The 55,109-nt window shown below is 62.9% G+C and carries 56 protein-coding genes and 2 pseudogenes (1 of these 58 running past the window's edge); 24 read left to right on the top strand and 34 right to left on the bottom strand.

The window, feature by feature from the left end; genetic code table 11:
* The 3 genes from ITX55_RS13015 to ITX55_RS13005 all read left to right on the top strand — a co-directional run.
* Positions 1–86: the 3' portion of a DUF2878 domain-containing protein gene (locus ITX55_RS13015; protein WP_033642363.1), read on the top strand. 409 nt of this gene lie to the left of the window's left edge; the window shows 86 of its 495 coding nt (coding positions 410–495); the start codon falls outside the window, past its left edge; it ends in the stop codon at positions 84–86.
* Positions 87–194: 108 nt separating this feature from the next.
* Positions 195–1,118 (top strand): drug/metabolite exporter YedA, encoded by a 924-nt coding sequence (yedA, locus tag ITX55_RS13010; RefSeq protein ID WP_033650530.1) that lies wholly within the window; start codon positions 195–197, stop codon positions 1,116–1,118.
* 103 nt (positions 1,119–1,221) lie between these two features.
* Positions 1,222–1,398 (top strand): hypothetical protein, encoded by a 177-nt coding sequence (locus ITX55_RS13005; RefSeq protein ID WP_223085121.1) that lies wholly within the window; start codon positions 1,222–1,224, stop codon positions 1,396–1,398.
* Here the strand turns inward: ITX55_RS13005 and ITX55_RS13000 are convergent.
* Positions 1,386–2,297 (bottom strand): LysR family transcriptional regulator, encoded by a 912-nt coding sequence (locus ITX55_RS13000; protein WP_033642361.1) that lies wholly within the window; start codon positions 2,295–2,297, stop codon positions 1,386–1,388. The genes ITX55_RS13005 and ITX55_RS13000 overlap by 13 nt on opposite strands.
* Before the next feature lie 98 nt (positions 2,298–2,395).
* Here ITX55_RS13000 and ITX55_RS12995 point away from each other — a divergent pair, with 98 nt between their 5' ends.
* The 3 genes from ITX55_RS12995 (at position 2,396) to ITX55_RS12985 (ending at position 3,967) form a co-directional block, all read left to right on the top strand.
* The gene (locus tag ITX55_RS12995; protein WP_108680333.1) at positions 2,396–2,761 is read left to right on the top strand and encodes a DUF6516 family protein; all 366 of its coding nucleotides are present in this window, start codon (positions 2,396–2,398) and stop codon (positions 2,759–2,761) included.
* The gene (locus ITX55_RS12990) at positions 2,761–3,141 is read left to right on the top strand and encodes a MarR family transcriptional regulator (protein ID WP_004939357.1); all 381 of its coding nucleotides are present in this window, start codon (positions 2,761–2,763) and stop codon (positions 3,139–3,141) included. Before ITX55_RS12995 ends, ITX55_RS12990 begins: the two co-directional genes overlap by 1 nt.
* 106 nt (positions 3,142–3,247) lie before the next feature.
* Positions 3,248–3,967 carry an SDR family oxidoreductase gene (locus ITX55_RS12985; protein ID WP_033650527.1) on the top strand — a complete coding sequence of 240 codons (720 nt, stop codon included), beginning with the start codon at positions 3,248–3,250 and terminating at the stop codon, positions 3,965–3,967.
* A 6-nt stretch (positions 3,968–3,973) separates the two neighbouring features.
* On the opposite strand, the gene ITX55_RS12980 is transcribed toward ITX55_RS12985, so the two are convergent.
* The 8 genes from ITX55_RS12980 to ITX55_RS12945 all read right to left on the bottom strand — a co-directional run bounded on the left by ITX55_RS12980 (position 3,974) and on the right by ITX55_RS12945 (position 11,955).
* Positions 3,974–4,735, bottom strand: a complete 762-nt coding sequence (locus tag ITX55_RS12980; RefSeq protein WP_080273377.1) for a phosphate/phosphite/phosphonate ABC transporter substrate-binding protein — start codon at positions 4,733–4,735, stop codon at positions 3,974–3,976.
* Between the two features lie 28 nt (positions 4,736–4,763).
* Complete coding sequence (locus ITX55_RS12975; protein ID WP_042783955.1) at positions 4,764–5,537, bottom strand: ABC transporter permease; 774 nt, start codon at positions 5,535–5,537, stop codon at positions 4,764–4,766.
* Positions 5,534–6,469 (bottom strand): ABC transporter ATP-binding protein, encoded by a 936-nt coding sequence (locus tag ITX55_RS12970; RefSeq protein WP_047572208.1) that lies wholly within the window; start codon positions 6,467–6,469, stop codon positions 5,534–5,536. Before ITX55_RS12970 ends, ITX55_RS12975 begins: the two co-directional genes overlap by 4 nt.
* On the bottom strand, positions 6,466–7,626 hold the full coding sequence (locus ITX55_RS12965; protein WP_072628081.1) for an ABC transporter permease: 1,161 nt from the start codon (positions 7,624–7,626) through the stop codon (positions 6,466–6,468). The genes ITX55_RS12970 and ITX55_RS12965 overlap by 4 nt, the downstream gene beginning before the upstream one ends.
* Positions 7,627–7,687: 61 nt before the next feature.
* Positions 7,688–8,617, bottom strand: a complete 930-nt coding sequence (locus ITX55_RS12960; RefSeq protein ID WP_223085120.1) for an ABC transporter substrate-binding protein — start codon at positions 8,615–8,617, stop codon at positions 7,688–7,690.
* A 13-nt stretch (positions 8,618–8,630) separates the two neighbouring features.
* Entirely contained in the window at positions 8,631–9,689 is a 1,059-nt protein-coding gene (locus ITX55_RS12955) for a fatty acid desaturase (protein WP_108680332.1), read from the bottom strand.
* A 938-nt stretch (positions 9,690–10,627) separates the two neighbouring features.
* A complete protein-coding gene (locus ITX55_RS12950) occupies positions 10,628–11,002 on the bottom strand; it encodes a cell envelope integrity TolA C-terminal domain-containing protein (RefSeq protein ID WP_033652687.1) in 375 nt (124 codons plus the stop codon).
* Between the two features lie 41 nt (positions 11,003–11,043).
* Entirely contained in the window at positions 11,044–11,955 is a 912-nt protein-coding gene (locus tag ITX55_RS12945) for a LysR substrate-binding domain-containing protein (protein ID WP_108680330.1), read from the bottom strand.
* 140 nt (positions 11,956–12,095) lie between these two features.
* On the opposite strand from ITX55_RS12945, the gene ITX55_RS12940 reads away from it, so the two are divergent.
* Genes ITX55_RS12940 through ITX55_RS12930 form a run of 3 tightly spaced genes read left to right on the top strand, consistent with a single transcriptional unit; the run spans position 12,096 to position 15,227 of the window.
* Positions 12,096–12,740: a hydrolase gene (locus ITX55_RS12940; RefSeq protein WP_004939390.1), complete on the top strand. Its 645-nt coding sequence runs from the start codon at positions 12,096–12,098 to the stop codon at positions 12,738–12,740.
* Positions 12,741–12,788: 48 nt separating this feature from the next.
* The gene (locus ITX55_RS12935) at positions 12,789–13,334 is read left to right on the top strand and encodes an antibiotic biosynthesis monooxygenase (protein WP_033652685.1); all 546 of its coding nucleotides are present in this window, start codon (positions 12,789–12,791) and stop codon (positions 13,332–13,334) included.
* A 21-nt stretch (positions 13,335–13,355) separates the two neighbouring features.
* Positions 13,356–15,227, top strand: coding sequence for an amidohydrolase (locus tag ITX55_RS12930; RefSeq protein WP_108680329.1), 1,872 nt, complete (start codon positions 13,356–13,358; stop codon positions 15,225–15,227).
* Between the two features lie 101 nt (positions 15,228–15,328).
* Here the strand turns inward: ITX55_RS12930 and ITX55_RS12925 are convergent, their stop codons facing one another.
* From ITX55_RS12925 to ITX55_RS12915, 3 genes are all read right to left on the bottom strand, one after another.
* Positions 15,329–16,459: a Gfo/Idh/MocA family protein gene (locus ITX55_RS12925; protein ID WP_033642347.1), complete on the bottom strand. Its 1,131-nt coding sequence runs from the start codon at positions 16,457–16,459 to the stop codon at positions 15,329–15,331.
* A 228-nt stretch (positions 16,460–16,687) separates the two neighbouring features.
* A complete protein-coding gene (locus tag ITX55_RS12920) occupies positions 16,688–17,311 on the bottom strand; it encodes a glutathione S-transferase family protein (RefSeq protein WP_033642346.1) in 624 nt (207 codons plus the stop codon).
* A 9-nt stretch (positions 17,312–17,320) separates the two neighbouring features.
* A complete protein-coding gene (locus tag ITX55_RS12915) occupies positions 17,321–17,503 on the bottom strand; it encodes a DUF1127 domain-containing protein (RefSeq protein WP_071997827.1) in 183 nt (60 codons plus the stop codon).
* 179 nt (positions 17,504–17,682) lie between these two features.
* Between ITX55_RS12915 and ITX55_RS12910 the strand changes: the two genes are divergently transcribed.
* The 3 genes from ITX55_RS12910 to ITX55_RS12900 all read left to right on the top strand — a co-directional run bounded on the left by ITX55_RS12910 (position 17,683) and on the right by ITX55_RS12900 (position 20,888).
* Entirely contained in the window at positions 17,683–19,119 is a 1,437-nt protein-coding gene (locus tag ITX55_RS12910; protein WP_089191352.1) for a PLP-dependent aminotransferase family protein, read from the top strand.
* Positions 19,120–19,200: 81 nt separating this feature from the next.
* Positions 19,201–20,226, top strand: a complete 1,026-nt coding sequence (locus ITX55_RS12905) for an AraC family transcriptional regulator (protein ID WP_033652681.1) — start codon at positions 19,201–19,203, stop codon at positions 20,224–20,226.
* Positions 20,223–20,888: an epimerase gene (locus ITX55_RS12900; RefSeq protein WP_033652680.1), complete on the top strand. Its 666-nt coding sequence runs from the start codon at positions 20,223–20,225 to the stop codon at positions 20,886–20,888. The genes ITX55_RS12905 and ITX55_RS12900 overlap by 4 nt, the downstream gene beginning before the upstream one ends.
* Positions 20,889–20,898: 10 nt before the next feature.
* Here the strand turns inward: ITX55_RS12900 and ITX55_RS12895 are convergent, their stop codons facing one another.
* Complete coding sequence (locus ITX55_RS12895) at positions 20,899–21,321, bottom strand: NUDIX hydrolase (protein WP_033652679.1); 423 nt, start codon at positions 21,319–21,321, stop codon at positions 20,899–20,901.
* 106 nt (positions 21,322–21,427) lie between these two features.
* Here ITX55_RS12895 and sseA point away from each other — a divergent pair, with 106 nt between their 5' ends.
* Complete coding sequence (gene sseA, locus ITX55_RS12890) at positions 21,428–22,273, top strand: 3-mercaptopyruvate sulfurtransferase (RefSeq protein WP_033652690.1); 846 nt, start codon at positions 21,428–21,430, stop codon at positions 22,271–22,273.
* On the opposite strand, the gene ITX55_RS12885 is transcribed toward sseA, so the two are convergent.
* Positions 22,270–23,139, bottom strand: a complete 870-nt coding sequence (locus tag ITX55_RS12885; protein ID WP_033642340.1) for a LysR substrate-binding domain-containing protein — start codon at positions 23,137–23,139, stop codon at positions 22,270–22,272. The genes sseA and ITX55_RS12885 overlap by 4 nt on opposite strands.
* Before the next feature lie 281 nt (positions 23,140–23,420).
* On the opposite strand from ITX55_RS12885, the gene ITX55_RS12880 reads away from it, so the two are divergent.
* The 4 genes from ITX55_RS12880 to ITX55_RS12865 all read left to right on the top strand — a co-directional run bounded on the left by ITX55_RS12880 (position 23,421) and on the right by ITX55_RS12865 (position 25,829).
* Entirely contained in the window at positions 23,421–24,656 is a 1,236-nt protein-coding gene (locus ITX55_RS12880; protein ID WP_042783945.1) for an FAD-dependent oxidoreductase, read from the top strand.
* 68 nt (positions 24,657–24,724) lie between these two features.
* Positions 24,725–24,985 carry a type II toxin-antitoxin system Phd/YefM family antitoxin gene (locus ITX55_RS12875; protein WP_016928576.1) on the top strand — a complete coding sequence of 87 codons (261 nt, stop codon included), beginning with the start codon at positions 24,725–24,727 and terminating at the stop codon, positions 24,983–24,985.
* On the top strand, positions 24,972–25,292 hold the full coding sequence (locus tag ITX55_RS12870; RefSeq protein ID WP_232094302.1) for a type II toxin-antitoxin system RelE/ParE family toxin: 321 nt from the start codon (positions 24,972–24,974) through the stop codon (positions 25,290–25,292). Before ITX55_RS12875 ends, ITX55_RS12870 begins: the two co-directional genes overlap by 14 nt.
* A 24-nt stretch (positions 25,293–25,316) precedes the next feature.
* Positions 25,317–25,829, top strand: coding sequence for a GNAT family N-acetyltransferase (locus ITX55_RS12865; RefSeq protein WP_089191349.1), 513 nt, complete (start codon positions 25,317–25,319; stop codon positions 25,827–25,829).
* Positions 25,830–25,851: 22 nt separating this feature from the next.
* Here the strand turns inward: ITX55_RS12865 and ITX55_RS12860 are convergent, their stop codons facing one another.
* On the bottom strand, positions 25,852–26,364 hold the full coding sequence (locus ITX55_RS12860) for a DUF2165 family protein (protein WP_085819318.1): 513 nt from the start codon (positions 26,362–26,364) through the stop codon (positions 25,852–25,854).
* Positions 26,365–26,498: 134 nt separating this feature from the next.
* Between ITX55_RS12860 and ITX55_RS12855 the strand changes: the two genes are divergently transcribed.
* Together ITX55_RS12855 and ITX55_RS24060 are read left to right on the top strand one after the other, a co-directional pair.
* The gene (locus ITX55_RS12855; protein WP_004939442.1) at positions 26,499–26,762 is read left to right on the top strand and encodes a type II toxin-antitoxin system ParD family antitoxin; all 264 of its coding nucleotides are present in this window, start codon (positions 26,499–26,501) and stop codon (positions 26,760–26,762) included.
* Positions 26,747–26,932 (top strand): type II toxin-antitoxin system RelE/ParE family toxin, encoded by a 186-nt coding sequence (locus tag ITX55_RS24060; RefSeq protein WP_232065802.1) that lies wholly within the window; start codon positions 26,747–26,749, stop codon positions 26,930–26,932. Before ITX55_RS12855 ends, ITX55_RS24060 begins: the two co-directional genes overlap by 16 nt.
* Positions 26,933–27,053: 121 nt before the next feature.
* On the opposite strand, the gene urtE is transcribed toward ITX55_RS24060, so the two are convergent.
* The 16 genes and pseudogenes from urtE to trpS form a co-directional block, all read right to left on the bottom strand.
* The gene (gene urtE / locus ITX55_RS12845; protein ID WP_108680327.1) at positions 27,054–27,752 is read right to left on the bottom strand and encodes an urea ABC transporter ATP-binding subunit UrtE; all 699 of its coding nucleotides are present in this window, start codon (positions 27,750–27,752) and stop codon (positions 27,054–27,056) included.
* Between the two features lie 12 nt (positions 27,753–27,764).
* Entirely contained in the window at positions 27,765–28,571 is an 807-nt protein-coding gene (gene urtD / locus ITX55_RS12840; RefSeq protein WP_015377102.1) for an urea ABC transporter ATP-binding protein UrtD, read from the bottom strand.
* Positions 28,568–29,644: an urea ABC transporter permease subunit UrtC gene (urtC, locus tag ITX55_RS12835; RefSeq protein ID WP_033642333.1), complete on the bottom strand. Its 1,077-nt coding sequence runs from the start codon at positions 29,642–29,644 to the stop codon at positions 28,568–28,570. Before urtC ends, urtD begins: the two co-directional genes overlap by 4 nt.
* On the bottom strand, positions 29,644–31,224 hold the full coding sequence (urtB, locus tag ITX55_RS12830; RefSeq protein ID WP_108680326.1) for an urea ABC transporter permease subunit UrtB: 1,581 nt from the start codon (positions 31,222–31,224) through the stop codon (positions 29,644–29,646). Before urtB ends, urtC begins: the two co-directional genes overlap by 1 nt.
* Positions 31,225–31,280: 56 nt before the next feature.
* The gene (gene urtA, locus ITX55_RS12825; protein ID WP_025302020.1) at positions 31,281–32,549 is read right to left on the bottom strand and encodes an urea ABC transporter substrate-binding protein; all 1,269 of its coding nucleotides are present in this window, start codon (positions 32,547–32,549) and stop codon (positions 31,281–31,283) included.
* 35 nt (positions 32,550–32,584) lie between these two features.
* A complete protein-coding gene (locus tag ITX55_RS12820; protein WP_042785662.1) occupies positions 32,585–33,295 on the bottom strand; it encodes a GntR family transcriptional regulator in 711 nt (236 codons plus the stop codon).
* A gap of 14 nt (positions 33,296–33,309) precedes the next feature.
* Positions 33,310–35,070: pseudogene (locus ITX55_RS24050) on the bottom strand (carboxyltransferase domain-containing protein); the annotation flags it as partial.
* 128 nt (positions 35,071–35,198) lie between these two features.
* Positions 35,199–36,929 (bottom strand): annotated as a pseudogene (locus tag ITX55_RS24045) (biotin carboxylase N-terminal domain-containing protein); the annotation flags it as partial.
* Between the two features lie 2 nt (positions 36,930–36,931).
* Entirely contained in the window at positions 36,932–38,761 is a 1,830-nt protein-coding gene (gene atzF, locus ITX55_RS12810) for an allophanate hydrolase (RefSeq protein ID WP_108680325.1), read from the bottom strand.
* A gap of 223 nt (positions 38,762–38,984) precedes the next feature.
* Positions 38,985–41,552 carry a putative mucin/carbohydrate-binding domain-containing protein gene (locus ITX55_RS12805; protein WP_223085119.1) on the bottom strand — a complete coding sequence of 856 codons (2,568 nt, stop codon included), beginning with the start codon at positions 41,550–41,552 and terminating at the stop codon, positions 38,985–38,987.
* 176 nt (positions 41,553–41,728) lie between these two features.
* The gene (locus ITX55_RS12800) at positions 41,729–42,193 is read right to left on the bottom strand and encodes a DUF1456 family protein (protein WP_004939471.1); all 465 of its coding nucleotides are present in this window, start codon (positions 42,191–42,193) and stop codon (positions 41,729–41,731) included.
* Between the two features lie 231 nt (positions 42,194–42,424).
* Positions 42,425–43,324: a phosphonate ABC transporter, permease protein PhnE gene (gene phnE, locus ITX55_RS12795; protein WP_033642327.1), complete on the bottom strand. Its 900-nt coding sequence runs from the start codon at positions 43,322–43,324 to the stop codon at positions 42,425–42,427.
* Positions 43,321–44,184, bottom strand: a complete 864-nt coding sequence (gene phnE, locus ITX55_RS12790) for a phosphonate ABC transporter, permease protein PhnE (RefSeq protein WP_016928590.1) — start codon at positions 44,182–44,184, stop codon at positions 43,321–43,323. The genes phnE (ITX55_RS12795) and phnE (ITX55_RS12790) overlap by 4 nt, the downstream gene beginning before the upstream one ends.
* 78 nt (positions 44,185–44,262) lie before the next feature.
* Positions 44,263–45,195 (bottom strand): phosphonate ABC transporter substrate-binding protein, encoded by a 933-nt coding sequence (phnD, locus tag ITX55_RS12785; RefSeq protein ID WP_004939482.1) that lies wholly within the window; start codon positions 45,193–45,195, stop codon positions 44,263–44,265.
* A gap of 41 nt (positions 45,196–45,236) precedes the next feature.
* A complete protein-coding gene (gene phnC / locus ITX55_RS12780) occupies positions 45,237–46,070 on the bottom strand; it encodes a phosphonate ABC transporter ATP-binding protein (RefSeq protein WP_019454697.1) in 834 nt (277 codons plus the stop codon).
* A 117-nt stretch (positions 46,071–46,187) separates the two neighbouring features.
* Positions 46,188–47,195 carry a tryptophan--tRNA ligase gene (trpS, locus tag ITX55_RS12775; protein WP_223085116.1) on the bottom strand — a complete coding sequence of 336 codons (1,008 nt, stop codon included), beginning with the start codon at positions 47,193–47,195 and terminating at the stop codon, positions 46,188–46,190.
* Between the two features lie 290 nt (positions 47,196–47,485).
* Here trpS and ITX55_RS12770 point away from each other — a divergent pair, with 290 nt between their 5' ends.
* Positions 47,486–48,361, top strand: a complete 876-nt coding sequence (locus ITX55_RS12770; RefSeq protein ID WP_108680321.1) for an NAD(P)-dependent oxidoreductase — start codon at positions 47,486–47,488, stop codon at positions 48,359–48,361.
* A gap of 32 nt (positions 48,362–48,393) precedes the next feature.
* Here the strand turns inward: ITX55_RS12770 and ITX55_RS12765 are convergent, their stop codons facing one another.
* The 3 genes from ITX55_RS12765 to ITX55_RS12755 all read right to left on the bottom strand — a co-directional run bounded on the left by ITX55_RS12765 (position 48,394) and on the right by ITX55_RS12755 (position 51,095).
* Complete coding sequence (locus tag ITX55_RS12765) at positions 48,394–48,921, bottom strand: cysteine hydrolase family protein (RefSeq protein WP_042783932.1); 528 nt, start codon at positions 48,919–48,921, stop codon at positions 48,394–48,396.
* 34 nt (positions 48,922–48,955) lie between these two features.
* Positions 48,956–50,059 (bottom strand): suppressor of fused domain protein, encoded by a 1,104-nt coding sequence (locus ITX55_RS12760; RefSeq protein ID WP_033642320.1) that lies wholly within the window; start codon positions 50,057–50,059, stop codon positions 48,956–48,958.
* A gap of 163 nt (positions 50,060–50,222) precedes the next feature.
* Positions 50,223–51,095, bottom strand: a complete 873-nt coding sequence (locus ITX55_RS12755) for an oxygenase MpaB family protein (RefSeq protein ID WP_108680320.1) — start codon at positions 51,093–51,095, stop codon at positions 50,223–50,225.
* A 242-nt stretch (positions 51,096–51,337) separates the two neighbouring features.
* Here ITX55_RS12755 and ITX55_RS12750 point away from each other — a divergent pair, with 242 nt between their 5' ends.
* From ITX55_RS12750 to ITX55_RS12735, 4 genes are all read left to right on the top strand, one after another.
* Positions 51,338–51,781, top strand: a complete 444-nt coding sequence (locus ITX55_RS12750) for an acetyltransferase (RefSeq protein ID WP_033642318.1) — start codon at positions 51,338–51,340, stop codon at positions 51,779–51,781.
* A 266-nt stretch (positions 51,782–52,047) separates the two neighbouring features.
* A complete protein-coding gene (locus tag ITX55_RS12745; protein ID WP_033642317.1) occupies positions 52,048–53,073 on the top strand; it encodes a methionine ABC transporter ATP-binding protein in 1,026 nt (341 codons plus the stop codon).
* Complete coding sequence (locus ITX55_RS12740) at positions 53,066–53,734, top strand: methionine ABC transporter permease (protein ID WP_033642316.1); 669 nt, start codon at positions 53,066–53,068, stop codon at positions 53,732–53,734. Before ITX55_RS12745 ends, ITX55_RS12740 begins: the two co-directional genes overlap by 8 nt.
* A 19-nt stretch (positions 53,735–53,753) precedes the next feature.
* Positions 53,754–54,572, top strand: a complete 819-nt coding sequence (locus ITX55_RS12735; protein ID WP_033652662.1) for a MetQ/NlpA family ABC transporter substrate-binding protein — start codon at positions 53,754–53,756, stop codon at positions 54,570–54,572.
* The last annotated feature ends 537 nt before the right edge of the window (positions 54,573–55,109 follow it).

Here is a 55,109-nt window from a genome sequence, read left to right as displayed (position 1 = left end):
AGTTCATGCTGCTGCTGCTGGCCATCGGCTGGTCGATTTATCTGCCAGCCGTCAGTTGGCTGCAGTGGAAACAGCAAGGCCATTGAACGGCTTTCGGCCGCCGGAAAAATAATGCCGCAGGCCATTGCTTATCGGTTGCCCGATCGGGTTTACTGAGCGTTCTAATAATAATCATTCCCACAGAATACAATCCTATGCTTAGCCAACAAAGCCGTAGCGTCCTGCCGTTGATCGGGGCGTTGTTCACGTTATATATCGTTTGGGGTTCCACCTATTTCGTCATTCGTCTGGGCGTCGAACAGTGGCCGCCGCTGATGATGGCCGGGATTCGCTTTCTGCTAGCCGGCATCGTGCTGTTCAGTTTCCTGGCCTGGCGCGGCCACGCGCTGCCGACGCCGAAGCAGTGGCTGGCCGCCGGCGCCATCGGCATTCTGCTGCTGGCGGTGGGCAACGGCCTGGTGACGGTGGCGGAACACCAACACGTGCCGTCCGGCATCGCGGCGGTGATGGTGGCGACGGTGCCGCTGTTTACCCTCTGCTTCAGCCTGCTGTGGGGCATGCGCAACACCAAGCTGGAATGGGCCGGCATCGCGCTCGGGTTGGTGGGCATCGTGCTGCTTAATACCGGCAACAACCTGGTGGGCAATCCGACCGGCGCGCTGCTGATTTTGCTGGCGTCGGCCAGCTGGGCCTTCGGATCGGTGTTGGGATCGCGCATCTCGCTGCCGGCCGGGCCGATGGCCGGGGCGGCGGAGATGCTGGTCGCCGGCGTGGTGTTATTGGCAGCCAGCCAGCTGAGCGGCGAGCGCCTCGTTCAGATGCCGAGCACCGGCGGCTTTCTGGCGCTGGGCTATCTGATCGTCTTCGGTTCGATGCTGGCGATCAGCGCCTATATGTTCTTGTTGAAGAACGTGCGCCCGGCGGTCGCCACCAGCTATGCCTACGTCAACCCGGTAGTGGCGGTGCTGCTCGGTATCGGTTTTGCCGGTGAATCGCTGGCGCCGCGCGAGTGGCTGGCGCTGGTGATCATCGTGGCGGCGGTGGTGCTGGTGACGCTGGGAAAATACCTGTTCGCCCGCCCGGCCAACGTACAGGCCATCGACTGCGAACGGCGATGATCACAAAGGGCGGTCTGCGGGCCGCCGTTAAAAACGATTCTTGTTTCACCCGGCGAAGGGGCTATAATTCCCGCTGTTCCAAGCAACCTGCGAAATTATTCCTATGCTGAAAAAAGCGTTCGTCATCGTCATCGCCCTGTGCGCCTTCGGTTCTCTGGGCGGCGTATTCCTCGCCGGGCTGAACATCTACACCCGTTCCACCACCCCGCACGAAGAAAGCGCGCCTACCGGGGATACCGCCGCCACGCCGGCGCAAACCGAAACCCTTCAGGCCAAGTGATCGTCCATCCAACGCTGGCAGCGCTGCTGTAAAAAGCGCTGCAGCTGCCTGACGCGTTCCGACACCTGCGAACGATGCGGGCAGACCAGATTGATCGGCACCGCGTCGCTGCGCCATTCCGGCAACAGTTGCACCAGCCGCCCGGCGTGAATGTCGGCCGCCACGTCGATCGCCGACTTGCGCACCACGCCGTGCCCCGCCAGCGCCCAGCGCCGCGCCACCTCGCCGTCATCGGTAAAATAGCTGCCGTTCAGCGGCACTTCGACCCCCTCCTCACCGCGCCACAGCCGCCATTCCACCTGCCGTTTGCCGCTGGGCTGATACACCAGAATGCTGTGCCGAACCAGATCGGCCGGCGTTTGCGGCGCGCCGTGACGCCGCAGGTAATCCGGGCTGGCGCAGATCAACCGCCGATGCTGCGGCAAGATCGGCAGCGCCACCAGCGAAGAGTCGGCCAGCGGCCCGAAGCGCAATGCCACGTCCACCGGTTCGCGGAACAGGTCGGCCTGCCGATCGTTGATCAGAAGCTGCAGCTGAATATGCGGATGCTGCAGGCGGAACTCATCCAGCCAGCAGAGCAGCAAATTGCGGCCAAAATCCGACGGCGCGGAAATCTGCAGCACCCCGGACAGCCCCTGATGCTTCTCGCGGATCGCCTGCTCTCCTTCGGCTAACGCGCCCAGCGCCAGGCGCGCGCTGTCGAGATAGCGAGCCCCCTCCTCCGTTAACCTCAGGCTGCGGGTGGAGCGCACCAGCAGCCGCGCGCCCAACTGCTGCTCCAGCCTTTTCACCGCAATGCTGGCCGCCGCCGGCGTCATATCCAGCGCGCGCGCCGCGGCGGAAAAACTGCCGCCGTCCACCGTGCGGACAAACACCTCGAGATCGACAAATGAGGTCATGTATTTCCCTTCTTAGAGAGCCGGATTCACGGCGTATCGGATTGACGATAAAACGCCCAATTGTTATGATTAGATCATAATAAATGGAGCTTTGATCAATGGATGAACACAACGGACTGGACTACATCCTTAGCCTGCATGGCACGCGGGTCAATCGTGAGGATGGCTATTGGTGGAAAATCGAGGCTTGGACGGTGACCCAAACGGCCTTTATCCCTCACGGCATCCGTTACAATTTGACCTTGCATGATAACCACAATACCCGGGTTTTTGGCATAGACAACGCGCATGCCATTAAAACACCCCGCAAAGGTAAATTTTCGGGCCGCGTCGTTTACGATCACCAACATGACTCCCCGACGGACAAAGGCTCACCCTACGAGTTTCATTCCGCCTATCAGTTGGTGGAAGATTTTTTTATCCGGATAGACGAAGTCATACGCAAGAGAGAAAACCGAGGTTGATGATGAAAGCACTGATTGGCGTGATGCCTGAAGAACTGATTCGCAAGCGCACACTGGCGATCGCAAAAGGGGAATACCAGCCACAGGAACGTGAGCCCAAAGTGTGGTTTACGTCGATGATTGCGCTGGCCCAGGTGCTCAGCAACGAGAATATTGCCCTGCTGCGTCTGATCGACACTGCCCGCCCCGAGACCATCAGCCAGTTGGCCGAACTGTCGGGGCGCCAGGTCAGCAATCTGTCCACCACGCTGAAAACGCTGAGCGGGCACGGCCTGGTGGCACTGGAAAAACAGGGGCGTTCAGTGAAACCCCGAGCGCTGTTTACCGATTTCGAAATCATCGTGGATCAGAAGCTAAACGCCCGCTTTAGCGCGGCATGATCTTTAATATTTATTAATAAGTGTTTATCAGTAAGGCCGATTGTTAGGTGATTTTCAATCAGGAAAGATAGATCCCGTTGAAACTTACCTAAAAAGAGGCCTTAACATGACGATTCCTGACTCCCCCCTGAAACGACAAAAGCTGGTGATCCTGGGCGGCACCAGCGGCATTGGCGCCGCGGTGGCCTACGCGGCGGCGGCGCGCGGCGCTGAAGTGGTGCTGGCTTCGCGCCGCCTTCCCCACGCCGGGGAGAAAAACGACGCGCTGCATCTGATGCAGGCCGATCTGACCGATGAAGCGTCGCTGCATGCGCTGTTTGCCGCCGTCGGCGCTTTCGACCATCTGGTGATCACCGCCGGGCCGCTGGTGCAGGCGAAACCGCTGGCGGAGACTGCTTTTGAGCAGGCGCAGGCCGACTTCAACGTCAAATTCTGGGGCAGCTTGCGCGCGGTGCAGGCCGCGCTGCCGACGCTGGCGCCGCAGGGCTCCATCACTCTGACCTCCGGCCAGCTGTCGCGCAAATACCTCGGCGGTCAGTTGATCAAAACCGGCATCAATGCCGCGCTGGAAGCGGTCGGTAAACAGCTGGCGAAGGAACTGGCGCCGCGGCGGGTGAACGTGGTCAGCCCCGGCATCACCGCCACCGAAGCCTACGGCGGCATGGGCGCCGCGCAGCGTCAGGCGCTGTTCGAGCGCGTGAGCGTCAGTCTGCCGGTCGGCCGGATCGGCCAGGCGGCCGACGTCGCAGCGGGTTACCTGCTGGCGATGGAGAACGGTTTCGTCACCGGCAGCGTGATCGACATCGACGGCGGCGGCCTGCTGTAACGGCGGCTAGAGCGCCGTTACGCCCTGTGCGGCTGCCTGCTGCTCCAGCACGGTGATAATCTGGTAAGCCGAGCGCGGCACCAGGCTGAAATCGCCGATCAGCAGGCGGTCGCTGACCGCCTCATCCAGCATCGCTCGGGCGCCGGCGCGCAGGATGTCCACCTGTTCCGGCGGCGTGCCGGCTGCGGTGATCAGCGGCAAACCCGGCACCGCCGCCGTGCGGCCGATGATTTTCAGCCCCTCCAGCGCCTGCGGCTGCGCGCGGCGCAGCAGTTCCATGCTGATGGAGTCGATGGCGGCGATATCCGCCTGCCCGCTGCGGATCAGTTTCAGCGACTGATAATGCGCCCCGGAGGCGATAGCTGCACCGAAGAATTTCCCGTCCTGCGCCAGCGGCGCGATCAGCGCGCGTAAGCCGTTGTAGCCGGACTGGGAATCGGTGCTGTTATACGCCACCGTCCGGCCGCGAAAATCCGCCAGCCGTTCGCCGGAGTCGCCCGCGCGCACCACCAGCCAGCTGCGGTAATTAGGCCCGTCGCACCCTTCCACCCGATAATGATAGGTTCCGATCAGCTGCACCTGCGGCAGGCTGCTGACCAACGGATAACCACAGGTTTGGCTGAGCAAGAGATCCTCGCGCCGCCAATGCTGCGCCAAATCGTCCGGCCAGCTGAGCCGTTCCGGCGCCGCCGGCAGCCCCAGCCGCAGCAGCTTGCCGCGCAAGACCTGCCAGAAAGCGTCGGCCTGCTCCCGGCCAACGCCGTACATCGGTAGAGACACCTGCATCATTTCCCCCTTACCCCGCCGGAGTGGCCGCCAGCGTATGCTGACGCCAGGCGGTGAGATAACGCACCCAACGTTCGAACAGCATATCGGTGATAATAGCCAACAACGCCACAACCGCCGCGCCCTGGATCACATAGGCGGTGTTAAACCCGGTTAGGCCGATGATGATCGGCGAACCGAGCGTTTTGGTACCGACGGTGGAAGCGATGGCCGCCGTGCCGATGTTGATGATCACCGACGTGCGGATCCCGGCGACAATCACCGGCGCCGCCAGCGGCAGTTCAACCCGCCACAGTATTTGCCAGGCGCTCATCCCCACGCCGCGGGCGATCTCGCGCGTGGCGGGCGGCACCGATTCGATGCCCGCCAGCGTGCCCTGCAGGATCGGCAGCAAGCCGTACAGCACCAGCGCGATGATCGCCGGCTGCTCGCTGAAGCCCATCACCGGCACCGCCACCGCCAACACCGCCACCGGCGGGAAGGTCTGCCCCACCGCCACCACCGTTTCCAGCAGCGAACGAAACTCCCGGCCGCCGCGTCGGGTCACGGCGACGCCCGCCGCCACGCCGAGAGCCACCGCAATCAGGCTGGAGATCGCCACCAGCGACAGGTGCGCCCCCACCAGCGCGATAAAGCTGTCCTGCTGATAAATGGGCCGGTCCAGATCGGGGAACCAGGCGGCAAACAGACCGCGCAGATGATCCATACCGAACACCAGCGCCAACAGCAGCGCCAGCGTCCAGGGCAGCGGATCGCGCAGCAGGCGCCAGAGACGCCCGCTCATGACAGCGCCTGCCCGGCGATCAGATCGTGGAAGTGCAGAACCCCCAACGCTTCGCCCCGTTCATCCACCACCGGCAGGCAGTCGCTGCCGCGCGCCACGAACACCGATAGCGCCTCGCGCAGGCTCATGGCAGCGGCGATCGGTTCGCCCCCGGCGACACCGGGCCGCACCCGCTCCGCCACCGTCCCCAGCGACAGCAGCTTGATGCCGCGATCGCTGCGCCCGAAGAAGTCACGCACGAAGTCGTTGGCCGGGGCGGTCAACAGCGTCAGCGGCGTGCCCTGTTGTACCACCCGCCCCTGATCGAGCAGCACCAGACGATCCGCCAGGCTCAACGCCTCGTCGATGTCGTGCGTCACCAGCACAATGGTACGGCCCGAGATCTGATGAATACGCGCGATTTCCGCCTGCAGCGCCGCGCGGGTGACCGGATCCAACGCGCCGAACGGTTCGTCCATCAACAACACCTCGGGATCGGCGGCGAGCGCGCGCGCCACCCCCACCCGCTGCTGCTGCCCGCCGGAAAGCTGGTGCGGGTAGCGACGGCGAAACAGATCCGGCTCCAGATGCAACAGCTCCAGCAGCTCGGTCACCCGATCGCGAATGCGCGCACGCGGCCATTTCAGCAGCTGCGGCACGGTGGCGATGTTCTCCTCCACCGTCCAATGTGGAAACAGGCCGATCGATTGGATCGCATAACCCATGCGCCGCCGCAGATCCTGCGGTTTAAACGACTGGATCTCTTCGCCGGCAAAGAGAATCTTGCCCCGATCGTGTTCGATCAGGCGGTTGATCATTTTTAACGTCGTGGACTTGCCGGAACCCGAGGTGCCGATCAACACGGTGAATTCGCCCTCGGCGATGTGCAGCGTGAGATCGTCCACCGCCGGCTTGCCCTGAAAAATTTTGCTGACTTGCTCAAAGTGAATCATCGGCGCGATACGTCCAGGATTGAAACCCAAAATTTAAACAGCGAATCGACGATGACCGCCATCATGACCACCGGGATCACCCCCAGCAGAACCAGATCCAGCGCGCTGCTGAGCAGCCCCTGAAACACGATGGCGCCAAAGCCGCCGGCGCCGATCAGCGCCGCCACCACCGCCATGCCGACGGTTTGCACCGCCAGGATGCGCACGCCGGTCAGGAACAGCGGCAACGCCAACGGCAGCTGCACGCGCAGGAAGATCTGCCCGCGCGTCAGCCCCATGCCGGTGGCGGATTCAATCACCCCGGCCGGCACGCTCTGCAGCCCCGCCACCACGCTGCGCACCAGCGGCAACAGCGCGTACAGCACCAGCGCCACGATCGCCGGCGCCATGCCGATGCCGCTGACGCCGTGTTCCGCCAGCCAGGGCACCGCCGCCGCCAGCCCCGCCAGCGGCGCGATCAGCAGGCCGAACAGCGCGATGGAAGGCACGGTCTGGATAATGTTCAGCGCGGAGAAGATCGGCCTCTGCCAGCGCTCGGAGCGAAAACACAGCACCCCGAGCGGCACGCCGATCGCCAGCGCCGGCGCCATCGTCGCCAGCAGAATGGTCAGGTGCTGCAGCAGCGCGGCGTCAAACACCTCCTGCCGATTGTGGTACTCCTTCAGCAGCGACAGCTGATCGAGCTGATGGCCGAACAGCAGCAGCGCCGGCGGCACCAGCACCAGCGCGTTGCCGAGCATTCGCCGCAGGTGCGACGCGGTGAGGCGCGTCATCGCGTCGGCGGCGATCAGCAGGCTCAGCGCCATCGTCAGCCAGGCACCGCTGCCCCAAGAGGTGCGCGCCAGGCGCGATCCCTCCTGCGCCAGGCGTTCAGCGGCCTGTCCGCCGATCCAAAAGACCAGCGTCAGCACCCCGCAGGCGGCCAGCGCCGTCAACAGCGCACGCCCCCGCGTCGGCGGCAACAGGCTGAGGATCGCCAACGCCGCCAGCGGCAACAGCAGCCACAGCGCCGGGCCGTGCAACAGGGAGAATAAGGACAGGCTTTTACCCGACAGCAGACGATTGGGGGCATAACTGAGGAACGGCAGGCCGAAGGCGGCCAGCAGCAACAGCACGAACAGCGTTAACAACACGCGATGTTTTACGGCAATAGTCAAAGAAACTCTCCGGCGCCATCGGTTTTCCCCCTCTTCCGTAGCAAGAGGGGGCACCTCGGCGTTATCCCTTAACAAATCCTTTCTCTTTCAGGTAAGCGGCCGCCACCTGTTTGGCGTCCTGGCCTTCCACGGCGATCTGCGCGTTGAGCTTTTGCAGCGTCGGCCCATCCAGCGAGGCGAACACCGGTTTCAGCAGTTCAGGCAGATTGGCGTGCGCTCTCAGCGCCGCTTCACGCACGATCGGCGCCGGCGCGTAGATGGGTTGTACGCCTTTCGGGTCCGCCAGCGTCTGCAACCCCAGCGCCGCCACCGGGCCATCGGTGCCGTAGGCCATCGCCGCGTTGACGCCGGAGGTCTGCTCCGCCGCGGCCTTGATAGTCACCGCCGTGTCGCCGCCGGCCAATGACAGCAGCTGATCCTGATTCAGCTTGAAACCGTAGGCGTTCTGGAACGCCGGCAGCGCATCCGGCCGCTCGATAAACTCCGCCGAGGCCGCCAGCTTGAACTTGCCCCCGCCGTTAATCCACTTGCCGAGATCCGCCAGCGTTTTGAGATGGTTGGCGTCCGCCACGTCCTGCCGAATGGCGATAGTCCAGGTATTGTTGGCCGGCGCCGCGTCCAACCAGACGATTTTGTTTTTGTCGTAGTCGAGCTGTTTCACCTTCTCGAAGCCGGCCTGGGCGTTCTTCCATGCCGGATCTTTCTCATCGGAGAAGAAAAACGCGCCGTTGCCGGTGTACTCCGGGTAAATGTCGATCTCGCCGGAGGTAATGGCGCCGCGCAGCACCTTGGTAGTGCCGAGCTGCAGTTTGTTGGTGGTTTTGATGCCGTTGGCTTCCAGCACCTGCACGATGATGTTGCCGAGCAGCGAACCTTCGGTATCGATCTTGGAGCCGACGCGTACCGAGTCGGCCGCCTGCGCCAGACCGCCGGTGGCCAGCAGAGCCAGCGCGACGGCAAAGGAACGTCCGCGTGATAAGGTGATTGCCATACTTTTCCTCTGGTTATATGTTTTCCGGCTCATGGGCCAGTTCGGTTGGAAAATCCTGAGAAACGCGCTTCCAGCGCGCAATAAATTTTTTCTTCGGCCGGGCACCGCGTTCCTCCCGCCGTTCGCCGGCGCTCAGTGGATGCACGCCGACGTCGATCGGCGTCAGCGCGTAATCGCGCAGCCACTCGCCGTAGCCTTGCGCGACAAATCCCTGGCTGCGGCGCTGATACGCTTCGCGTTCCGCCAGATAGACTTCACGCAGGCCATACCAGGGCAGGCCGGGCAGATCGTGATGCACTAAATGGTAGTTCAGATTGAGAAACAACAGCCGCCACGGCCAGCCCGCCTCATTAATAATAGAACGTGCCTGCGGTGCGTCCACGGCGCGATGCTCAAAAAACGATCTTACCTTGGTCAGCGCCAGCGCCGGATAGCTGATGGCCAACAGGTAAAACGCCGTACCGATACCCTGCGCCTGCAGCCAGTGCAGCAGCGCCGCCAACAACGACAGGTGCACCAGCCACATCGCCCAGGCGCGCCATGCGCCACCGGCAAGCGCCTTCACCGCCGCGGCCAGGGTCGCGGCGATATCCAGCGCCGGGCCGAGGAGCACCCGGCCGATCAGCGTATTGCGCACCGCGGCCAGCAGCGGCAACAGGCGGGGATAACGCCGCCACTGCGCGGCGCTGAAGTAGTAACTTTCGGGATCTTCGTGCGGATCGGTCAGGTGTTCATTGCGATGGTGGCGCAAATGCGAATCGCGATACAGCCCATAGGGATACCACACCGCCAGCGGCAACAGGCCGAACAGCTGATTGACGCGCGGCCGGCGCGTCGGATGGCCGTGGATCAGCTCATGCTGCAGCGACATATACCCGGTGGCCAGCAGGATCAGCAGCGGCGTGCCAAGCCACGGGCCCAGCGCCTGCCAATAATGCGCCACGCCAAACCAGCCGCCGTACACCGCCGCCATGATCCCCCAGGTGGGCAGTTCCAGCCGCCAGTGCCAACGCTGATAAAGCCGCCGGATCCGGTCGCGTTGTTCGGGGTGCAAATAGTGGGCGTGGGACATGCTGCGGCTCGCGGTTGGGGATTTTCCCCCAGTATCCGTGAGCCGCAGTGACGTTCAAAATAACGAAAATGGCAAAGCTAAGTGAAAATTCAGCGGGTTGCGTACGCGTCAAAGCGAAAAAACGGGCCGCGCAGGCGGTGATATCTGTCAGTTAAACCTGACTGGCATTTTTTATCCCATCTTTGTGTGTTTTGTGTAGCCTGAATTGCCGTAAATGTTCCGCATTTATCTGTTACTACAATGAACGGCAATTGGAGGGGCCGAAGGCGCGGCCCCTCCACCCGCGCCTTCGCTTAACACCGTCTGTCCGCTACGCGGATACCCTCGCCGCGTCTGCATTGTCGGGCGGGTCGGCTACGACAAACGTCCCTGTTAGTCTCGCCTCAACGGCCTTCCCTGGCCGGTTGCCCCTGACAACGCCGTCTTGCTCGGCAGCCGGTGATGCACGTCAAAGGTCAACACCCGAGCTGGCAGCTACCGGGCAACCCGTACTTTATGAGGTTATAGCAGAGAAGAGGAATCGGAGATGAGCACGGTATTGGACGCCCTTGAAGACGCCGAACGCAGGCATAGCGCATTAGGCGAAACCGCCATGGACGGCGGTTTCAGGTGAGACAGGCAGGGACGCCTGTCGCAACCGGCCTCAATGCGGTATGGCGGAGGGAGGACAAATCTGCCTGGAGCAGATTTGAACGCTGCTTGCAGCGGCCCCGAAGGGGCGAGGCCCAGGGATGGGCTGAGTAACGTTGGCAAAGCCAACCGTCTGATAGGGCAAAGGCGCGGGTTGCCAGGGGCCGCGCCTTCGGCCCCTGGCTCGGTCGAGGTGCGGGAGTCTCATGATGCACCTCTCATTTATCGACCGAAAACGTCACGAGTACTTCAAAAAAACGCTAACTGACAAGCATTGGCCGCGCAAGCAGCCCGTCGGTCACATCCCTTTAGGGAACGAAATCGAGCACCACGGCGTTGAACAACGCGTATTCAGTGGCGCTGGCCATCGGTGGAAACTGCGCGCGCTGCACCGCCGCGTTGGCCGCCGCGCACAGCGGCGCATCGCCTCTTACGATCTTGCTGCTCGCCAGTTTCCCGTCCGGCCGCAAACGGATGCTGATGGTGCAGCGTTGGCCGCGCGCATGCTCCGGCAAACGCAGCTCGCGGCTCACCGCGTTATGCACCCGCACCGGATAGCTGAGCGGCGCCGCAACCGGCGCCTCGGCCTGCGGCGACGGCAAGGGGGTGCCGGCCTGACGCCCGGCGCCCGCGCCGCAGCCGCTCAACAGTAACAGCGCCAACAGGCTTAGTGTCTTTTTCATTCCCTATGTCCTTATTGGGGATTAATCTTTATCGAGCGCCCTTACTGCGCCGCTGGGTAAGCCTCACCGTCATCTGCGTAACGCTGCAGCCGCTCGCGCCACCACTTGGCCGCCAGGCCGCTGGCGCTTTCCCGCCAGCCGAAGTAGGCGATGTCGCTGCAACGTTCCGATTCGACGCGTTTCGCCACCAGTTCGCCGCTGTTCAGGTAAGGTTCCGCCAAGGCGCGCGGCAGATAGCCGCAGCCCAGCCCGGCCAACTGCGCCTGCAGTTTGGCGTCGAAGCCGAAGACTGTCAGCGTGTCTTGCTCTTCCAGCAGGTTCAGGCTCTGCGGCGCGTTGACGCGCGAGGTATCGCGCACCACCACCGCCCGGTGCTGACGGATCTCATCCTTCGGCAACGGTTCCGGCAGTGCGGCCAGCGGATGCTGCGGCGCGACGGCGAACACGTAATCCAGCTGCCCCAGGCGGCTGAACGCATAGCCCACCCGCGACGGCGGCTCGCAGATGGCGCCGATGATAATGTCGGCGCAGCCGTAAACCAGCGACTCCCAGGAGCCGGCCAGCACCTCGTGGCTGAAGCGCAGCCGGGTATGGTGATGCTGCCGGTAGAACTCTTCTATCAGCGGCAACAGGCGGGCAAACGGGAAGGAGGCGTCGATCCCGAGCGTGATCCCGCTTTCCCAGCCGTTTTCGACATAGCGCGCCTGCTGTTCCAGATCCTGCGCCGCGCGCAGCAGCACCCGCCCTTTTTCCAGCATCAGCTTGCCGGTATCGGTGAACTTCGCCCGATGGCCGGAGCGATCGAGCAGGGTGATGTCGAGATCGTTCTCGAGCTTTTGCACCATATAGCTCAGTGCCGAAGGGGTTTTAAACAGTGCGGCGGCCGCGGCGGCGAAAGATCCGTGCCGGTCCAGCGCGTCCAAAATCAGCAGCGCTTCCAGGTTTAATCTCATGTTTTCTCCCGTGTATAAAAAAACTCAACAAGTCGGCAAAAATTCTGCGGTATCTTTGAAATCGCCCTCTGCCTACCATGGGTTTTATCGGCGTTACACTCATCAGATGTTCAACCGAAATATCACTGGGAAGGTAAATTATGTCCAAGTTTCAACTGCTTGATAAAGACAACTCCGCACTGATTTTTATCGATCATCAACCGCAAATGGCCTTCGGCGTGGCTAATATTGATCGTCAGCAACTGAAAAACAACGTTGTTGGTTTGGCGAAGGCAGGCAAGATTTTCAACGTTCCTACCCTTTTCACCTCGGTCGAAACCGAAAGCTTCAGCGGCTATATCTGGCCGGAGCTGCTGGCGGTACACCCTGAAATCACCCCGATTGAACGCACCTCGATGAACTCCTGGGAAGACGCGGCCTTCGTCAAAGCCGTGGAAGCCACCGGCCGCAAAAAGCTGGTGATCTCCGCGCTGTGGACCGAAGTGTGCCTGACCTTCCCGGCGCTGATGGCGCTGGAAGCCGGCTATGAAGTGTATGTGGTGACCGACACCTCCGGCGGCACCTCCGTCGATGCGCACGAGCGCTCGATCGATCGCATGGTGCAGGCCGGCGCCGTACCGGTGACCTGGCAGCAGGTGCTGCTGGAGTACCAACGCGACTGGGCGCGCAAAGACACCTACGACGCGGTGATGGCGCTGGTGCGCGAACACAGCGGCGCGTACGGCATGGGCGTCGACTACGCTTACACCATGGTGCACCACGCACCGGCCCGCACGGTGAAATAATTCCCCCTGCCCCGGCCCCGCGCCGGGGTATTTTCAGGAGTCGGTTTTATGGCCCATCCGCAGCATGTCACGCTGGTGATCACCCACCGTTTGGCGCCGGGGAACGAGCAGGCCTATGAGGCCTGGCTGAACCGCATCATGCCGGACGCCGCGGGCTTCACCGGCCATCTGGGCGTCAACGTCATCCGCCCATCCGACAGCGAACAGGCCTATACGGTGCTGGTCCGCTTCGACAATGTCGATAATCTCTACCGCTGGCTCAACTCGCCGCTGCGCAAGCAATACATCGAAGAAGTCACTCCGCTGTTGCTGGAGAATGACCATATCGAGATCCGCCCCGGCGCGGAGTTCTGGTTTACCCCGCCCAACCCCGGCGTGCGCCAACCGCCCCAGTGGAAGCAGTTCATCATCACCCTGCTGGTGATCTTCCCTTCCACCAATCTGGTGCCCTGGTTTTGGGGGCTGGCGCTGCCGCAGTTGAACGGCACGCTGCTCGGCCATTTTCTCAATGACGCCACCGTGGTCGCTCTGGTGGTGTACCTGTGGATGCCCATCGTGACTCGCGTTTTTCATCAATGGCTGATCCGCCGCTAGGCGGTTCGCCGGGAGAATGTTATGAACCACCACGCTTCATTGATCCTCACCAACGGCAAATTTCACACCGTTGACCGCCAAAACCTCACCGCGCAGGCGGTCGCCATTCACGACGGCAAGTTTCTGGCGGTCGGCAGCGAAGCCGAAGTCATGCAACACGCCGGGCCGGAAACCCAGGTGATCGATCTGCACGGCCACACCGCCATTCCGGGCCTGAACGACTCGCACCTGCACCTGATCCGCGGCGGCCTGAACTACAACCTGGAGCTGCGCTGGGAAGGCGTGCCTTCGCTGGCCGACGCGCTGCGCATGTTGAAAGAGCAGGCGCTGCGCACGCCGAGCCCGCAATGGGTGCGGGTAGTCGGCGGCTGGACCGAGTTCCAGTTTGCCGAACGCCGCATGCCGACGCTGGACGAAATCAACCAGGCGGCGCCGGACACGCCGGTATTTATTCTGCATTTATACGATCGCGCGCTGCTCAACCGCGCGGCGCTGAAGGTAGTCGGCTACACCAAAGACACGCCGAACCCGCCGGGCGGGGAGATCCAGCGCGACGCCAACGGCAACCCGACCGGCATGCTGATCGCCAAACCCAACGCCATGATCCTGTACGCCACGCTGGCGAAAGGGCCGAAGCTGCCGCTGGAACAGCAGGTCAACTCCACCCGCCAGTTTATGCGTGAGCTGAACCGCCTCGGCCTCACCAGCGCCATCGACGCCGGCGGCGGTTTCCAGAACTACCCGGAGGATTATCAGGTGATCGCCGAGCTGCACGAGAAAAAGCAGCTGACCATCCGCATCGCCTATAACCTGTTCACCCAGCGGCCGAAGCAGGAACTGGAAGACTTCGAGCTGTGGACCGACATGCTCAAGCCGGGCCAGGGCACCGACTTCTATCGCCACAACGGCGCCGGCGAGATGCTGGTGTTTTCCGCCGCCGACTTCGAAGACTTCCTGCAGCCGCGTCCGGATCTGCCGCCGGGCACCGAAGACGAACTGGAGCGGGTGGTGCGCCATCTGGTCGAGCACCGCTGGCCGTTCCGCCTGCACGCCACCTATGACGAATCCATCAGCCGCATGCTGGACGTGTTCGAGAAGGTGAACCGCGATATTCCGTTCAACGGCCTGCACTGGCTGTTCGACCACGCCGAAACCATTACCGAACGCAATATTGAGCGCGTCAAGGCGCTGGGCGGCGGCATTGCGGTCCAGCACCGCATGGCGTTCCAGGGGGAATATTTCGCCGACCGCTACGGCATCGAAGCCACCAAACATACGCCGCCGGTAGCGAAAATGTTGGCGGCCGAGCTGCCGGTCGGGCTGGGCACCGACGCCACCCGCGTCGCCAGCTACAACCCGTGGACGGCGCTGTACTGGCTGGTCTCCGGCCGCACCGTCGGCGGCATGGCGATGTACGACGACAGCGCCCGGCTGGATCGCGAAACGGCGCTGATGCTGTGGACCCAGGGCAGCGCCTGGTTCTCCACCGAACAGGGCAAGAAAGGCCAGATCAAGGTCGGCCAACTGGCGGATTTGGCGGTGCTGTCGCAGGACTACTTCAGCGTGCCGGAAGAGCAGATCAAAGGCATCGAGTCGGTAATGACGGTGGTGGACGGCAAGGTAGTCTACGCCGCCAGCAGCTTCTCGCCGCTGGCGCCGCCGCCGCTGCCGGTGCTGCCGGAGTGGTCGCCGGTCACCCAGGTGCCGGGCCATTACCGCTCCGCGCCGCCGTCGGCGGCGGCCCGCGTCGGGGTAGTGAGCCAGGCGCACCAATGCTGCGGCCCGTGCGGCGTGCACGCGCACCAGCATGACATCGCGCGCCGCTCCAGCATCCCGGTGTCGGACGAGAATGCCTTCTGGGGCGCGTTCGGCTGTTCGTGTTTCTCGTTCTAAGTTATCAAGCCAATAACTTATTATAAAATTAATTTAATAAGCTATTAAGCTAACAACATAATAAATTAATGGCGCTGTCCGCGGAGAGCGCCATTTCCTTTTCAATCGCGGTTGATCTCCAGCCAGCGCCGCTGCTCGGCGGAGGCGGCTATCGCGTCCAGCACGCACGACACCTTCCAGCCCTCTTCAAAGTCCGGCCACATGCGATCGCCCGCGGCGATGCCGTTGACCAGATCGCGGATCTCCACCGTCTTCTGATCGTTAAAACCAATGCCGTGCCCGGCGCTGATGCAAAACGCCGCATAGTCCGGGTGCTTCGGCCCCACCAGCAACGTCTTGAACCCCTGCCGCTCCGCCGGTTCATCGTGTCGATACAGCTTCAGTTCGGCCATCCGTTCCTGGGTATAACTCAGCGTGCCTTTGGTGCCGGTAACCACATAGGTCAGCCCCATCTTGCGCCCGCAGGCGATGCGCGACGTTTCGATAGTGCCCATCGCCCCGCCGGCGAAACGCAGCAGCGCACTGGCCTGATCTTCGTTTTCCACCGGATGCATACGCGACGGGTCTTGCGGATCCGGCCGCTGTTTGATCACGGTCTGCATATCGCCAGAGACCGCCACGATATCGCCCACCAGGTAGTGCGCCATATTGACGATGTGCGCCGCCAGATCCCCCAACGCGCCCAGCCCGGCGCTGGCGCGGCGGCAGTGCCAGTCGATCGGCGTGCGCGGGTCGGCCAGGTAATCCTCATTGTGGGTGCCGTAAAAATGCACCACCTCGCCGATTTCGCCGTTGGCGATGATCTCGCGCGCCAGCTGGCTGGTGGGGTTTTTCATGTAGTTGAAACCGACCAGCGTTTTCACCCCCTTGGCGCGGGCGGCCTGCACCATCTCCGCCGCGTCGGCGGCATCCAGCGCCAGCGGTTTTTCCGAATACACGTGCTTGCCGTGGCGGATCGCCGCCAGCGCCATCTCTTTGTGCAAGAAGTTGGGGGCGCAGATGTCCACCACGTCGATCGCCGGATCGGCCACCAGCTGCCGCCAGTCGCCGGTCGAACGCGCAAAGCCGAACTCGGCCGCGCGCTGCGCCGCCAGCTCGGGCGTCACCTCCGCCAGCATCTCCAGCACCAGATCCCCTTTAAGGGGAAATACCGTGGGGGCCTGCGCATAAGCGATAGCGTGACAACGCCCGATATAGCCGGTGCCGATTAACCCAACGCGTACCTGTTTCATCATCCTCTCCCGTGACCGAAATCTTGCCTGAAACCCGGCGCCCTGAGTGAAACGCGCCAGCTGATAACGGTTTTATATGGAATATAAATTTCAATAACAAGCGCACGGAAAAAGAAAGTTCGGATTCGTGATGTCGTTCATGAAACGTTGACAGGATGATGCAAAAAGGAAAATCCGAACGCGGCGTTGCCGTATCCGGATAAGTTAAAATGAATCATTTATTTCATATTACGGTAAACCGTTGGCACCGTGCTGAACGTAGCCAGGGCGTTGCAGCAGGCGCTGCTGATAGGCCGCCAGCGCCGCATACTCCGGCCGCTCGAACGGCGTCATCAGCCAGCGGTTGAGCGACAGCCCCAGCACCACGTCCGCCAGCGTGAAGGCGGCGCCGGCGGCGTAAGGGCCGTGCTGCGCCAAATGCGCATCCAGCAAGCCCATCAGCCGATTCCACTCGCGCTCGGCGGCGGCCAGGCTGGCGGCATCCTGGTAATCCGCATGCCCGCGTACGCGCGACATGAACACATAGCGCCAGGCGCCATTCAGATCGGTGGCCTGCCAGTCCATCCACATCTCCACCGCCGCGCGCGCGCCGGGTTCCTGCGGCAGCAGATCGCGGCGCCCTTCCCGCCCCGCCAGATAGCGGCAAATGGTGTTCGACTCCCACAGCACCCGTGCGCCGTCGATCAGCACCGGCACCAGGCCGTTGGGATTGAGCGCCAAAAACTCGGGTTCCTGCGTGGAGCGAAAGCCGCTGCCCCAGTCTTCCCGTTCCAGCGTCAGCCCCAGCTCATGGCTGGTCCACAGCACTTTACGCACGTTGATCGATGAGGCTTTGCCCAATAATTTCAGCATCCGCTTTCCTTATTCTCTCCAGAACGGTTTATACCCTTCTCGCCAGGCATCCGCCCGCGTCAGGCCGATATCCGCCAGTTGCCTGTCGTTCAGCAGCAGTAACTCTCTGCGCGTTCTGCGACGCAACAAATACCAACGCCAGCGTGACCAGCCTACCCGTCGCCACGGCGTCATGCCATCAAACAGAGCCATCTTATTATTCCCCCTGATGTTTTCGCCTTGTTGTGATGATGCGCGCCGGGCAAAAACAATACAGATGCACGTTAGCGCTATTTTTTTCATACAGCTGCATGCCAAAATGCGCTGAATGGTTTACTTTTGAGGCATCTGTACCGGTTTTTCAGTTACTTTTCCTGATGAGGGATATCTGTATGACACGCTACGCCACGCTGGCCGCCATTCTCAGCCAACGCATTCAGCAAGGGCTGTATCCGGTCGGCCACCGCTTGCCTTCGGTGCGCGCGCTGAGCCTGGAACACGGCGTCAGCATCAGCACGGTGCAACAAGCCTACCGCCTGCTGGAAGAACGGCGCCTGGTGGAAGCGCGACCGAAATCGGGCTACTTCGTGCATGCGCAGCGCACGCAGGCCGAGCTACCCGCCATGACGGCACCGACGCAGCGGCCGGTGGACATTTCGCAATGGGAACAGGTGCTGGAACTGGTGCGCACCCGGCCGCGCGAGGGCCTGATCCAACTGGGGCGCGGCATGCCGGACATCGCCGAGCCGACGATGAAACCGCTGATCGTCGCCCTGCGCAACGCCGCCCGTCACGGCGACTTACGCAGCCTGTATTACGACAGCATCCAAGGCGTGACCGCGCTGCGCGAACAGGTCGCTCGCCTGCTGCTGGATTCCGGCTGCCAAATCGGCGCCGATCAGTTGCTGATCACCACCGGCTGTCAGGAAGCGATCTCCGCCGGGCTGCGCGCCGTTTGCCAACCCGGCGACATCGTGGCGGTCGATTCCCCCTGTTTCCACGGCACCATGCAAACGCTGAAGGGATTGGGCATCAAAGCGCTGGAAATCCCCACCGATCCGCTGACCGGCGTGAGCCTGGCGGCGCTGGAGATGGCGCTGGAACAGTGGCCGGTCAAGGCCGTCCTGCTGACGCCCAACTGCAACAACCCGCTGGGCTACATCATGCCCGACGCCCATAAACAGCGGCTGCTGACGCTGGCGCAGCGCCACGACGCGGCGATCATCGAGGATGACGTTTACGGCGACATCGCCTATCACTACCCGCGGCCGCGCACCATCAAATCGTTCGACGAAGATGGCCGCGTGCTGCTGTGCAGCTCGTTTTCCAAAACGTTGGCGCCGGGGCTGCGCGTGGGCTGGATCGCGCCCGGCCGTTATCTGGAGCGGGTGCTGCACATGAAGTTCATCGGCTCCGGCGCCACCGCCACGCAGCCGCAGCTGGCGATCGCCGACTTCATCCGCGGCGGGCACTATCTGAAGCACCTGCGGCGCATGCGCGCCCGCTACCAGCAAAACCGCGACCGCATGACCGATCTGATCCTGAAATACTTCCCGGCCGGCACCCGCGTCAGCCGGCCGCGCGGCGGTTTTATGCTGTGGATCGAACTGGACGAGGCGTTCGACACCCTGCGGCTGAACCGCCATCTTGAACAGCAAGGCGTGCAAATCGCCGTCGGCAGCATTTTTTCCGCCGCCGGCAAGTACCGCAACTGTCTGCGCATCAACTATGCGCCGACGCTGACGACGGAGATCGAACAGGCGGTACAACGGGTCGGCGCCACCATCCAGGCGCTGATGCCGAGCGACAGTTTGGCGCAATCGGATTAAATCTTGACGCGATCGGATTATCGGCACACGGACAGGTTGTTTTAGAGTAATGCCTTCTCTTACCACTGGCAGGCAACAACCATGAGCAGCGATCAAATTCCGGTTTCCAACGCGTTGGCGGTGCGCCTCGCGGCGCAAGGCGTCGATCTCGAACGGGTCGGTCAGTTGGCCGGCTTGCCCGCCGGGCTGCTCAGCGAGCGGCGCGTAAAAGTGCGGTTGACCACCCAGCAGTTCTTCGCCGTCTGGCGCGCCCTCGCCCAACTGAGCGACGATCCCGCCTTTGGTCTGCGGCTGGGCGGCGACGTCGCGCCAGAGCATTACGATATCGCGTCGGTCGCCGCACTGCACTCCGCCACGATGGGCGAGGCCCTGCGTAAAGTCGCGCGCTACAAACGGTTGGTGTGCCCGGAAGAACTGATGCTGGAGGAAGATGGCGACAGCGTTCGGCTGCATACGCGTTGGACGATGATTGAGGACCATACGCCGGAATTGCTGATAGACACCATGTTCGCCTCTATCACCACCCTGTGCCGCCGTGGCACCGGTTTACCGCTGCAGCCCAAGGCGCTTGAAGTGACCCGCCGTCGCGATCCCCACTCACCGCTGCTGCGCCACTTCGGCTGCCCGGTGCGATTCGACGCGCCGCTGGACGTGCTGGTATTTGACCGTGCGCTGATGCAGCAGCCGCTCATCACCCACGACCAGGACATGCTGGCGCTGCTGCTGCCGGAGCTGGAAGCCGAGTTGGCCGAAGCGCGCGCCGAGCAAGACTTGCCCACACAGGTGATGACGATCCTCGGCCGCAGCATGCGCGGCCAGCGCCCCAGCGTCAACAGCGTGGCCGCGGAGCTCTATCTCAGCCCACGCACGCTGCAGCGCCGTCTGCAACGGCACGGCTACAGCTACCAGCAGTTGTTGGACAAAACCCGCCACCGCACCGCCTGCCGCTTGTTGGCGGAGACCGATCTTGAGCCAGGGGAAATCGCCTTTGTGCTGGGATTCGAAGAGCTGAATTCGTTCAGCCGCGCCTTTATTCAGTGGGAAGCGCTGACGCCCAGCCGCTGGCGCATGCAGCGCACCGCCGGCCAGTGGGAGAACAGAGCATGAAAGTGATTATCTTCGGCGCCAGCGGCATGGTGGGCCAGGGCGCGCTGCGGGAATGCCTGCGCGATCCGCGGGTCAGCGAAGTACTCAGCATCGGCCGTCGCCCGGTGGCGCAAAGCCACGCCAAACTGCGCCAGCTTTCTGTGCCCGATCTGCATGATCTGTCGGCGCTGGAGCCGCAGCTCGCCGGCTATGACGCCTGTTTCTTCTGCCTGGGGATTTCGTCCGCCGGCCTGAGCGAAGCCGAGTATCGCGCGGTGACTTACGATCTGACGCTGGCCGCCGCCCGCCCGCTGGCGAGGCTGAATCCGACGATGGTCTTCCTCTACGTTTCCGGCGTCGGCACCGACAGCAGCGAACGCGGCCGCAGCATGTGGGCCAGGGTCAAGGGCGCCACCGAAAACGCGCTGCTGGCGCTGCCGTTCCACGCGGTGATGTTCCGCCCCGGCGCCATTGTGCCGCTGCACGGCATTCGCTCCAAAGTCCGCGCATACGATCTGATTTATCGGCTGTTCAAGCCGCTGTGGCTCGGCGCATTGCGACTGTTTCCCGCGCAGGTGAGCAGCACCGAACGAATCGGGCTGGCGATGCTGGCGGTGGCGCGCCGGGAAACGGCCTTGCGCATCCTGGAGCCGCCGCAGATCAATCAACTGGCGACGCGCTGAAATACCGTCATCAACCGCGCCGCCGCCAATACTCCGCCACCCGGCGGCGCAGATGCTCGATGCCCTGCGGATGCTCAATAAACTGCGCCACCGGCATCATCCGCCAGCGCTGGCCTTCGTCGCCGAAGCGAATGGCGGCGATCTGCGCCGGGGCGATCTCGCCGGCCATAAACCAGGTCGGCGGGGAGCCGGGCAAAATGCCGGCGTAGCGCCGGCGCCAGACAACCTGGTGTTCGGCGATCGTCACGCCGAACTCTTCCCGCGTTTCCCGCTGCACGCACTGCAGCGGCGTTTCGCCGTTTTCCCGCCCGCCGCCGGGCAGATCCCACTGACCGGGCCACGGAATGCCCGGCTTGTCGTCCCGTTGGTAAACCAGCAAGAGACCGTCGCACAGCAGCGCGATCTTGGCCCCGCCAAACGCCTCGTCCGTCATGATTTCTCCGCTCCCGGCCCCATCGCCTTTGACTGAACATCATACTTCATCCCCGCGCGCCTGGTGTATAGTGAAAATCCGTTTTCACAACAGGCGAACAATGACGATGAACTCTCCGTTTCTGGTGACTCCCCAATGGCTTGCGCAACATATCAACGATGAAAATCTGGTGGTGATCGACGTTCGGATGTCGCCGGTCGGGCTGACGCCGAAAAAAGATATGCTTGCCGAGTTCGAACGCGGCCATATCCCCGGCGCGGTCTATTTTGATATCGACGACGTGGCGGACAAAAACACCGCGCTGCCGCACATGTTGCCGACGGCGGCGGAATTCGCCGCGGCGGCGGGCCAATTGGGCATCAGCGAGCGCGATACCCTGGTGATTTACGACGAGGGCAACCAGTTCTCCGCACCGCGCGGCTGGTGGACTTTCCGCAATTTCGGCGCCGAGCGCGTTTATGTGCTGGACGAAGGGCTGAACGGCTGGACCGCGCTGGGGCAAGCGTTGGAAACCGGCCCGGCGCAGCCTGCCCCGCAGACGTTCAACGCCCGGTTCAACGCCGACGCGGTGGTGGATATGCGGCAAGTGGAGCAAGCGTTAGGCACGCCGGTGCAAATTCTCGACGCGCGCGCCGCGCCGCGCTTTTATGCCGAAGCGCCAGAGCCGCGCCCCGGGCTGCATCGCGGCCATATTCCCGGCAGCATCAACATTCCGTACGGCGAGCTGCTGGAAAACGGCCGCTTCAAATCATTGGAGGCGCTGCGCCAAACCTTCAGCGACAAGGGGGTGGACATCAACGGCCCAATCATCACCAGCTGCGGCTCCGGCGTGACGGCGGCGGTGCTGGCGTTTGGCCTTCTGTCGCTCGGCGCGCCGCAGGTCAAGCTGTATGACGGCGCCTGGAGCGAATGGGGCCAGCTGAGTGGCAAGCAGCCTATCGCCCAAGATTAAGTTTCGATCCGCTCGACCACGATCTGCGCCAGCCGCTGCACGGCGGCCGAAGGCTGATCCTCGGCGCGGTGCAGCACCACGCCGAGTTGGCCGAGAGCGGGCAGCAGATCGGGGGCCAGCGGCGACAGGCCGGGCGGCAAGCCCGCCGCCGTGCGCACCGTAACGCCCAACCCGGCGCTCACCGCCGCCCACACGCCGTTCAGGCTGCGGCTGCTAAAGGCGATGCGCCAGGGTATGCCGGCGCGATCCAGCGCCTGCGTCGCCGCGCTGCGCATCAGACAGGGCGCGTCAAACATCACCAACGGCAGCGGCTCATCCCCTTCTCGCCAGGGCGCCAGCGCGAAGCCGGGCGATGCAATCCAGTGCAACTGCCGCTGCCCCAGCGCCTGATGAAACGGCGTGCTCAGACCGCCATCCCACGCCAGCGACAGATCCAGCTGGCCTTTCAGCACCCAGTCGATCAGCTCGGCATTACGCGCGATGCGCGCCTCGATCCTCACCTTTGGATTGGCGCGCGCGAAGCTGCCCAACACCTGCGGCAGAAACGTCTCGCCGAAATCCTCCTGCAGCCCCAACCGCACCGTGCCCTGCAGATCCAGCCCACGCACCGCGGCGGCGGCTTCGTCATTAAGCTCCAGCAGACGGCGCGCGTAGCCAAGCAGAGTTTCCCCCGTCTCGGTCATCACCATGCCGCGCCCGGCCTTGCGCAGGATCGGCGCGCCAACCTGCTGTTCCAGTTTTTTCAGGTGGGCGCTGACCGCCGACGTCGAACGCCCCAGCCGTTCAGCCGCCTTGGCGAAGCTGCCCAGCTCGACGCCGGTGACGAAGCTGCGCAAATCCTCGAGATCGAACGTTATCCGCCCCATGCTGACCATCCTGATTTTCTGAACCATCAATCAAAATAATACCGATTTTACTGATAAAAATGGCGTGTCACGCGCTCCGGGTCAATGTCTTTCCGGAGAATCCTTATACTCGCGATGCAATACCGTTTTACCCTGCCCGCCGGTTCCGCCCCCTCTGTCCGCTCCCTTTGACCACACTGCGCTGCGGGTTGACAGCTCAATGTGATATTGATAATCATTATCAATATTGCATATTCATTTGCGGCTCGCGGGATGCGGGTCGCTCTCCGGGGTCAACCGTCATGTCGTCATCACCAATCACACCTTACGCCACCACCTGCTGCATCGTGGGAGGCGGCCCCGCCGGGCTGATGCTCGGCTATCTGCTGGCGCGGGCGGGGATCGACGTGACGGTGCTGGAGAAGCACGCCGATTTCCTGCGCGATTTTCGCGGTGACACCATTCACCCGTCGACGCTGGAAGTCATGCATCAACTGGGCCTGCTCGACGAACTGCTGACGCTGCCGCATCAGCGCGCGGAATCTCTGCACGCCGAAGTCGCCGGACGCGACATCAAGCTGGCGGATTTCACCCGCCTGCCGACGCGCTGCAAATTTATCGCCTTTATGCCGCAGTGGGAGTTCCTCAACTTTTTGGCCCAGCAGGCCGCCGCCTTCCCCAACTTCAGGCTGCTGACCTCAACGCAGGTTCACCAGCTGCTGTACGACCGCGGCCAGGTGTGCGGCGTGCTGGCCGACACGCCAGAAGGCCCGATCCGCGTGCGCAGCCAGTTGGTGGTCGGCACCGACGGCCGCAACTCGGTGGTGCGCGAACAGGCGGCGCTCAGCAGCCGATCCTTCGGCGCGCCGCGCGACGTATTGTGGATGAAGCTCAGCAAGCAGCCGGGCGATCCGGCCTGGTCGATGGGCCACACCGGGCCGAAACAGAACTTCATCATGATCGATCGCGGCGACTACTGGCAGTGCGGTTACTCGATCGACAAAGGCAGCTTCGATGCGATCCGCCACAGCGGGCTGGAGAAATTTTTACTGCACCTCGCTGAGGTGGCGCCGTTCCAGGACGATCGCCTGCAGGAGATCGTCGAGTGGGATCAGGTCAAACTGCTGAGCATTCGCATCGATCGTCTGGATCGCTGGGCCAAACCGGGAGTGCTGTGCATCGGCGACGCCGCGCACGCCATGTCGCCGATCGGCGGCGTGGGCGTCAACCTGGCGATTCAGGACGCGGTGGCCGCCGCCAACGCCCTGATCCCGCCGCTGCGCCAGCATCGGCTGCAGCTGAAGCATCTGCTGAGCGTGCAGCGCCGGCGCGAACTCCCCACTCGCGCCATCCAGTTTTTGCAGATCAAAATGAGCCAGCGCAAGCCGGGCGAACGCCGCGCGGCGGGCGGCTCGCGCTTGATCGCCCGCGTCGGTAACAGCCGCTGGCTGCCGCGCCTGTTCGGCCGCATCATCGGCCTGGGTTTTCGCCGTGAAACACCGCGGCATCTGTCCAACGAAACCTGCCCGCCGGAATAGCATTGGTGATTTTTTCATCGCGTCGTATAATGGTTAAATCGAACGATTTAATTAACTGGAGCGATTAAATGTACGCACTCACCGCGAACGAGGCCAAAACCCAATTCGGCGATTTGCTGCTCAAGGCGCAGCGTGAACCGGTGCAAATCAATCGCAACGGCAAACCGGTCGCCGTCGTCATGTCTGTAGAAGATTACCAGGCGCTGGAAGATCTCAAATTAAGCGCACTGCAGCAAAAAATCGCGCAGGCTACCGCCGAGGAAGACGCCGGTAAGGCGGTAGACGGCGATGCCTTCTTCAACCGTCTGCTCACCGATGAAACAGACTGAGATACCCGCGTTTCGCCTCACCCCGCAGGCCCAACAAGATCTGCTGGCTATTCGTCATTTCACCATCGAGCACTGGGGCCAAGCGCAATCTCGCCGCTATCTTGAGCAGTTGAGAGAGGTCATGCATCATTTGGCAGATATGCCGGAAGCGGGTAAAGCTCACTTCCACGATCTGGGCGAAGATATACGCAGTTTTCCTTACGCCAGCCATAGGATCTACTACCGCAACCGCCCTGCCGGCATCACCGTTCTCGCCATTCTGCATCAGGCGATGGTGCCTCACCGCCATCTGGAACAACGGCTGTAATTTTTCTTACTCAAAGGGGCACTGATGTTCACCGTTCGTCAGGCATTGCTGGAAGATTTAACGCAAGTGCGCGATATCGGCATCCGCACCTACCGCGCCCACTTCGGTGAGCTGTGGCGCTACCCGCACGAGCTGGAGGCCTTTCTGGCGGAGGATTTTTCCGTCTCCGCGCTGGAACGGACGCTGCGCGATCCCGACGTATGCTGGCTGTTGGCCCATGAGGATGACGCCCTCGTCGGCTATGCGCGGGTGAACTTCGACAGCCTGCTGGCACCAACCGAGCACATCGGCGCAGAGCTGCAGAAAATCTATTTTCTGCCGGGCCATGCCGGCAACGGCTATGGCCAGCGCCTGTACGAACAGGTGCAGCAGCGGGCTATCGACCGTCGGCAAAAAATGCTGTGGCTGGAAGTGCTGCAACGCAACACCCGCGCCCAACGTTTTTATCAGCGTCAAGGATTGAGCATTTGTGGCGAGACCTGCTACACCAGCGCCCAGGGCTCGATAGGCATTTGGTATATGAGCAAGGCGCTGTAACCGCGCCCCGCTCCGCCGTCGTTTAGCGCGGCTCCCGCTGCAGCATCAGGAACAGCAAGGCAAACGCATTGGGCGCCAGGTAGATCAGCGCCCCCAGCTGCACCGCCAGCGGATCCTTCTTGGCCTGCCAGGCCATAAACCAGTCGCCGGCGACCACCATAAAGCCGACGCCCCACACCGTTATCGCGCAAAGCGCCCCCAGCATCGCCCAGGCTTTGCCCTTGGCGAAAGCGGCGTAAGAGCCTTTCAATCGCCCGATCATCAGCGCCACGCCCGCCGTCGCGAATAGGCCGGCCAGCGTTTCCAGCGCGGTGATGACCGCCAACCCCAACATGCAGGCCCAGTCGGCGCTGATCGCGCGCCACATCAGCCCAGGCGTTTGATAGGTATCCTGCATGGCGAGCAGTGGGCCCACCGCATTGCGCGCGGTGCCGGCAAAATCCGCCGTATTGTTCAACAGGCTGAACAGCCCCCACAGGGCCGGAAACAGAGAAAGGACGATGCAACCGAGGCGTGACACAGTGATTTCGTTCATGGTTATCCTTAATGAATAAACGGGTGACTCCCGCCCTCATGACGGGACCGCTATTGAGATCCTGATAGTTTGACGTGCACAATGTAAGAACTAATCTTACAATGACGCAGCATAGCCGAAAGTGAGGAGGAACAATGGGCAGAACACTAACGGTAGATCTGGGTGACGAACTGCGTAGCTTCGTCGAAGACCTGGTGGCCAGCGGCGATTACCGAACGCCCAGCGAAGTCATCCGCGAATCCGTGCGCACTTTGCGCGAACGTACCGCCGCCTCAAAACTGGAAGAGCTTAGGCGCTTGATCGCCGAAGGAGAGAACAGCGGCGAAGCCGTCGAATGGGATCGTGATGTGTTCATGGAAAGAATACGGAGCAAAGCAAAAGGATGCGCAGGAGAGTAACCGTTCGTCCAAAAGCGTTGGACGATATGGAAGAGATCTATTTTTACGGGTTGGCGCACTTTGGCTTGCAGGTGGCCGAAGATTATCTGCGCCGCCTGCATCAGGCTTTCGATAACCTTAGCCACCACCAACTCGGCAAAAACATCGATGCAATCGGCCCCGGCCTATAGGTATTGCCCGTCGCCAACCACCTGATTTATTTTCGACAGCACAGGCGGGAGGTGAATATCATCAGAGTGCTGCATCATTCCCGCGATCCGCTCAGCCAATCCTTTTTCAGCTGACCCAACGTTAAATCGCCACCAGCGCGCGGACGCCGTCCTGTTCCATAGCGCTGCCGGCGCCGCGCTGCACGATGCTGCCGCGCGACATCACCAGATAGCTGTCCGCCAGGTCGGCGGCGAAGTCATAGAACTGTTCCACCAGCAGGATCGCCATATCGCCCTTCGCCGCCAGCTGCTTGATCACCGCGCCGATCTCCTTGATCACCGAAGGCTGGATCCCTTCCGTCGGCTCGTCGAGGATCAGCAGCTGCGGCCGGCAGGCCAGCGCCCGGCCGATCGCCAGCTGCTGCTGTTGCCCGCCGGAGAGATCGCCGCCGCGCCGATCCTTCATTTGCCGCAGCACCGGAAACAGTTCATAGATCGGATCCGGCACCGCGCGCGCGTCGGCGCCGGAAAAACGCGCCAGCCCCATCAGCAGATTTTCCTCCACCGTCAGGCGCGGAAAAATCTCCCGCCCCTGCGGCACATAGGCGATGCCCGCCTGCACCCGCTGATGCGGCTTTTTACCGGTGATGGTTTCGCCCCGCCAACGGACGCTGCCGCTGCGCGCCGGGACCAGCCCCATCAGGCATTTCAGCAGCGTGGTCTTGCCCACGCCGTTGCGCCCCAGCAGGCAGGTCACCTCGCCGATGCGCGCCTCGAACGACAGGCCGCGCAGAATGTGGCTGCCGCCGTAATACTGATTCAATTCCTCTACCTGCAGCATCGTTACGCCTCCTCAGCGCCCCAGATATACCTCAATCACCCGTTCATCGGCCTGCACCTGTGCCAGCGATCCTTCCGCCAGCACCTGCCCCTGGTGCAGCACCGTCACGCGATCGGCGATGGTTTCCACAAACCCCATATCGTGTTCCACCACCATCAGCGAATGCTTGCCCGCCAGCTCGCGGAACAGTTCGGCGGTGTAGTCGGTTTCGGCGTCGGTCATGCCGGCCGCCGGTTCGTCGAGCAGCAGCAGGTGCGGTTCCTGCACCAGCAGCATGCCGATCTCGAGAAACTGTTTCTGCCCGTGGGACAACAGCCCGGCGGGCCGGTGGCGTTCATGCCCCAGCCGCAGGGTCTTCAACATCTCGTCGATGCGGTCGCGCTGTTCGCTGCTCAGGCGGGCGCGCAGGCAGGCCCACACCGATTTGCGGGTTTTCTGCGCGATCTCCAGATTTTCGAACACCGTCAGCGCCTCAAACACCGTCGGTTTTTGAAACTTGCGGCCGATGCCGGCGTGGGCGATCTGCATCGGCGCCAGCCGGGTCAGATCGACGGTCTGATCGTAAAACACCCTGCCGCTGTCCGGCCGGGTCTTGCCGGTGATCACATCCATCAGCGTGGTCTTACCGGCACCGTTGGGGCCGATCACGCAGCGCAGTTCGCCGACGCCAATGCGCAGCGACAGATCGGTCAGCGCGCGAAAACCGTCGAAGCTGACGTTGACGTTGTCGAGCTGCAGCACCGGATCGGTTTGCTGCCGGTATTTATCCGCCGGCAGCGGGTGGGTAAACAGCTCGTCGGTCACTTGCATCGCTTTCATGAGCTTTTCCTCCGACGCAGCAGGCCGATCACCCCTTTGGGCAGAAACAGCGTGACGACGATAAACATCAGGCCGAGGAAGAACTGCCAATATTCGGGAATGGCCATGGTGAACCAGCTCTTGGCGCCGTTGACGATGCCGGCGCCGAGCAGCGGCCCCACCAGCGTGCCGCGCCCGCCGAGCGCCACCCAGATGGCGGCCTCGATCGAGTTGGTCGGCGACATTTCGCCGGGGTTGATGATGCCGACCTGCGGCACATAGAGCGCGCCGGCCAGCCCGCACAGCACCGCCGACAGCGTCCAGACGAACAGCTTGAAGCCCTTCGGATCGTAGCCGCAGAAGGTCAGCCGGTTTTCCGCATCGCGCACCGCGGTCAGCACCCGGCCGAACTTGCTGCGCGCCAGCGCAAAGCCGATGGCCAGGCTGGCGGCCAGCAGCAGCACCGTCGCCAGAAACAGCGCCACCCGCGTGCCGGCGGCGGTGATGGGAAAGCCGAGCAGCGTGGTGAAACCGGTAAAGCCGTTATTGCCGCCGAAGCCGGTTTCGTTGCGAAAGAACAGCAGCATGCCGGCATAGGTCAGCGCCTGGGTCATGATCGAGAAATATACCCCTTTGATTTTCGAGCGGAAGGCGAAGTAGCCGAACAGGAAGGCCAGCAGGCCCGGCACCAGCACGATCAGGCACAGCGCCCAGGCGAAATGCTGGGTGCCGCTCCAGAACCACGGCAGCTCGTTCCAGGAGAGGAACGCCATAAACGCCGGCAGCCCGTCACCCGCCGCCTGCCGCATCAGGTACATGCCCATGGCGTAGCCGCCGAGCGCGAAGAACAGCCCGTGGCCGAGCGACAGCAGCCCGGCATAGCCCCACACCAGATCGAGCGCCACCGCCACCACCGCGTAGCACAGGATCTTGCCCGCCAGCGTCAGGGTATAGGTGGACACCGCCAGCGGATGACCCGCCGGCAACAACGTCATGAACGGCATGACCAGCAGCGCCAGCAACGCCAGCCCGCCGATGCTCAACGCCAGCCGGGGCGCTTTCTGCACGCCGGTTACGGTCAATGGTTGGCTCATCAGTCAATCACCCTGCCCTTAAGGGCGAACAGCCCCTGCGGACGCTTTTGAATAAACAGAACGATCAGCACCAGGATCAGGATCTTGCCCAACACGGCGCCGATCTGCGGCTCGAGGATCTTGTTGACGATGCCGAGGCCGAAGGCCGCCGCCACCGTCCCCGCCAGCTGGCCGACGCCGCCGAGCACCACCACCAGGAACGAATCGATGATGTAACCTTGCCCCAGCTCCGGCCCGACGTTGCCCAACTGCGACAGCGCCACCCCGCCGAGCCCGGCGATGCCGGATCCCAACCCGAAGGCCAGCATGTCCACCCGGCCGGTGGGCACGCCGCAGCAGGCCGCCATCGCGCGGTTTTGCGTCACCGCGCGCACGTTCATGCCGAGCCGGGTTTTGTTCAGCAGCAGCCAGGTCAACGCCAGCACCAGCAGCACGAACGCGATCACCGCGATGCGGTTCCACGGCAACACCAGGTTCGGCAACAGCTGCACGCCGCCCGACAGCCACGCCGGGTTGGCGACCTCGACGTTCTGCGCGCCGAACAGCACCCGCACCAGTTGGATCAGCACCAGGCTGATGCCCCAGGTGGCCAGCAGGGTTTCCAGCGGCCGGCCGTACAGGTGGCGGATCACCGTGCGCTCAAGCGCCATGCCGATCCCGGCGGTGATGGCGAACGCCACCGGCAGCGCCGCCAGCGGGTAGAGCGCCAGCCACTGCGGCGCAAATTGCTGAAACAGCCCCTGCACCAGATAGGCGGAATAGGCGCCGAGCATCAGCATTTCACCGTGCGCCATATTGATGACGCCGAGCAGGCCGTAGGTGATCGCCAGGCCGAGCGCCGCCAACAGCAGGATCGAACCGAGCGACAGGCCGCTGAACGCCTGGCCGAGCAGATCGCCGATCATCAGGCGGTGCTGCACGCGCTGCAAGCTGCGCTGCGCCTCGGCGCGCACCGCGGCGTCCGGCTCATTGGCCGCATCGGTCAAGGCTTGCAGCCGCGCGCGGGTTTCCGGCTCGCCCGATTCCCCCAGCAGCCGCACCGCATTGAAGCGCACCTGCGGGCTGGCGTCGGCCAATTGCAGGTTCGCCAGCGCAATGCTCAGCGCGTCGCGTACCTGCGGGTCTTTCTCCTGCGCCAGCCGCCGGGTCAACAGCGGCAACTGCTCGCCCTGCGCCTCGCGCTGCAGCGCGGTCGCCGCCTGCAGCCGCACCGCCGCGTCCGCGCTGACCAACCGCTGCGCCGACAACGCGTTGGCGATCAGAATGCGCAGCCGGTTGTTCAGCCACACCTTCTTCGGCTCGCCAACCGGGGCCGCCTCACCTTCAAGCGGCAGATAGCGGTCGCCCTGGCGGATAAAGGCGCGTTTCGCCCCGTCGATCGCCACGGTTTCCTGCTGCAGCCCCTGCAGCAACGGCAGGCGCGCGGCGTCCGGCTCGGCCGCCCACGCCTGCAGCAGTTTAGCCTGCTGCGCGCGAGTGGCCGCCGCGAACTCATCGGCCGGCCCGGCCTGCGCCAGCAGGGGCCAGGCGCACAACAGCCACAGCCCGGCGCGCAGAGAGGATAAAAACGGAGATTGCATCAGCTGCCTCTTCTGTTGGGCCGGCGCGCGTCGAGCCGCGCCGGCGCTGAGTGACGTTACTTGCCGCCTTTCACCGGGTAATCCGGTTTTTTGTCGTTGCCGGCGATATACGGACTCCACGGCTGCGCGCGCACCGGCGCCTCGGTCTGCCACACCACGTTGAACTGGCCGTTGCCCTCGATCTCGCCGATCATCACCGGCTTGTGCAGGTGGTGATTGGTCTTGTCCATGGTCAGCGTGAAGCCCGACGGCGCGGCGAAGGTTTGCCCAGCCATCGCCGCGCGCACCTTATCGACGTCGGTGGTGCCGGCCTTTTCCACCGCCTGCGCCCACATGTGGAGGCCGACGTAGGTGGCCTCCATCGGATCGTTGGTGACCGCAGTGGCGTAATTCGGCAGATTGTGCGCCTTGGCGTAGGCTTTCCACTGGCTGACAAACTGTTTGTTGGTCGGGTTATCCAGCGATTCGAAGTAGTTCCAGGCCGCCAGGTTGCCCACCAGCGGCTTGGTGTCGATGCCGCGCAGCTCCTCCTCGCCGACCGAGAAGGCGATCACCGGCACGTCGGTGGCCTTGACGCCCTGGTTGGCGAGTTCTTTGTAGAACGGCACGTTGGAATCGCCGTTGATGGTGGAGATCACCGCGGTGTTGCCGCCGGCGGCGAACTTCTTGATGTTGGCGACGATGGTCTGGTAATCGCTGTAGCCGAACGGCGTATAGACCTCTTCGATATCCTTGTCCTGCACGCCTTTGCTGTGCAGGAAGGCGCGCAGGATCTTGTTGGTGGTGCGCGGATAGACGTAATCGGTGCCCAACAGGAAGAAGCGCTTGGCGCCGCCGCCGTCCTCGCTCAGCAGGTATTCCACCGCCGGGATCGCCTGCTGGTTCGGCGCCGCACCGGTGTAGAACACGTTCGGCGACATCTCTTCGCCTTCGTATTGCACCGGATAGAACAGCAGGCCGTTCAGCTCCTCAAACACCGGCAGCACCGACTTGCGCGACACCGAAGTCCAGCAGCCAAACACCGCCGCCACCTTGTCCTGGCTCAGCAGCTGGCGCGCCTTTTCGGCGAACAGCGGCCAGTTGGAGGCCGGATCCACCACCACCGGCTCCAGCTTTTTGCCGAGCACCCCGCCTTTGGCGTTGATCTCGTCGATGGTCATCAGCGCCACATCCTTCAGCGGCGTCTCGGAAATCGCCATGGTGCCGGAGAGCGAACTCAGAATACCGACCTTGATGGTGTCGGCGGCCTGCGCGCTCCAGGCCAGGCCCAGGCCGACAGCGGCGGCGGACAGCGCAAAAGCTTTGATAAAACGACGACGTTGCATAGTTCAAACTCCTGATGTGTGTGAAATCAAAATCGTTACGCCGAGCGCGCAGGCTGCTGAGCCCGCGCCTGATGCAACATGTGCAGCGTTATTTTTCGCACTTCTGCCTTGCTGACGGCGATGTGCTCGCCGAGCAGCGTTTGCGCCTCCCCGCTTTGCCGCTGCAGGATCGCCTGCAAAATGGCGGCGTGCTCGCGGTAGGTGGCGTCCACCCGCGTCTGCTGGGTGAAATCCAGCCGGCGAATGATGCGGATCTTTTCGGTCAGCTCGCGGTGGATGCGCGCCATTTCGCCGTTGCCCGCCGCGGCCACCAACGCCTGATGAAACTGCTCATCGTGCTGCGACACCGCCTTGCCGTCCGCCAGGCGCGGCGCTTCGGTCCAAAAACGGCTCAGCGCCGCCAGCGCGTCCGGCGTTTCCCCGGCCGGGCGTTCGCACAGCCGTTTCACCGCCTCTTGCTCCAGCACGATGCGCAGGTCGTACAGCTCTTCGAAGTAGGCGAAATCGAACGGCCGCACCTGCCAACCGCTGCGAAACAACACCTCGACATAGCCTTCGCGCTCCAGCCGAAACAGCGCCTGACGCACCGGCGTGCGGCTGGCCGCCATGCGCTGCGCCACGTCGCTTTCGCTGAAGCGATCGCCCGGCAGCAGGCGAAACTCGAAGATGTCGGCCTTGAGCTGCAGATAAATGCGCTCCGCCAGCCCTTCCGGGCGCGCCTTGTGCTCTCCGTTGGTGATTTGCATCATCGCTCCTCCGTTCAGACCGCCTTTTCCAGCCACAGCAGAGCGTCGCCCGGCCCGACCGGCCGCCCCTGCCGGCAGCTGATGCGTTTAACGATCCCGGCGCGCGGCGCGGTGACCGCCAGCTCCATTTTCATCGCCTCGACCACGATCAGCGGCTGCCCGGCCGCCACCGCCTGCCCCGGTTCCACCAGGATCTTCCACACGCTGCCGTTAAGATCGGCGCTGACCAGATCGCCGTCGATGGCGTCTTCGTCCTCCGGCGGCAACAGCTGCGCCTCGGCCTCGTCGTCATCGCTGCGCCAGCGCGCCACTTCGGCGCTGAACGCCTGCTGCTGGCGATGCTGGAAGTCGGCGATCGCCTCGGCGTTGTCGGCCAGGAAACGGGTGTAGGCGGCGAAGTCGAACTCGCTCTTTTCGATGCGCACCTGCATGCGCCCTTCACGGAACGCTTCGCGCTGCTCGTCCAGCTCTTGCTCGCTGACCGGGTAGAAGCGCACCTGATCGAAGAAGCGCAGCAGCCAGGGCTCACCGGCGGTGAACTGCGGGTTTTTGAGAAACTTGTTCCAGATCGGCAGCGTGCGCCCCACCAGCTGGTAACCGCCCGGCGAGTCCATGCCGTAGATGCACATGTACATGCCGCCGATGCCGACCGTCCCTTCGGCGGTGTGGGTGCGCGCCGGATTGTATTTGGAGCTCAGCAGGCGATGGCGCGGATCGAGCGGCACCGCGCAGGGCGCGCCGAGGTAAACGTCGCCCAGCCCGAGGATCAGGTAGCTGGCGTCGAACAGAATGTCGCGCACCTGCTCGCGTCGGCTCAGGCCATTGATGCGCTGAATGAAATCGACGTTGTTCGGCAGCCAGGGCGCCGAGGCGCGCACCGTCTGTTGATAGCGATCCACCGCCCCCAGCGTGGCCGAATCCTCAAACGCCATCGGCAGCCACACGGTGCGCGTCGGCACCTTCAGGCGGCTGACGTCCCCCAGCGCCCGTTCGCGCGCCAGCAGGCGCTGCAGCAGGTCGGCCTGGCTAATCTGCCGGCTGTCGTAGCGGATCTGCAGCGAACGCACGCCCGGCGCCAGCTCCACCACGCCCGGCATCGCCTCCTGCCGCAGCGACTGCATCAGCAGATGAATGCGCAGCCGCAGCGCCAGATCGAGCACATTGTCGCCGTACTCCATCAAGATGTAGCCGTCCCCCGCCTGGCGATACGCCACCGCCGGGCGCCCGTCCGCCGCCGGCAGCGCCGCCAGCACCGCGGCGGAAACGGTCTCCGCCGGGGCCAGATCCGGCGGCGGTAGGGTGATGGCCTTCACCGCCGCCAGCGCTTCGATGCTGCCGAGCTGCGCCTGCTCCAGCGACTGCGCCTGCCGGAAGCCGATCGGATGGAAACGGATGCGGTCGCCCGGCTTCACCTGCCCCACTTTCCACAGTTCGGCCTTGGCGATGGTCACCGGGCAGACGAAGCCGCCGAGGCTGGGCCCGTCGCGGGTCAGGATCACCGGGAAATCGCCGGTGAAGTTGATGGCGCCGATGGCGTACTCGCAGTCGTGCACGTTGGAAGGATGCAAACCGGCCTCGCCGCCGTCCTCCCGCGCCCACTCGGGCTTCGGCCCCGACAGGCGCACCCCGAGGCGGTTGGAGTTGTAATGCACCTGCCAGTCGGTGGCGAAGAAGGCCTCAATCGATTCAGCGTTGAAAAAGTCCGGCGCGCGTGCGGCCCGTACAGCACGCCGATGTGCCACTGGTCGCCGTAGTGCGGGATCAGGCTGTCGTCCATCGCCTGCGGCGCGGCGATCGGCGCCGGCGTGGTGCTGGCCGCCAGCGCCGGTTGGGCGATCGCCAACATGTCCGCCACGCGCAAGGTGCGCCCGGCGTGGCCGCCGAACTGGCCCAGCGCGAAGGTGGAGCGGCTGCCGAGATACACCGGCACGTCAAAGCCGTTGCGTACCGCCAGATAGGTGCGGCAGCCTTGCGTGGCGCGCCCCAGCGTCAATACCTGCCCGGCCCGCACCGCGATCGGCCGCCAGTAGGCGACCGCCTCGCCATCCAGATCGGCCGGGCAGCTCGCGCCCGTCAGCGCGATGGTGGCGTCGCAATGAAAGCGCAGCGTCGGCCCCTGCAGGGTAAACTCCAACCCGGCGGCCGCCGGGTGGTTACCGACGATGCGGTTGGCCAGCCGAAACGCGAAGTCGTCCATCGGGCCGGACGGCGGCACGCCGATGTCCCAATAGCCGAGGCGGCCGGGATAATCCTGCACGCTGCTGTAGGTGCCGGGTTGCAGCACTTCGAGGCTGTGCGGCTGGAAACGCACATCGTCCAGCAGGCGTGTCCAGACATCGCCGCGCTGAAATTGCGGCGTGGCGATCACCTGCCGCAGATAGTCGAGATTGGTGGCGATGCCGTGCAAACGGGTCGCCGCCAGCGCCGCGCGCAATTTTTCCAGCGCCTGTGCCCGATCGGCGCCGTGCACGATCAGCTTGGCGATCATCGGGTCGTAAAACGCCGACACTTCGCTGCCGGTCGCCACCCAACCGTCGAGGCGCACGTCGTCAGGGAAATACACCTCGGTCAGCACACCGGGGCTGGGCTGGAAGTTTTTCAGCGGATCTTCGGCGTAGAGGCGCACCTCGATCGCCGCGCCCTGCGGCGCGCGTTGCAACGCCGCCCAATCCAGCGCGTCGCCCGCCGCCACCTGCAGCATGCATGCGATCAGATCCAGGCCGGTGACCATTTCGGTGACCGGGTGCTCGACCTGTAAGCGGGTGTTCACCTCCAGGAAATAAAACTCGTCGCGCGCGGCGTCATAGATAAACTCTACGGTGCCGGCGCTGCGGTAATTCACCGACTCGCCCAGCGCCACCGCCGCCCGGTGCAGCGCCTGGCGGGTCGCCGCCGGCAGATGCGGCGCCGGGGTTTCCTCCACCACCTTTTGGTTGCGCCGTTGCAGCGAACAGTCGCGCTCGCCGAGCGCCGCCACCCGCCCCTGGCCGTCGCCGAAAATCTGCACCTCGACGTGGCGCGCCCGATCGACGAAGCGTTCGATAAAGGCGCCGGCGTCGCGGAAGAACTGCTCTCCCAGCCGTTTGACGCTGTCGTAGGCGTCGCGCAGCGCCGCCTCGTCGTCACAGCGCGTCAGGCCGATGCCGCCGCCGCCGGCGGTGCTTTTCAGCATCACCGGGTAGCCGATGCGCGCGGCGGCCGAGACCGCCTGCTCAACGCTCTCCAGCAAGCCGGTGCCCGGCGTCATCGGCACCCCGGCCAACGCCGCCAGCTCGCGCGCCCGGTGCTTGAGGCCGAACTCGCGCATCTGCGCCGCCGTCGGGCCGATAAAGGCGATGCCCGCCGCTTCGCAGGCGTCGGCAAACTCGGCGCTCTCGGACAAAAAGCCGTAGCCGGGGTAGATCGCCTGCGCGCCGGTGGCCGCTGCCGCCGCGAGGATCTTGTCGATGCGCAGGTAGCTGTCGGCGGCCTTGTCGCCGCCGAGCGCCACCGCCCTGTCGGCCTCGGCGACGTGCGGCGCATTGCGGTCGGCGTCGGAATAGACCGCCACGCTGGTTACGCCCAGGCGTTTCAGGGTGCGAATGGCGCGGCAGGCGATTTCGCCGCGGTTAGCGATCAGTACGGTAGTAAACATGTTCATGCCCCCTTAACGCTGGCGAGATAGTCGCGCCAGCCGCCAAACTCAGTGATATCCGTCGCGTCTTCCAGCGCCCAGGCTTCGCAGATAAACCCCTTCACCCGCCGGCCGTCCGCCAGCAGCAGCGTGCCGATGCCCAATGGCGCCGGGATTTCCGCCACAAACTCGCCGAAACGGGCCAGCGGGATGTCCCACAGCTCAACGCGGATCGCCGCCCCCTGCGCCGCGCGCGCCAGCCCCGGCTTCGGCGGCTCGGTATCGGCCAGCGCATACAGGCGATAGCAGGGGGCGGTAGCGGTTTGCTCCACCTGCACCGCGTCGCGCTGTGTCAGCTGGACGTTGAGCGGCATGCCGCTAAGGTGAGCGCCCACTACCGCCAGACGCACGTGCCCTGTGGACGGCGCAGGCACAGGCTGCGGCGGCAATGCCCGGCCGATAGCGCCGAGCGGCAAGGCGCTTTGCCGTTGCCAGCGCAGGCCAAACGCCGCCAGCGCCCGGTCATGCCAGGCGGGCGCAATCAGGGTGATGCCCGCCGGCAGACCGTCTTCGCGCAGCGGCCCCGGCAGCGCCAGCGCGCTCAGATCGGCCAGGTTGGTGAAATTGGTGTAAGTGCCGAATTGCGAATTGAACAGCACCGGCTCCTGCGCCATCTCCGCCAGGGTGCGGATAGTGGGCGCGGTCGGCACCACCAGCGCGTCGAACGGCGCCAGCCGCTGGGCGATTTGCCGCGCCAGCTCGGCGCGCAGGTATTCCGCCTTGTAGGCGTCGCAGGCGCTGTAGCCGAGGCCGTTGCCGACGATGCCGCGCACCACCGGATCGATAGCCTGCGGGCTCGCTTCCAGCACCTGCTCAATGGCCACCGTGCGCTCCGCCACCCAGGGGCCGTAATACAGCTGTTCCGCCAGAGTGCGAAACGGCGCGAAATCGAGGGGTTCCAGCGTGGCGCCGCCCGCCTGCAGCTGCGCCAGCGCTCGGTGAAACGCCCGCTCGGCCTGAACGTCGCCGAAAAACTCCAGTTGGGCGGGAACGGCGAAACGCGGCGCGGCGGGGATATCCGCCGGCGCGGTATGCGGATCGGGGCAGGAATACGGGTCTGCCGCGTCAAAGCCGCTCGCCAGTTCCGCCACCTGCGCGGCGTCGGCCACCGTCAGCGCGAAGACCGACACCGTATCGTTCAACCGGCAGGCCGGCACCACGCCGCGGTTGGACAACCGCCCCTTGGTCGGCTTCAGCCCGACGATGTTGTTGAACCCGGCGGGCACACGCCCCGAACCGGCTGTGTCGGTGCCGAGCGCGAACGGCACCAGGCCGCGCGCCACCACCGAGGCGGAGCCGGAGCTGGAACCGCCGCTGACGTAGCGGCTGTCGAAGCTGTTGACCACTGCGCCATACGGTGAGCGAGTGCCCACCAACCCGGTAGCGAACTGGTCGAGGTTGGTTTTTCCAAGGGCGATCGCCCCGGCGGCGCGCAGGTGGGCGACCACGGTGGCGTCCGCCGCGGCCTGATAGGTGAACGCCGGGCAGGCGGCGCTGGTCGGCCAGCCGCCAACGTCGATATTGTCTTTGATGGCGAAGGGCACGCCGAACAGCGGCAGGCGGCTGAGATCGCCGGCGACCGCCTCGAGCCTCTGTGCCAGCTGCCGATACTGCTGCTCGCGCTGCGCCGGCGTAGCGAGATACAGCCAGGCGTTATCGTCTGGGTTCAGCCCGGCGACCAGCGTTTCGATCGTCGCACTGACGCAGGCAAGGCGCTCGCCCGCCGGGCGGGTTTGGTAATGGTGTTGCCATTCACTGAGGGTAAAACCGCACGCTACAACAGGTTCGCTCATCGACTGAATTCCATCTGGTACACAAGATGGGATTCAACAGAGCAACCGGCGTGCCAATTTTTAATCTCATGATTTCAATAAATTATAATTAAAACTTATGACGGCGGCGGCAAACGGGCTGCACCAGCGGCGCGCAGCGGGAGAACAAAAAGAGTGCAATGGCGGGATGACGCAGAGGAAAAACCGGGGCGACGACACTCGCCGCCCCGCAGGCCGATGGGGATCAGTCGTTGATGCGTTTCAAACCGACCGGCGTAATGCAGTAGGTCTGTTGCTTGCCCTTCTCCGCCAGCCGCAAGTGCTGCATTTCGTTGACGATCGCCAGGCGGTTGTCCGGCTCTTCATGCCGCAGATGAATCACTTCACCGCCGTAACCCGACAGCGGCAACACCCAGGTTTTGGCCGGTTGATTCTGGCTGCCGATGACGTCGTAGCTGAGCAAGACGTTGCCGTCCGCATCCGTCACGCTGAGGAAGGCGTAGCTGTCGGCAAAGTAGTGGTGAGCAATCCCCGCCGCCAGCGTGACGGTAACGGTTTTCTTCACCAGATCGATGGCGCCGGTCAGGAACTGGCGATCGCCAATCCCTTTGCACGCCACGGTAAACGCATTGCCGACGTTGGCGCCCGGCGGCGTATTGTCGGCCGGCAGGCAATCCCGATAGGTCGCCAACAGTGACTCGCGCTGCGGCTCAGCAAAGGCGCCGATCGCCAGATAAATATCGTCCTTGAACGACGACGATGGCGCATAGTAAGCCGGCAACAGGCGACGCAAACGCTGCGCCGCCTGTTCCAGGCGCGCCAGCAGCGCCTGCTCGGGATCGCCGGGCAACGCCGGGTTTTTCAGCCCGCTGGTTTCGATGCGCAGTACGTTGGTTTTGTTTTTGTTATCGATGACGTCGGCCGCCGCCGGATTCAAACGCACCCGGCTCGGCTCCACATGGTAAATCTCGATGTCATCGCCCTCGGCAAACGGCAGCTCGTCATGACTTAACGTAGCCTGAGTGCCCTGAATCTCCTTGCTGAAGCGCACCGCGCCCTGCCGATCGCGCAGCGTCACCCGGGCATAGGTTTCACCGGGGAAGTAGGCGTGCGGCGTGGTGCTGGTCACGTCAACCACCACCGCTCCTTTGGCGCGATCGACGACCACGGTGGCGAAGACCGCATCGCTCAGGCCCAACAGATTGATCTCCTGCGAAACGATCGGCGAAGCGGCTTTGCGCTCGAAGCGAAGCGTCACCGCGTTTTTCCCCTGCTTCACCGTCAGGTAACCCGCCGTCGGCCGATATTTACGATCTTTGCCGGTCGGCAACCGCAAGGTATACACGCCGATCGGCAGCGCGGTCAGGGCCAGGGTCGGCGCGTCGATACGGATTTTGTGGGCATAGCGCGCCCCTTCCATCAGGACAAGATCCTCACCGTAGATCTGCGCAAAGTCATCGATATCCAGACTCAGGGTGACGTCGCCTTTCAGCCCGCTGGCCTTGAGCTGGCAGGAGTCGACCAGCCGCAGCGAGGAATCCAGTTTCAGCTGCGCCTGCACCGCCGGCAGACGCTGCGCGTCCACCAGTTGATACAGCGGATACACCGCCTTGGCGTGGCTGAACGCGTTGCGATCGCGCTGCGCTTGGGTGATCACGCCGCCGGTCAGCTCGACGAACGGCGTCACGTCGATCTGCTCACCGGCCGCGGCGAAGCTTGCCGACAGCAGATCCAGCAAGGCATGTTCCGACGGCACGAAGCCCGGCATGTTGCAGCTTTGACGATATTGCTGATTAAAGTGCGTGAAGGCGTTCTTGCCTGCCTTGTCGACCATCAGCATCGCGAAGAACAGCTTGGAGCGCAGATCCCACTGGTTGAGCGGCGTGCCCTGAGCGATCAAATCGATGATTTTCTTCTCGACGCCGGCCGCGTTGCCGTAGTTATACAGCCACCCCTCCTGGTATTTGCGTTCCCCCAGCATCACGTCCTGATAGCAAGCGGCATAAATATTGTTCCACATCTCACCGGTGGAGAAATATTTGTCGCCCATAAAGTGCCCCTGATAGCCGTGCGCGATCTCATGCAGGCTGCCCCAGTTGCTGTCTTTCGGCGTCAGCCAGAAGCTGCTGACCGAGTTGCTGGTTTCCGCCGTCCAGCGGCCGCCGTAATACGCGGCGCCGGCGCCGTGCTTATCGGCCTTCATAAAGTAGCGGTTGCGAATATTGCGATCGGATTCGTGTTCAGCCTCGAACGAGACGCCGGTCAGCGCATTGTAGAAAGTGAAAATGCGATCGTAGTAGGCGATCAGCCCGTCGATGTTTTTCGCGTCGCCCAGCGACTTCAGCGTCGGTTTACTGATTTTCGGCACCAGCAACACTGCGTATTCCGCATCGACCAGGGCAAACTCGGCGTCCCGATCGTCCCAGCGGGCAAAGAATGCGGCTTCGTTTTCGCCACGGCGATAAACCGGCAGCGCTTTCGCCGTGTCCGGGTACTCGAACTCCAGCGCCGGCTCGCCCTGCCCGTACGGCGTATCGATGAACGGCACCGAGACGGCATTGACCTGGGCCTCGACCCAGCTCGCGCCGACGCTGAATTCCGCCTCCGTTTTGCTGTCGTCATTCAGCAAACGCAGCGTGAGCTTGCCGGTAAACGCCGCGTTGGTCTGGCGCACTCGCAGCACCTGCCCGGCGGCGAGAATGACGCCCAGGTGCTGGCGATCGTGATCGATGCCTTTGCTCATGCCTGCCGCATCCAGCCAGACCGGCCGGGTCAACGTGTAAAGTGATTGGGTTTTCGTGATGGTTGGCATCCTGCTTTCCTCATGGTTTGGGTGATTGAATTGACCATGAAAAAGTAACCGGATGGGCGGCACGCCCTCCATCGATGGCGGGTGGCTGAGGGACAGTACAACAAAGGTAGGAGGGAGGAGACAATAAAAAAGGCGCAACCTTGCGATTGCGCCTGATATTCGGTGAACGCTGCGTGTTACTCGCCGCGAACGCGCTGCGCCAACCCTTTAAGGAAGTAGCGCAGCATCTGATCGCCGCACGGGCGGTAGTTCTTGGTGCCCTCTTTGCGGAACAGCGCGCTCAGCTCCGGCTTGGAGATGCGGAAGTCCACCGCGGTGAAAATCTGGTGCATGTCGGTGTCTTTCAGCTCGAACGCCACGCGCAGCTTTTTCAGCACCAGGTTATTGGTGATCGGCAGTTCAACCGCCGGCGCCGGGAACTTGTCGTCCTTGCCGCGCTTGAAGAACACCAGGCCGTTGAGGAAGTGCGCCATCACTTCGTCAGGGCACTTCTCGTAGCCCGGCTCGCCTTCTTTGATCACGTAAGCGTCCATCGCCGACACCGCCACCTCGAAATCGTCCAGTTTGATAATCTCGACCATTTTGGCGTTGTTAATGCTCAGCATATAGCGCACGCTGCGCAGCACGTCGTTGTTCATCATGGGATTGCATTGCCTTTACTTGTCTAACGGGGACGTGCGCATTGTAAAAAAATGCCCCATACCCAAAATAATTGGAGTTGCATCGCGGCGGCAAATTTGTAAGCCCCCGGAGCATAGTTAACTATGTGACCGGGGCGCGCAAATGCAGCCAACAAAGAGGCAGCTCCAAGTATGACGGGTATGGCCGCACACCTTGAATGTGCGGCAGTATAGGGATCGGCAAGGGGTTTCTCAATCGATTTGGCTTTTTTGCTGATACAGCGGGATATCTTCGCCGATGATGTACTTGTTGCGCAGCATCGACGAGACCTTGTCCATGATCATCACCACCACCACCAGGATCAGCGTGATGAACATCACTACGTCCCAGTTCCACAGCCGCATATTCTCCGCATACACCAGGCCGATGCCGCCGGCGCCGACGAAGCCCAGCACCGCCGCAGAGCGGGTGTTGGATTCGATCTGGTACAGGCTGAGCGCCAGGAAAGTGGGGAACGACTGGGTGAAAATGCCGTAGCGGTGCTTCTGCAACCCGTTGGCGCCCACCGCCGTCAGGCCGCGGCTGGGGGACTTGTCCACCGCCTCATGGCCTTCGGCGTACAGTTTGCCCAGCAGCCCGACGTCCTGCATCACGATAGCCAACACCCCGGCGAGCGGCCCCATGCCGACGGCGCGCACGAAGATCAGCCCCCAGATCGCCATGTCGATGCCGCGCAGCACGTCCAGCAAGCGGCGCACCAGCACCGAAATTGGCCGCAGCAGCGGCGTCGACATCACGTTGCGCGCGGCGAAGAACGACAGCGGCAGCGCGATCAGCGACGCGGTGATGGTGCCGGCGAACACGATGGCGATGGTGATGCCGATCTGCTGGAAGTAGTACATGAACGGCCAGTTGGCGAAGTCATGCCAGACGAACATGCGCAGGAAATAGCGCCCCAGCTGCTGGCAGCCGTTGATAAACTGCGGCCAGCTAATGCCGAAGACCAGGAAGAAGAACACGTAGTACAGCACGATCGCCAAGGCGATCAGGCCGACGGTGCGCAGGTAGCGCCCCTGCTGCGCGAAGATCGCCGGATGCTGCTGTTTCAACTGGCGCAACGTTTCCGCCGATGCCGGAGTGCCCGCTGTCATTTTGCCCCCTCCACCACGCGCTTGCGCAGCTCGCCCGACACGTAGTCGAGCACGGAAACCACCACGATGATCAGCAGCAGCGTCATGCTGACCTGATCGTAACGGTCGAGTTTAATGTTGGTCATCAGCTCCTGGCCGATGCCGCCCGCCCCCACCAGCCCCAAAATGGTCGACTGGCGGAAGTTGATCTCCAGCCGCATGAAGCTGTAGGAGAGAAACACCGGCTTCACCTGCGGCCACAGGCCGAAGCGCATGCGCTGCAGCGGCGTGGCGCCGCAGGCCGCCAGCCCGCGCACCGGTTTGTTGGAGGCGGTTTCGATCGATTCGTAGAACAGCTTGGTCAGGCTGCCGATGGTGTGCAGCGCCAGCGCCAGGAAGCCGGGAATGGCGCCGATGCCGAACGCCATCACGAACATCACCGCCCACGCCAGCTCCGGCATGGTGCGCAAGAACGCCACCAGCGTGCGGATCGCGAGCCGCACCGAGGCCGGAGTATAGGTATTGCCGGCCGCCAGAAATGCCAGCACGGTCGCCACCAGCACCGAGAAAATGGTCGCCGCCAGCGCTAGCTGCAGGGTCTCCCAGATCAGCGGCAGCTGAATGTTCAGGCGATAGCCCCAGTAGGCCAGCGAGCCTTCGGTACGCCCATCGGCGAACAGCAGGTTCCAGTGCAGCGTCGGCACGGTTTCGGCCAGGTAGTCGAAGAAGTGCGGAATAGACACCCAGACGGTGTGCAGGTTGAACTCGGCGAGGTTGCCGGCGCCCAGGTACAGCACCACCAGCCCGAGCGACCACAGCAGCGCTTCGCGCTTTTGCTTGCTGCGGATCCGTTGGTAATAGTGTGCGAAATCGGTATTCAAAACAGGTCTTCCATCGTTATGGAACAAGGGGTTCAGCATGCTGAACCCCTTCATTCGGGCGGCCGAGGCAGCCGGGAATCAACGGTCGCCTTTGGTCAGCTCGCGCTTCATATCGATGATGGTCTGGTATTCCGCCAGGGTGGTGTCGCCGATGTGCTGTTTGCCGCCCATCGCTTTGATAAAGCACGCGTGATCGTCTTTATCCAGCTTCTTGATGGCGGTGACCACTTTGGCCTTGAAGTCGGCCGGCAGCGAGTTGCTCACCAGGATCGGGCCGTTCGGGATCAGCGGCGACTGCCAGATGATGCGGATCTGTTTCATCAGGTCCGGATGATCCATGCGGATCATGCGGGTGAACGCGCCGCTGGTGTAGCCGGTGTTGTAGTCGCCGATCATCGACGCCCAGGTCACCGCGCCTTCGAACTGGCCGTTCAGCACGCCGAGGATGTCCTGCTCGTGGCCGCCGGAGAAGGTGACGCTGGAGAAGGTGTTGTTGTATTTGTTGTCGACCGTGCCGCCGAACAGCTTTTTAAACGCCTGGTTCGGGATCAGGAAGCCGGAGGTGGAATCCGGATCGGCGAAGCCGATGGCCTTGCCCTTCAGGTCTTCCAGTTTCTGGTACGGGCTGCCGGCCTTCACCACCACCACCGAGTGGTAGCCGCGCGACTGGTCGACGTCGTCAACCGCGATGCCGACGATGTCCACCGCTTTCGGATCCTTGATGTAAACCGAAGCGAACGACGACGGCGACATGCTGAGCACCAGGTCAATCTTGCCGCCCAGCAGGCCCTGGATCACGCCGGAATAGTCGGATGAGTTGCGCAGCTTGGTATCGACGTTCAACTCTTTATCCAGGAACTGCTTCACGCACTGGTTATCGCCGATCTGCTGGGTGGCGTTCTGGCCGCCGAGAATGCCCAGGTTCAGCTCTTTCGGCGCATCCGCTGCGGCAGCATTAAATACCATCATCGCGCCGGCCATCAGGGTGGTCAGACTCAATACTTTTTTCATTAGGTGTGCCTTGTGTGTAAAGGGTAAAGGTCAAAAGTGCTTCAATGGATCTGATTGGCTTCCTCGCCATACAGCTGGTGCAGGATCCGTTCGTTCAGTTGCGAAGGATGCCCGTCAAACACGATCTTCCCGTGGGCGATGCCGATCACCCGCGAGCAATACTCTTTCACCAGTTCGACCGAGTGCAGGTTCACCATCACCGCGATGCCGTCTTCGCTGATTTTCTGCAGCGCGTCCATGATGCGGCGGGTGTTTTTCGGATCGAGCGACGCCACCGGCTCATCGGCCAGCAGGATTTGCGGGTTTTGCATCAGCGCGCGGCAGATGGCGACGCGCTGCATCTGGCCGCCGGAGAGGTGCTCGGCGCGCTGCAGCGCATGCGGCAGCATGTTAAGCCACTGCAACAGCTCGATGGCGCGAGCGCGGTCGGCGTCATCGAACAGTTTGAAGAAGGATTTCAGGGTGGAGGTGTGGCTCAGGCGCCCCAGCAGCACGTTGGTCATCACGTCCAGCCGCGGCACCAGGCAGAAGTCCTGGAAGATCATGCCGCAGCGCGCGCGCCATTGGCGCATCTGGCGGCCGGCAAGCTGGGCGATATCCTGCGCCACGCCATCGTCTTCGAAGTGCAGCATCTCGCCGCAGCTGGAAGGAATGGTGCCGTTGAGGGTATGCAGCAGCGTGGACTTGCCTGCGCCGGAGCGGCCGATCACCGCCACGAATTCGCCGGCGTGCAGATCGAAATTGATGTCATCCAGCACGCGCTGCTGCGCTTTGTAGGCCTTGCCGAGCCCCTTTACCGATAACACTTTGCGGGATGCGGCGGCGTGCTGCCCTGGAAAGTCGTGCTGCGCCAATTTTAACAGTGCCTGAGCCATATGATTTCTCTGGTTTCAGTGGCTAATCATTATGGGCACCTATTAACGGATAAGTTTATGACAGTGGGATGATGGTTTTATGGCCGGGGCGTGACGCGTGCCGCCCCGGCGTGCGCATCATTCCAGGCTAAAGAAGTCCAGCCCCAGCGCCGCCTTGACCTGCTGCAGCGTCTGCTGGCTGACCTGATGCGCGCGGCGGGTGCCATACTGCAGGATGCGCGTCAGCTCGCCTTTATCGGCGATGAATTCGGCGCGGCGGGTGCGGATCGGTTCGAGCAGGCTCTGCAGGCAATCCTCCAGCAGCCGTTTGATTTTCACGTCCCCCAACCCGCCGCGCCGGTAGTGCGCCTTCAGCTCCGCCAACAGCGCTGCGTCTTCGCAGAAGGCGTCCAGATAGGTGAACACCATGTTGCCCTCCACCCGGCCGGGATCGCTGACGTTGAGATGGCCGGGATCGGTGAACATGCTCATCACCGCCTTGTGCACCTCGTCGGCGCCGGCGCCAAGCTGAATGGCGTTGCCGCGCGATTTTGACATTTTGCCCTGCCCGTCCAGCCCCGGCAGACGCCCGACGTTGCTTAACAGCGGCTGGCACTCCGACAGCACCGGTTGGCCGACGATGTGGTTGAAGCGCCGCACGATCTCGTTGGTTTGCTCCAGCATCGGCAGCTGATCCTCGCCGACCGGCACGTGGGTGGCGCCGAAGGCGGTGATGTCCGCCGCCTGGCTGACCGGATAGATCAGAAAACCAGCAGGCAGTCTGCGGGCGAAATCCTTCTCGGCGATTTCGCTTTTCACCGTCGGGTTGCGTTCCAGCCGCGCCACGCTGACCAGGTTGAGGTAGTACATCGTCAGCTCGGCCAACGCCGGCAGCGCCGACTGCAGGCAAATGGTGGTCTTGTGCGGATCGATGCCGACCGCCAGATAGTCGGCCACCACGTTGAGCACGTTGGCGCTGATTTTTTGCGGGTTGTTGCCGTTGTCGGTCAGGCCCTGCAGATCCGCCACCATCACCGTTTGGTTATGCTGGTGCTGCAGTTCGACGCGCTGGCGCAGCGAGCCGACGAAGTGCCCTAAATGCAGTGGGCCGGTGGCGCGATCGCCGGTAAGAATGGTGTAACTCATGACAGTGCTCCTGAAGGTCTGTAGACCGCCGGATCAACGCCACAAAAGATAATGCCGCCAAACCGGCGGCATTAAAAAGAGATGTGAATACCCGTGCCGCCTCAGAAGAGGCGCCACCATGACTGATTGTGGGTGGAGTGCATCGATATATTCATGCCATCAAGGTATACCCGTAGCGGCAATGCGTCAATAGCCCGCCGCCGGCGCGTAAGACGGCGTTACACTCCGGCATTTGCGTTCCTGGCCCGGCGCGCTAGGGTAAAACCTTCAACCTGAAAAAGGAGCGCATGATGAAGATCGGATTTGTCGGACTGGGCGGGATGGGCAGCGCCATGGCGGCTAACCTGGTGAAGGCGGGATTTGCGTTGACGGTATGGAACCGTTCGCCGCAGGCGGCGCAGCCGCTGGTGAGCGCCGGCGCGCGGCAGGCCGAACGGCCGGAACAGTTGGCCGATGCCGACGTGCTGATCACCATGCTGGCCGACGATGCCGCGACGCAACAGGTGGTGGTGGACAGCGGATTGCTGCAGCGGATGAAACCGGGCGCGCTGCATATCAATATGGCGACTATCTCGGTCGAACTCGCCAAACGCCTGACGATGCTGCATGCGGAACACGGCATCGGTTATCTCGCCGCGCCGGTGCTGGGCCGGGTCGACGTGGCCGCCGCCGGCAAGCTGAATATTCTGGCGGCCGGCGATAGCGAGCGGCTGAAGCAAGCGCAGCCGCTGTTCGATGCCCTCGGCCAGAAAACCTGGCACTTCGGCGCCGATCCGGCGCAGGCCAACGTGGTCAAAATCGCCACCAACTTTACGCTGGCCAGCGCCATTGAAGCGATGGCGGAAGGCAGCGCGCTGGTGCGCAACTACGGCGTTTCCGGCGCCGACTACCTGCAGATGCTGAGCGGCACCGTCTTCGCCGCCCCGGCCTATCAGGGCTATGGCGCGCTGATCGCCGCCGAGAAGTATTCACCCGCCGGATTCCGCTTGGCGCTGGGGCTGAAGGACGTCGGGCTGGCGCTGGCCGCCGGCGCCGACAGCCATACGCCGATGCCGTTCGCCGGGGTGCTGAAAGACAATTTCCTCGACGCGATGGCGCAGGGGGATGCGGATCTGGACTGGGCGGCGCTGGCCAAGGTAGCGGCGCGACGAGCGGGCCTGAAATAACGAACGGGGGCGTTGGCCCCCGTTTTCCGTACTCAGAACACGATGTCCGCCGCGGGCACGGCGCGGATCGGCACGCCGAAGCTGTCGATATTCGATAACGTCTCGTTATGGTGGGTACGGATCAGCAAACCGTCGGCATAGGATTTGTCGTGGCAGGTATGCGCATCCGCCGCCAGCGTCACCGGATAGCCGTGCGCCGCCGCGCTGCGCACCGTGGTATCGATGCAAAACGGCGTGGAATAGCCGCAAACCACCAGCTGCGATACGCCGTTGGCGATCAGTAACGCGCCGAGCGAAGTGCGCAGGAACGAGTCCGGCGTGGTTTTATCCACCCGATGGTCGCCTGGCGCCACCTTCAGCGCCGCAAGCACTTGCCAGGCGGCGCTGCCGTGCGGCAGTTCGTCGTCCGGCGTATGGTGCTGAATCACGATCACCGGCACGCCCGCCCGGCGGGCGCGCTCGCTCAGTTGGTTGATGCGCGCAACGGTGCCCGCGGCATCCGCCGGCGGCGGCGTAAACAACCCTTCCTGCACATCGATAATCAACAGCGCGCTGGTCATGGCGGCTCCCGAAGAGAAGACAAGACAAGTCGCGTCAGCACACCGGCTGGCGCGGGCGGAAAATATGGTCGACGCCCTGCTCGCGCAACCTGTGCACCAGATCGTGCCCGCCGTTCGGCGTGGCGTGCGCCAGCTGCCGCTCGGCGGTAAACACCGGGCTGGCCCAGAACAGGTTCACCGGGTCGCCATACTGCTGAGGCAACGTCAGGTGCGCGTGATGCGGGTAGAAGGACGACGATAAAATATAGCCTTCATAGCCCAACGGCGCCACGTCGGACTCCAGCGTATGACCTTCGCCGATCCAGGTCAGCCGCGCCCAAGGCGCGTGAGCGAAACCGGCCAGCGCGCTGGCCATCTGCACCGCGTTGTCTTCGGTCATGTATTGGCTGTCGATGGCGATCGCCATCTCCATGCGGCGATAGCGCGAAGCCTCATCGTTGAACAGGATCTCCACCCACGGCATCGGCCGAATGCTGACGCCCATGGTGAGGAAGTAATAGATGCCGTCGCGCTCGTGCTGAGTGATGGCCATCGGCGGCCACTTGCCCTGATCGATGGCGTAGTATTTTACCGAAGGGCCGAAATGCTGCTCATAGCGCGCCTGAAAATCGCGCTGCATCTTCGGCCACGGATTGCCCTCTTCACGCTGCCAGCTGCGCCAAAACTGGCGGGTGCTTTCCGCCTGCGCATATTGCGTGTTGGTCGAGGCCGAACCGAGCGGATAGGCCAACGGGCTCTCCTTGATACAGCTGGCCGAATAGCACACCGAATGGTCGATATACAGGCTCCAGCCGGGGATCACCGCCAGCAGTTGGCCGTAATACCACAGGGCCGCGCCGTCGTCGCTTTCGCTCCACACCACCATCAGCCCTTCCGGGTTCAGCGGCGCTTCCCCTTCCAGGTTGCGGCAAAATTCCGCCGCCAGCATCGGCGGTTGCCCCTGCTCCAGCGCGGCGCGATCTTCCTGCAACGGCGCGGCGGCCAGATTGCGCAGCCAGCAGGCGCGCACCTGATAGCGATCGCTGTAGGCTTCGGCGGGATAGATGTAAAAATAGGCTGCCCGGTGATCTTGCTGAACCACCGCGACCAGCGTCTGGTTCTCATTGCTGACTTCAGCAAGTACGTATGACTCGTTCATATCACCTCAATAGGGTCAGGGCGCGGCAGAATCGGCTGCGCGCAAAAAATGGAATGTGGCTTTGCCCTCAAGTGTAAAACGCATTACTGGCCGGATCACCCGTAAAAGTCTCAAAAACGGCCGTAAACGAAGATAAACAAAGGTTAATTATAGCGGCTGCGGCTCATGACGCCTGAGTGATGCGCCGCACCGCGCGCTGATAGGAACCGTTGCGCATCGACGCGCCCAGCACTTTGCCGAGGCCTGCAGCCCCCGTTCGCACCAACCGCCGCCGCAACGCGCCCGGATGAAAGCCGAACTGCCGCTGCGCCCAATCGGGCAACAGATCGATGCCCGCCTGCATCACCACCCCGCCGAGCGGGCGCGCCAACGCGCTCGGCGCCGGCGCCTTCAGCAGAATGCGCCCCACCTCTTGGGTGCGTTCGTCACAGACCAGCTGCGGCCGCATCGCCTGCAGATAGTCGTCTACTTCCGCGCAGGACTGAGGGATGGCGGTCGCCCCCAGCGCGGCGGCCACGCGCGCCGCTTCGCGATAGTATTGATCCTGCAAATCGCGGGAAAGATGCGGGTTGCGGTAGCGCAGGTGGCTGGCCAGAAAACGGCTGCTCTCCGCCACGTGCACCCAGGTCAGCAGCGCCGGATCGCTGGCGGCATAGGGCGTGCCGTCGCTGCCGACGCCGGTCACCCGCAGGTGGATGGCTTTGACTTTGGCGATCAGCCACTCCGCCTCGGCGGTCGGGCCGAAGGTGGTGACCGACACGAACTGGCTGGTGCGGCGCAGGCGGCCAATCATATCGTCGCGGAAGTTGGAGTGATCCCATACGCCGGCCAGCGCCAACGGGTGCAGCATTTGCAACAGCAAGGCGCTAACGCCGCCGCACAGCATCGGGGTGAAATCGCGGTGTACCTGCCAGATGACCGACTGCGGGCCGAACAGCCCCGGATCGCCGGGCGGATTCTCGAAATCGACGCCGCCGAGCGCCAACCCGGTCAGGCTGAGCACCTGTTTTTCTATCGCTGCGCGTACCGCTTCCATCCTGCCGCCCTCTTGCTCATTCAGCGGCCAGTGTATCACGCGGCGAGCGCCTCATTGCGCCCTGCGGCGGTTGAAAGCTTTAACTTACTGAATTACAGTTGTTATACCGCTTGCAACCAGGCGGGCCTATTCGATCCACTGCAGAGGCGCTTTGCAGGGCGTTAACCCACGTTAATTCGGCACTAACCCCACAAAACCTCTATCTAGTTTCTTTTCCTTCAACTTAGATAGCAGAGAGTTCGATGATTACCATCAGAGCACGCGCGGCGGAAGACAACGCGCAATTGGCAGATATCTGGCTGCGTTCGGTGCGCGCCACTCACCACTTTTTAACCGAAGACAACATCGCACAGCTGTTCCCGCTGGTGCTGAACGACTACCTGCCGGCGGTCAACGTTTGGGTGGCCGAAGAGCAGCCGGGGCATCCCTGCGGCTTTATCGGTCTGAACGGCAACAAGGTGGAGATGCTGTTTATCGATGCCGATCAGCGCGGCAAAGGCGTGGGCAAAGCGCTGCTGACCCACGCGGAAACGCTGCACGATGAGCTGCAGCTGGACGTGAACGAGCAAAATCCGCAGGCCAGCGGCTTCTACCGCCACTACGGTTTTGTCATCACCGGCCGCTCACCGCTCGACGGCCAGGGCAACCCGTTCCCGCTGCTGCACATGAAGCTGGAAAAACGCTAGTCCGCCCCCGCCGGCCGCCCTGCGGCCGGTTTTCTCCCCCTTCTCTCGCCCGCCGCCTAATATATCAAATCAGAATAAGTAATAGATTTTACATTCTTCCTGTCACTATCAACCCTCGGTAGGATTGCCCGGTATTCACCCGCAACAGAGGTTCCGTCCGTCACTTCCCGCCGGGTTGTGCCCCGCCGAAAAGCCGAACGATCCTTGTCCGGCGCGACGCGCGCCGGACGGAATGCTGTGATGTATCAATAAGGATCCGCTTCGCTATGATCGTTCTTTCGAACGTTTGCAAAACTTTTGACAGCGCACAGGGCCGCGTCGTGGCGGTTGACGACGTCAGCCTGGCGATAGAAGCCGGGCAAATTTACGGCATCATCGGCTACAGCGGCGCCGGCAAAAGCACGCTGATCCGCCTGCTCAACGGCCTGGAAAAGCCCACCAGCGGCCGCATTGACGTGGGCGGATTCGATATCGCCCGCGCCAAAGGCAGCCACCTGCGCCAGGCGCGGCTGAAAATCAGCATGGTGTTCCAACACTTCAACCTGCTGTGGTCGCGCACCGTCAGCCAAAACATCGCTTTTTCCATGCAGATAGCCGGCGTCCCCAAGGCGCAGATTGCCCCGCGCGTGGCGGAACTGATCGCGCTGGTTGGCCTGCAGGGGCGCGAAAACGCCTACCCGTCGCAGCTCAGCGGCGGCCAGAAACAGCGCGTCGGCATCGCCCGCGCGCTGGCCAATAACCCGAGCGTGCTGCTGTGCGACGAGGCCACCTCAGCGCTCGATCCGCAAACCACCGACGCCATTCTCGACCTGCTGCTGGCCATCAATCGCCAGCTGAAATTGACCATCGTGCTGATCACCCACGAAATGCACGTGGTGCGCAAAATCTGCCACCGCGTGGCGGTAATGGAAAACGGCCGCATCGTCGAAGAGGGGCCGGTGCTCGAGGTGTTCACTCGGCCACAGCAGCCGATCACCCGGCAGTTCGTCAAACAGGTGTCGCAGTATGCGGACACGGCTGAGAGCTTCAACCCGCAGCTCACCGCCCACCTGCCGGGGGCGATCTTCAAGCTGACCTTCGTCGGCGAACAAACTCATCAGGCGGTGATCGCCGAGGTGATTCGGCGCTACCCGCTCACCGTCAACATTCTGCACGGCAAGATCAGCCACACCCTCAACGGTTCGTTCGGCGAACTGTACATCCACGCCGAAGGCAACGAACAACACGTCGCCGACATGCTCAGCCTGCTGAACGAAAGAGACATCGCCGTCGAGGTTATCCAACATGATTGAATCCCTGTTCCCCCACCTGCGTCTGGACCAACTGTGGGACGCCACCTGGGAAACGCTGTACATGACCGGCATCGCCGGTTTGGCCACGCTGGTGCTGGGCATCGTGCTCGGCGTGCTGCTGTTTTTAACCTCGAAGGGGCAGTTGCTGCAAAACCGCACGGTCTACACCCTGATCTCCGTGCTGGTCAACGTCTTCCGCTCCATTCCGTTCATCATTCTGATCGTGCTGCTGATCCCGTTCACCAAGTCGCTGATCGGCACCATTCTCGGTGCGGACGCCGCCCTGCCGGCGCTGATCGTCGGCGCCGCGCCGTTCTACGCCCGGCTGGTGGAGATCGCGCTGCGCGAGGTCGACAAAGGGGTAATCGAAGCGGCGCGCTCGATGGGCGCCAAAAACCGCACCCTGATTTTCCGCGTCTTGCTGCCGGAGAGCTCGCCGGCGCTGGTTTCCGGCATCACCGTTACCCTGATCGCGCTGGTGAGCTACACCGCGATGGCCGGGGTGATCGGCGCCGGCGGCCTGGGCAACCTGGCCTATCTGGAAGGCTTCCAACGCAACCACAGTGACGTGACGCTGGTGGCGACGCTGACGATCCTGCTGATCGTTTTCGTCATTCAGTTCATTGGCGACACCCTGACAAGAACGCTCGATAAACGTTAATTAACCAAGGAAAACGATGATGAAAAAGCACCTACTGATGTTGGCTTTCGCCTCTGTCGCCACCCTCGCCTCTTACGGCGCCGCCGCGGCGACCAAGCTGGTGGTTGGCGCCTCCAACGTGCCGCACGCCGAGATCCTCGAACAGGCCAAACCGATACTGGCGAAGGAAGGCATCGATCTGCAGATCAAGCGCTTCCAGGACTACATCCTGCCGAACACCGCGCTGGCCAGCCACGACATCGACGCCAACTACTTCCAGCACGTGCCTTACCTGAACTCGGTGCTGAAAGACCACGCCGACGACAAGAGCTACGACTTCGTCAGCGCCGGCGCGATCCATATTGAGCCTATCGGCATCTACTCGAAGAAGTACAAGAGCCTGAAAGATCTGCCGGAAAACGGCAAAATCATCATGCGCGACGCGGTGGCGGAAGAAGGCCGCATTCTGTCAATCTTTGAACGGGAAGGCGTGATCAAGCTGAAGCCAGGGGTGAGCAAGGTGGATGCACGCATCGCCGACGTGGTGGAAAACCCGAAACACCTGAAGTTCCAGGCTAACGTTGAAGGCGCGCTGCTGCCGCAGATGTACAACAACAACGAAGGTGACGCCGTGGTGATCAACGCCAACTACGCCATCGACGCCGGGCTGAATCCGACCAAGGATCCGATCGCGGTCGAAAGCGGCGAAAACAACCCGTACGCCAACATCATCACCGTGCACAAAGCCGACGTGAACAAGCCGGAGATCGTGGCGCTGGTGAAAGTGCTGCACTCCAAGCCGATTCAAGACTTTATCCGCGAGAAGTATCAGGGCGCGGTGATCCCGGTCAACCAGTAGTGGGTTAAATGGCCCGGTAAAAGCCGCAATGCCGCTCACTTAAGCCTGAGTGGCATTTTTTATCCAGCCTCTGGACGTTCTGTGCAGGGGAATTGCCGTAAATGTCCCGCATTTCTCTGTGGCCAATATGAACGGCAATTGGAGGGGCCGATGGCGCGGCCCCTCCACCCGCGCCTTCGCTTAACACCGTCTGTCCGCTACGCGGATACCCTCGCCGCGTCTGCGTTGCCGGGCGGGTCGGCTGCGACAAACGTCCCTGTTAGTCTCGCCTCAACGGCCTTCCCTGGCCGGTTGCCCCTGACAACGCCGTCTTGCTCGGCAGCCGGTGATGCGCGCTAAAGGTCAACACCTGAGCTGGCTGCTACCGGGAAATCTGTCGCTTATGAGGTTCTGGTAGAGAAGTTGGAGATGAGCGCGGTGTTGGGCGCCCTTGAAGATGCCGAACGCAGGCATAGCGCATTAGGCGAAACCGCCATGGACGGCGGTTTCAGGTGAGACAGGCAGGGACGCCTGTCGCAACCGGCCTCAATGCGGTAT

This window comes from Serratia sp. EWG9, assembly GCF_019913725.1.
GTDB lineage: Bacteria > Pseudomonadota > Gammaproteobacteria > Enterobacterales > Enterobacteriaceae > Serratia > Serratia ureilytica.
Note: the sequence above shows the minus strand (reverse complement) of the source record. Positions and strands in the feature narration are given on the sequence as shown.

Excerpts from the sequence above, each read along its gene's own strand:
- yedA (WP_033650530.1), top strand. The coding sequence starts at position 195 with ATGCTTAGCCAACAAAGCCGTAGCGTCCTGCCGTTGATCGGGGCGTTG.
- ITX55_RS13005 (WP_223085121.1), top strand. The coding sequence starts at position 1,222 with ATGCTGAAAAAAGCGTTCGTCATCGTCATCGCCCTGTGCGCCTTCGGT.
- ITX55_RS13000 (WP_033642361.1), bottom strand. The coding sequence starts at position 2,297 with ATGACCTCATTTGTCGATCTCGAGGTGTTTGTCCGCACGGTGGACGGC.
- ITX55_RS12995 (WP_108680333.1), top strand. The coding sequence starts at position 2,396 with ATGGATGAACACAACGGACTGGACTACATCCTTAGCCTGCATGGCACG.
- ITX55_RS12990 (WP_004939357.1), top strand. The coding sequence starts at position 2,761 with ATGATGAAAGCACTGATTGGCGTGATGCCTGAAGAACTGATTCGCAAG.
- ITX55_RS12985 (WP_033650527.1), top strand. The coding sequence starts at position 3,248 with ATGACGATTCCTGACTCCCCCCTGAAACGACAAAAGCTGGTGATCCTG.
- ITX55_RS12980 (WP_080273377.1), bottom strand. The coding sequence starts at position 4,735 with ATGTACGGCGTTGGCCGGGAGCAGGCCGACGCTTTCTGGCAGGTCTTG.
- ITX55_RS12975 (WP_042783955.1), bottom strand. The coding sequence starts at position 5,537 with ATGAGCGGGCGTCTCTGGCGCCTGCTGCGCGATCCGCTGCCCTGGACG.
- ITX55_RS12970 (WP_047572208.1), bottom strand. The coding sequence starts at position 6,469 with ATGATTCACTTTGAGCAAGTCAGCAAAATTTTTCAGGGCAAGCCGGCG.
- ITX55_RS12960 (WP_223085120.1), bottom strand. The coding sequence starts at position 8,617 with ATGGCAATCACCTTATCACGCGGACGTTCCTTTGCCGTCGCGCTGGCT.
- ITX55_RS12955 (WP_108680332.1), bottom strand. The coding sequence starts at position 9,689 with ATGTCCCACGCCCACTATTTGCACCCCGAACAACGCGACCGGATCCGG.
- ITX55_RS12950 (WP_033652687.1), bottom strand. The coding sequence starts at position 11,002 with ATGAAAAAGACACTAAGCCTGTTGGCGCTGTTACTGTTGAGCGGCTGC.
- ITX55_RS12945 (WP_108680330.1), bottom strand. The coding sequence starts at position 11,955 with ATGAGATTAAACCTGGAAGCGCTGCTGATTTTGGACGCGCTGGACCGG.
- ITX55_RS12940 (WP_004939390.1), top strand. The coding sequence starts at position 12,096 with ATGTCCAAGTTTCAACTGCTTGATAAAGACAACTCCGCACTGATTTTT.
- ITX55_RS12935 (WP_033652685.1), top strand. The coding sequence starts at position 12,789 with ATGGCCCATCCGCAGCATGTCACGCTGGTGATCACCCACCGTTTGGCG.
- ITX55_RS12930 (WP_108680329.1), top strand. The coding sequence starts at position 13,356 with ATGAACCACCACGCTTCATTGATCCTCACCAACGGCAAATTTCACACC.
- ITX55_RS12925 (WP_033642347.1), bottom strand. The coding sequence starts at position 16,459 with ATGAAACAGGTACGCGTTGGGTTAATCGGCACCGGCTATATCGGGCGT.
- ITX55_RS12920 (WP_033642346.1), bottom strand. The coding sequence starts at position 17,311 with ATGCTGAAATTATTGGGCAAAGCCTCATCGATCAACGTGCGTAAAGTG.
- ITX55_RS12915 (WP_071997827.1), bottom strand. The coding sequence starts at position 17,503 with ATGGCTCTGTTTGATGGCATGACGCCGTGGCGACGGGTAGGCTGGTCA.
- ITX55_RS12910 (WP_089191352.1), top strand. The coding sequence starts at position 17,683 with ATGACACGCTACGCCACGCTGGCCGCCATTCTCAGCCAACGCATTCAG.
- ITX55_RS12905 (WP_033652681.1), top strand. The coding sequence starts at position 19,201 with ATGAGCAGCGATCAAATTCCGGTTTCCAACGCGTTGGCGGTGCGCCTC.
- ITX55_RS12900 (WP_033652680.1), top strand. The coding sequence starts at position 20,223 with ATGAAAGTGATTATCTTCGGCGCCAGCGGCATGGTGGGCCAGGGCGCG.
- ITX55_RS12895 (WP_033652679.1), bottom strand. The coding sequence starts at position 21,321 with ATGACGGACGAGGCGTTTGGCGGGGCCAAGATCGCGCTGCTGTGCGAC.
- sseA (WP_033652690.1), top strand. The coding sequence starts at position 21,428 with ATGAACTCTCCGTTTCTGGTGACTCCCCAATGGCTTGCGCAACATATC.
- ITX55_RS12885 (WP_033642340.1), bottom strand. The coding sequence starts at position 23,139 with ATGGGGCGGATAACGTTCGATCTCGAGGATTTGCGCAGCTTCGTCACC.
- ITX55_RS12880 (WP_042783945.1), top strand. The coding sequence starts at position 23,421 with ATGTCGTCATCACCAATCACACCTTACGCCACCACCTGCTGCATCGTG.
- ITX55_RS12875 (WP_016928576.1), top strand. The coding sequence starts at position 24,725 with ATGTACGCACTCACCGCGAACGAGGCCAAAACCCAATTCGGCGATTTG.
- ITX55_RS12870 (WP_232094302.1), top strand. The coding sequence starts at position 24,972 with ATGAAACAGACTGAGATACCCGCGTTTCGCCTCACCCCGCAGGCCCAA.
- ITX55_RS12865 (WP_089191349.1), top strand. The coding sequence starts at position 25,317 with ATGTTCACCGTTCGTCAGGCATTGCTGGAAGATTTAACGCAAGTGCGC.
- ITX55_RS12860 (WP_085819318.1), bottom strand. The coding sequence starts at position 26,364 with ATGAACGAAATCACTGTGTCACGCCTCGGTTGCATCGTCCTTTCTCTG.
- ITX55_RS12855 (WP_004939442.1), top strand. The coding sequence starts at position 26,499 with ATGGGCAGAACACTAACGGTAGATCTGGGTGACGAACTGCGTAGCTTC.
- ITX55_RS24060 (WP_232065802.1), top strand. The coding sequence starts at position 26,747 with ATGCGCAGGAGAGTAACCGTTCGTCCAAAAGCGTTGGACGATATGGAA.
- urtE (WP_108680327.1), bottom strand. The coding sequence starts at position 27,752 with ATGCTGCAGGTAGAGGAATTGAATCAGTATTACGGCGGCAGCCACATT.
- urtD (WP_015377102.1), bottom strand. The coding sequence starts at position 28,571 with ATGAAAGCGATGCAAGTGACCGACGAGCTGTTTACCCACCCGCTGCCG.
- urtC (WP_033642333.1), bottom strand. The coding sequence starts at position 29,644 with ATGAGCCAACCATTGACCGTAACCGGCGTGCAGAAAGCGCCCCGGCTG.
- urtB (WP_108680326.1), bottom strand. The coding sequence starts at position 31,224 with ATGCAATCTCCGTTTTTATCCTCTCTGCGCGCCGGGCTGTGGCTGTTG.
- urtA (WP_025302020.1), bottom strand. The coding sequence starts at position 32,549 with ATGCAACGTCGTCGTTTTATCAAAGCTTTTGCGCTGTCCGCCGCCGCT.
- ITX55_RS12820 (WP_042785662.1), bottom strand. The coding sequence starts at position 33,295 with ATGCAAATCACCAACGGAGAGCACAAGGCGCGCCCGGAAGGGCTGGCG.
- atzF (WP_108680325.1), bottom strand. The coding sequence starts at position 38,761 with ATGAGCGAACCTGTTGTAGCGTGCGGTTTTACCCTCAGTGAATGGCAA.
- ITX55_RS12805 (WP_223085119.1), bottom strand. The coding sequence starts at position 41,552 with ATGCCAACCATCACGAAAACCCAATCACTTTACACGTTGACCCGGCCG.
- ITX55_RS12800 (WP_004939471.1), bottom strand. The coding sequence starts at position 42,193 with ATGATGAACAACGACGTGCTGCGCAGCGTGCGCTATATGCTGAGCATT.
- phnE (WP_033642327.1), bottom strand. The coding sequence starts at position 43,324 with ATGACAGCGGGCACTCCGGCATCGGCGGAAACGTTGCGCCAGTTGAAA.
- phnD (WP_004939482.1), bottom strand. The coding sequence starts at position 45,195 with ATGAAAAAAGTATTGAGTCTGACCACCCTGATGGCCGGCGCGATGATG.
- phnC (WP_019454697.1), bottom strand. The coding sequence starts at position 46,070 with ATGGCTCAGGCACTGTTAAAATTGGCGCAGCACGACTTTCCAGGGCAG.
- trpS (WP_223085116.1), bottom strand. The coding sequence starts at position 47,195 with ATGAGTTACACCATTCTTACCGGCGATCGCGCCACCGGCCCACTGCAT.
- ITX55_RS12770 (WP_108680321.1), top strand. The coding sequence starts at position 47,486 with ATGAAGATCGGATTTGTCGGACTGGGCGGGATGGGCAGCGCCATGGCG.
- ITX55_RS12765 (WP_042783932.1), bottom strand. The coding sequence starts at position 48,921 with ATGACCAGCGCGCTGTTGATTATCGATGTGCAGGAAGGGTTGTTTACG.
- ITX55_RS12760 (WP_033642320.1), bottom strand. The coding sequence starts at position 50,059 with ATGAACGAGTCATACGTACTTGCTGAAGTCAGCAATGAGAACCAGACG.
- ITX55_RS12755 (WP_108680320.1), bottom strand. The coding sequence starts at position 51,095 with ATGGAAGCGGTACGCGCAGCGATAGAAAAACAGGTGCTCAGCCTGACC.
- ITX55_RS12750 (WP_033642318.1), top strand. The coding sequence starts at position 51,338 with ATGATTACCATCAGAGCACGCGCGGCGGAAGACAACGCGCAATTGGCA.
- ITX55_RS12745 (WP_033642317.1), top strand. The coding sequence starts at position 52,048 with ATGATCGTTCTTTCGAACGTTTGCAAAACTTTTGACAGCGCACAGGGC.
- ITX55_RS12740 (WP_033642316.1), top strand. The coding sequence starts at position 53,066 with ATGATTGAATCCCTGTTCCCCCACCTGCGTCTGGACCAACTGTGGGAC.
- ITX55_RS12735 (WP_033652662.1), top strand. The coding sequence starts at position 53,754 with ATGAAAAAGCACCTACTGATGTTGGCTTTCGCCTCTGTCGCCACCCTC.